Below are 55307 nucleotides of genomic sequence, written 5' to 3' on the forward strand. Positions count from 1 at the left end.
GCCTGCGGGTGAACCCGGCGTTTCTCACGGCGGTGAACCAACTCGGCGAGCTGGCCGACGTGCTCTACACCGACGGCGCTCTGGGCATGGGCTTTGAATTGTCTGGCAAGCCGGCGCGGGACGTGGTGCAAACCCGCTTCACACTCGACGGGCAAAGCCACCACTACTTCAACCAGCGCGAACGCTGGCAGCGCTTCACCTGGCCCGGCCACGGTGACCGGCCCGGCGTGCAACTGACCTGGACCGGGCTGCAAAGCGGCGAGCGGCTGTACGGCGACTACGCCGGCAACTGGGGGCTGATCCGCCTGCTGGAACAGGCCACCGCCACGCCGCTGGACCACGACCCCGGCCAGTACCGGCTGGTGATCCAGGCGCCAGACGGCGTAGCGCTGCGCTGGCACCTGCGCACGGAGTTGGGCGAGGGGCCGTTGGCGTTGCTCAAGCTGAGGAATTTTACGTTGCCGAAGCAGGTGTTGCTGGGCGGCGCCCAAGGCGGTGACGCATGAGCCTCGAACAACTGATCGAACAGTGCCTGGGCGGGGCCGCGCCGCTGGCCATGGCCGAGGCCGATGCCCAGCGCTGGGACGCCTGGTTGCAGCCGATTCACGCGGATAACCCGGCCGGCGAAGACCCTACCTACGACGATGACTTTCAAACCCTGCGCGAGGAGGTGAACAAACTCTCGGGTGCCGACACCGCGGCCATCGTGCGCAGCGCCGAGCAGTTGCTCACGCGCCGCTGCAAAGACCTGCGCGTGGCCACCTATTACCTGTGGGCGCGCCTGCAGCAGGTGGGTGAGGCTGGCCTGGCCGACGGCCTCGGCCTGCTCGCGGCGCTGTTGGCGCGCTACGGTGAGCAGGTGCTGCCGCTGCGCCCCAACAGCCGCCAGCAAGCGCTGCAATGGTTGGCCAGCGCCAAGGTGCTCGACGCCTTGGCGCGCTTCCCCGAGGTGGCCAAGCCGGAGGCCGCGCGCACGGTGGCGGCGCTGGCCTGGTTGGAGCAGGGCGTGGGCGCCTGGCCGGCCGAGCAGCGCCCGGCGTTGGGCGGGTTGTACAGCGCGTTGGGCCAGCGCCTGGCACACGCCGGTGGCGCCGACGCACTGGTGCCGCAAACCCAGGCCAGCCCCGCGCCGCGGGCCCAGGCCGAGGCGGCGATTGCCTCCGGGCGCGACCTGCTCGACGGCGGCCGGCGCCTGGCCGCCTACCTGTACGAGCAGCCCCACGGCTGGCTGGCGGCGCACCGGCTGATGAAAACCCTGCGCTGGGACACCCTCCAGCAACCGCCGCCGCAAGATGCCAACGGCCTGACCCGGCTAGCGCCGCCGCGCGGCGAACTGCGCGCGCAGTTGCAGCGGTTGCAGCGCCAGCGCCTCTGGGCCGAGCTGCTGGAGCAGGCCGACCGCGCCTTCGGCGAAGGCGTGAACCACTTCTGGCTCGACCTGCAGGCCTACCAACACCAGGCACTGGCGCAGTTGCCGGCGCCTCAGGCCAGTTGGGCGCCGCTGGTGCGCCACGACCTGGCGATGCTGCTCGAGCGCCTGCCGGGGCTGGAGGCGCTGTGCTGGAGCGACGGCACGCCGTTCGCCGACGACGCCACCCGCCAGTGGCTCAGCGAGCAGGTGCTGGCGCGCCCGGCGCCGCCCTTGCTCAACGCCAGCGCTGCCGCGGCGCCGGCGCAGTGGGAGCTGCTCGAACAGCAAGCGCTGGCCCAGGCCGACAGCGACGGCGCCGACGCCGCGCTGGCCTGGCTCGCCGAGCAGCCGGGCCTGCACAGCGGGCGCCAGCGCTGGTGGCTGCGGCTGTTGATGGCGCGGGTCGCCGAGCAGTGCGGGCGCGCCGAACTGGCGCTGCACCTGCTCGGTGAACTGGAAGCCAGCGCCCAGGCGTTGCAACTGGCGGCCTGGGAGCCGGAGCTCAGCTTCGAAGTGCACGCCCGGCTGCTCAAGCTGCTGCGCGCCAAGGCCCAGCGCAGCGATGCCGACAAACCCGCCCTGGCGCGGCGCATGGACACCCTGCTCGCGGCCCTGGTGGCCAGCGACCCGGTACGCGCCGCCGTGCTTTGCCCCTGACCCAAGGACCCATACACGATGGACCAAGACAACCCCACCCTGCGCTATTTCGACGCCGAGATGCGCTACCTGCGCGAGGCCGGCCAGGAGTTCGCCGAGGCGTTTCCGGACCGCGCGGCGCTGCTCAACCTGGATAAACCCGGTGCCCGCGACCCCTTCGTCGAGCGGCTGTTCGAGGGCTTTGCCTTCCTCATGGGGCGCCTGCGGGAAAAACTCGACGACGACCTGCCCGAGCTCACCGAGGGGCTGGTCAGCCTGCTCTGGCCGCATTACCTGCGGACCATTCCGTCGCTGGCGATCGTTGAGCTGGCGCCAGACCTCGCCACCCTGAAAAGCGACCACCCGTTGCCCCAGGGCGTGCTGGTGCAGTCGCAGCCGCTGGGCCCGCGGCACACCCGCTGCAGCTACACCACCACCGAGCCGCTGCGCCTGCGCCCGCTGGCGGTAGACGCCTTGAGCCTGGGCTTCGAAGCCGACGGCCGGGCCCGCCTGCAACTGCGCCTGGCCTGCGCCGAGGGCGCCGACTGGGCCGCGGTCGACCTGGCGCGGATCCCCCTGTATCTGAACGCCGACGCGCCGCTGGCCAGCGCCTTGCACCGGGCGCTGACGCTCAAGGCGGCGGCGCTCTATGTGCGCTTGCCGGGGCAAGAGCGCCAGGCCCTGGCCGGGCATTTCGCCGCCAAGGGCTTTGCCGAGCAAGACCGCCTCTGGCCCAAGGGCAGCAGCGCCTTCAGCGGCTACCAGTTGCTGCTGGAGTACTTTTGCTTTCGGGAAAAATTCATGTTCGTCACCCTGCACGGCCTGGAGCAGCTCCAGCTCCCGGCCGGCAGCCCATGGTTGCAGCTGGAGGTTGTGCTGGAAGACCCTTGGCCGGCGCAGTTCAGCCTCAAGGCCGAGCACCTGCGGCTGCATGCGGTGCCGGTGATCAACCTGTTCCCCCTCGAAGCCGACCCGATGTCGCTCGACCCGCTGCAAACCGAGTACCTGCTGCGGCCCAAGCGCCTGCAAGACGGCCACCTGGAGATCTACAGCGTCGATGAAGTGCTGCCCATCAGCAGCGCCGACGCGGGCGCCTATGTGCCGTTCACCAGCTTTCGCCATCAGGGTGGAATGCTCCGCGAGGGCGCCCCGGAGCGTTACTTTCACACCCGCGTGCGGCGTGGCCCGAACGGCCTGCACGACACCTGGTTGATCCTCGGCGGCGAGGCCTTCGAGCGCGAGCGCCTGGGCGCGCCGCAGCGGGTTTCGCTCAAGCTCACCGGCACCCATGGCCAGCTGCCGCGGCGGGCGCTGCGCAGCACCTTGCTCGACAGCGCCGCCACCGGCCTGGCCGGCCTCAAGGTGCGCAACCTGTGCGCGCCGACCTTGCCTTGCTACCCACCCAGCCAGGACCGCTTCCATTGGCGGGTGCTCAGCCACCTGGGGGCGAACTTCCTGCCGATGCTCGACAACCCCGACGTGCTGCGCGGCACCCTCGCGCTGTACGACTGGTCGGGCTGCGAACTCAACCGCCGGCGCCTGGCGGCGATCCTCGCGGTGCGCCACCAACTGCTGCAGCGCTACGAGCAAGGCCTGCTGCTGCGCGGCGTGGGCATCGAAGTGACGCTCGACGGCAACGGCTTCAGCGGCGAGGGCGACGTGTGCCTGTTCGGCGAAATGCTCCACCGCTTCTTCGCCCTCTATGCCGACATGAACCTGTTCACCGAACTCACGCTGCGCGTGCAACCAGAAGGGAAAACCCTGCGATGGACACAACATCACAGCCTGCACATCAACGGCTGAAGGCCAGTGGCTTGTTCGAGGCGCTGGCCGGGCGCGCCGCCGAGGCCAGCGTGTACCGCCTCTGCCAGTTGATCGAACAGGCCCTGCCTGGGCACCCGCCGCTGGGCAGCACCTGCAACCCCGGCGATGACCCGGTGCGTTTCCGGCCCGACCCGGGCATGGGCTTTCCGGCCGCGGAGCTGCGCGGGATCGAAGCCGCCGCGGGCGATGCGCCGGCCACCGTGCGCACCCGCCTGCTGGGGCTGTACGGGGTGGACTCACCACTGCCTGGCGCCTACCTCGATGACATCGCTCAGCGCCGCGAAGGCCACGAAGCGCTGGAGGCGTTTCTCGACATCTTCAACCACCGGCTGTTTACCCAGTTCTACCGGATCTGGCGCAAGTACTCCTACCCGGCCACGTTCGAGGCCGGCGGCACGGATGCCACCTCGCAATGCCTGCTGGGGTTGATCGGCCTGGGCATCCCCGGCAGCGCCGAGCACATCGCCACGCCGGTCTCGCGGTTTTTGGCGCTGCTCAGCGTGATGCGCCTGCCCACCCGCCAGGCCGAGGGCATCGCCGCGTTGGTGGCGCTGCTGGCGCCACGCAGCACGGTGCGGGTGCTGCCTTGCGCGCGGCGCAAGGTGCTGCTGGCGGCGCCAGCCGGGCTTGGCACCGGCCAGCCGATGGTGCTCGGCCAGGGCACGCCGCTGGGCCGCTTTGGCTATGACGGCAACAGCGAGGTGCACGTGCAATTGCGCACCGACGACTACGCCGAAGCCTGCCAGTGGCTGCCCGGCGGGCGCTTGCACCGTGACCTGCTGGCGCTGCTGCGGGTGTACCTGGGCTGGCGCTACAGCGCCCGCCTTGAACTGCGCCTGCCACGCGCCTGCCTGCCACCGCCGGTACTGGGCCAGCCCGGGCTGCGCCTGGGGCAAACCACGGTGCTCGGCATCCGCGGCGATGGCGCCTCGGCCGCCTGCCGCGGCAGCCACCTGCACCTTCACCTGGGCCGTTACGTGGCCCTGCCTGCTTACCCTGTTGAACGAGCCCATGAACATGTTGACTACCGTTGTTAAAACCACCCTGCTGCTCAGCCTGTGTGCCCTGCTGGCCGCCTGCGGCTGGGCCGAACGCCTGGGCAACGCCACCCGCAGCACCGCCCAGCAGGCCTTTTTCCGGCCGCTGACCACCCTGCACCTGGAGCTGAGCGCGCGCCCGGCGAGCAACACCGACGCCGCCCACATGGGCGCGCTGGCCACGCCAACCCTGGTGCGGGTGTACCAATTGGCCGACGCGCGGCGCTTCGAGCAGGCCAGCTATGAGCAGTTGCTCGACCACAGCGAGCCGGTGCTGGGCGCCGACCGCCTGGAGGAGCGGGCGCTGGTGGTCAAGCCCGGCGAGGGCCGCCAACTCGATGTGCCACTGGCCGAGCAGGCGCGTTTCATTGGCGTGGTGGCGTTGTTTCGCCAGGCCGAAGGGCCGCCGGCGCAGTGGCGCCTGCTGTTGCCCCGCGAGCAGTTGCAGCGGCAGCTGCCACGGCGCCTGGTGCTGAGCGACAACCACCTGGCCTTGCTGCCGCTGGAAGAGGGCTGAGGCATGGAGCGCAATCTCCCGTCGTTGTACGAAACCCTGCTGCTGAACTTCAGCGGCGGCCTCGGCCTGCACGCGGTGGCCGAGGTGGACCAGCCGTTGTTGTCGCTGCTCGACAACCTGCAGCGCATCCTCAACAGCCGCGCCGGTGCCCTGGCGCACCTGCCCGGTTACGGCCTGCCCGACCTTAGCCAATGGCTACAGGGCAGCGACCCGGCCGGCGCTGGCATCAGCGAGGCGATCCGCGCCACGCTGCTGGCCCATGAGCCGCGCCTGGCCGAGGTGCGGGTGTTGCCGCCGGTGCAGGTACTGCCCGGGCATTGGGGCTACACCTTGCACGTGCGCCTGGTCGACGGCCGCCGCGCGCGTTTTGCGACCACCTTCAACGCCGAGGGCCGGGTGCTGCTGCGCCACCTGCGGGCCCAGGGCCTGTTGGCCCAAGGCGGTGGCCAATGACCCGCGGCGCGTTGATCGGCGCCGCCCCCGACCGGCCCGGCGGGGACCCGCGGGCGCTGCCGGCGTTTGCCCAGTTGCGCCAGGAACTGGCCAAGCTCGACCACCCGGCGCGGCCCGACGTGGACTGGGCACGGGTGCAGCAGTGTTGCCTGGCGCTGTGGCGCGACAACGGCGCCGAACTGCACAGCGTGGCCGCCTGGGCGCTGGCCCAGGCCCACCGCGAAGGCGTGCCCGGCGCCGCCGCGGCGATGGCCTGGCTGGGGCCCTGGCTCGTCGACCAATGGGGCCGGCTGTGGCCGCCCGCCGACGGCGAGCGGCTGGCAATCCTCGAGGGCCTGTGCCGGCAACTGCTGCCTTGGCTGCGAGGCGCCAACGCCCGTGCTGCCGAGCTGCCCGCCCTGCATCGGCTGGCCGCCGAGCTGCGCCACCTCGAGCAGTGGCTGCACAGCCGGGCACAAGCGCAGTTGCCGGCGCTCGGCCAACTGCGCCAGGTGCTCGGCCAGCTCAGCGGCGCGCTGGAGCGCCAGCCGGCGGCCATGCCGGCACCCCTGTTGGAGCCCTGGCCGGCCGCCGCGCTGCCGCCCAGCCACAGGCCTGCGCCACTGGCGCTCTGGCTTGGCCCGCCGCCCCGGCGCCGCGCGCGCTGGCCCTGGTGGGCCGCCGCCGGCGTGCTGTGCCTGGCCGCCAGCGCCGCCCTCGGCTGGGCCTGGCTGCGCCCAGCCCCGCTACCCCCACCACCGGCCCCGCTGCAATTGCCCGCGCTGGCGCTGTTCAAGCCGGGCAGCGCCGAATTCAGCCATCAGGCCCCCGCGCAACTCATCGCCACCCTCGGCCAGATCAAAGCCCACCCCGGCTGGCAGGTGGTGCTCGAAGGCCACAGCGACGCCTCCGGCGACGCGCTGCAAAACCAGCAGCTGTCCCTGGCCCGCGCCCACGCCGTGCAGGCCTGGCTGCAACGCATGGGCCCACTGCCGGCGCAGTGCTTCAGCGCCAGTGGCGCCGGTGCCAGCCGGCCGCTGGCGGTGAACGACGCAGCCGCCGGCAGGGCGCTGAACCGGCGGGTAGAGGTGAGGTTGGTGGCGGTGGTGCCGCGCTGTGATGTGTTGAATGAACGGGAGGGGAATGGATGAACGGGTTGTTGTGGTTTGGGGTGTGTTTGTGCCAGGTCGCGTTTCAGAACTACGCGGTGTTCGCGCTGCTGTACTACCTGCTTCTTCGGGGTGATTTGGGCTGGCTGTATGTCGGAATGGCCTTGCCGCCTGGCATTGTCCTATTGGCGCTTCCTACCCTGCTACTTCGAGGGTTGATTCGCCAGGTGCGAAAAACCGTAGCCCCGGTGGCCGGTGTTGCTGCGCCCAGTGCTTTGCTCTGGTCGATCATTTTGTACGGTCTAACGACAGTGCTCGGGGTGTTGTTGGCCCCTGTATTGGAGATTTTCGATGTAGGGTTATGGTCTCTGCGCGGGCGTGTCTACGGGGTGTTGGCGCTGCTGTGTTTTCTAGCGATGTCCTTATTGCCTGTCTGGCTGTTCGTTATCCCCTTGAGGCGATACCGCAGGGCTCTTCAGTCAGCGCTGCGTTAAGGCAAGCGGCCCTTCGCCCGGCACAGCCGGCCTCCCACGGGTTCTGTTTTTACAGGTAAATCAACTGCTTACACAATTCTGGTGGGAGGCCGGCTGTGCCGGGCGATGGGCCCTCTGAGCCGCCTCACCGCCACGGCCGGGTCGCCTCTTCGAGCATTTCCCCGATCAACCCCGCGAAGCGTTGCCCGAGCACGCTTTGCGGGCGCTCGCTGGGCATCAGCAGGTAGGTGCTGAAGCGCACCTGCGGGGTGAACGGGCGGGTTTCGATGCCCATGTGGCGGTAGTCCTGGGCCACCAACGGGCTGACGATGCTCACCCCCAGGCCCAGCCCCACCAGCGAGCAGATGGTCGCGGCGTAGGGGGTTTCCAGGTTCATCCGGCGGTAGCCCTTGGTGTCGGGGAAGGCGCGGTCGACCCGGGTGCGTGAGCCGTCGGTGTGCAGCAACGAGATGAACTCTTCGCCCTTGAGGTCTTCCGGGCCGACCGTGGCCAGGGCCTGCAGGCGGTGGCCGCGGGGGAAGATGCACACCCCGGCCACGTCGCACAGCACCTGCGCGGTCACCCCCGGGGTTTCTTCGGCCACGTACGAGGCCAGCGCCAGGTCGCAGAACTGTGAGGCCGCCCAGCGCGCCACGGCGGGGGAGTCGTTGGTGTGGATCGAAATCGCCACCTCGGGGTTCTCCTGGCGAAAGCGTTGGATCACCCGCGGCAGCACCGTCAATGACAGCGACGGCACCGCGGCGATGCGCAGGCTGCCGGTACCGCCGCGGCGGATGTTGTAGGCGGCGTCTTCGATGCTGCGCAGGCCGATGAACGCCCGTTCTACGTCGGCGAACAGCGCCGCGCCTTCGTCGGTGGCCAGCAGCCGCGAGCCGGTGCGCTGGAACAGCTTGAAGCCGCTGGCCCGTTCCAGTTGGGCGATCAAGCGGCTGATGTTCGGTTGCGAGGTGTGCAGGGTTTCCGCCGCGGCGGTCATCGAACCGCTGAGCATCACCGCGCGAAAGGCTTCGATCTGTTTGAAGTTCATGGCGGCCCATATCAAAACGGTATGGGCGCTGACTGTAATGTGATTTGTTGGCATGAACCAGAGGCTTTATAACAGAACCACCGAAGGCACACAGATGCCGCCGCAGTACCTCCCTCTGTCTGCCCCACTGACGTTCGTTGCGCAGCCTCCTCCCGAGGCGCGCAGGTATTCAACCAGGAGGCACCATGTCGTTTTCGTTCAAGCCCCTCATCACCGCCCTCGGCCTGTTGGCCGCCGCCAGCCAGGCCCTGGCCGCCGAGTTGCCGGCGGTGCCGGCTGAAATCAAAGAGGCCGGGGTGATCCGCGCCGGTGTGCGTTGCGACCAACCGCCTTATGGCTTCCAGAACAACAACGGCGACTACGCCGGGGTTGAGGTCGACATGGCCAAGCAGGTGGCCGAATGGGCCCTGGGTTCGAAGGATAAAGTCACCTTCACCTGTGTGACCGCCGAGAACCGCGTGCCGCAGTTGATCGGGCACAAGGTCGATGTGCTGATCGCCACCCTCGGCGTGACCCCAGAGCGCCAGCGCGTGATCGACTTCACCACCCCGTACCGCTGGGGCGCCAGCGACGTGCTGGTGGCCAAGGGCAGCAGCATTCAGAAAATCGCCGACCTCAAGGGCAAAACCCTCGCCACCCTCAAGGGCTCGGTGCAGGCCAAGTGGTTCGAAGACCACATGCCCGAGGTGAACACCCTGCGCATGAACAGCGCCGCCGATGCCTTGCAAACCTTCCGCCAGGGCCGCGCCGACGCCTACACCCACGACGCCGCCACACTGGTGGTGGTGGCCGCCAACGACCCGAACGCGCGCCTGATCGGCGAGCCGTTCCAGATCTCCGACGCGGCCATCGGCGTGCGCAAGAACGAGGAGGCCTGGCGCGACTACCTGAGCGCGGCGATCGCCCGCATGCATGAGCAGAAGCTGTTCCGCGGCTGGGTGCAGGCCTACGTGCCGGAGAACATCCAGGCCTATTACCTGAGCGTGTTCGAGCAGGCCAAGCCCGCCGAAGCGTTGTAAGGCCAGCGCCATGGACTTCGACGTTCACTACCTGCTGGCCCAGTGGCCAGCGTTGCTGGCCGGCGTACTGATGACGCTGCGGGTGTCGCTGCTGGGGATCGCCTGCTCGGTGCTGATCGGCATCCTCGGCGGCGCCGCGCGGGTCGCCAAGGTGCCGCTGCTGGCCCAGGCCGTGGTGCTGTACGTGGAGCTGATCCGCAACACGCCGATCCTGGTGCAGTTGTTTTTCATCTTCTACGGCCTGCCGGCGGTGGGCCTGGAGCTGTCGTTGTTCTGGTCGGGGGTGCTGTGCCTGTCGTTGTGGGCCGGCGCCTACCAGGTGGAGAACGTGCGCGGCGGCCTGGCCACGGTGGAGCACGGCATGCGCGAGGCGGCCATGGCGCTGAGCCTGCGGCCGGCGCAGTACCTGTGCCTGGTGGCCTTGCCGATCGCGTTTCGCACCAGCTTGCCGGCGATGCTCAACACGGCCATTTCGCTGCTGAAGAACTCCTCGTACCTGCAGGCGATTGGCCTGGCCGAGCTGACCTTCGTCGCGGTCGACCGCATTGCCACGGATTTCCGCGCGATCGAGATGTTCAGCGCCATCTGCGTGCTGTACCTGGCGCTGGTGGCCGTGCTGGCCCTGGCCACCGGGCGCCTGGCCGCCCATTTGCAAAGGCCGTTCCGGCACTGAGGCCTGTATGCATTTCATGATCGAAAACTGGGGCTTCGTCGCCAAGGGCCTGTGGATGACCGTGCGCCTGGCGCTGGTGATCCTGCTGTTCACCACGCTGATCTCGGCGCTGGTGGGGGTGCTCGCCACGCTGCGGCACAAGGTGTTGCGGGCGCTGATCCACGGCTATGTGGAGTTGTTTCGCTCGATCCCGCTGATCGTCAACGTGTTTTTCATTTTTTTCGGCGCGCCGATGCTGGGGCTCGACCTCTCGCCGTTCGCCGCGGTGACCACCGGCCTGACCCTCTGGGGCAGCGCCAATGGCATCGAGATCGTTCGCGGCGGGCTCGAGTCCGTCGCCCGCCACCAGTGGAAGAGCGCCTGGGCGCTGGGGCTGCGGCCCTGGCAGATCTACCTCTACGTGATCGCCCCGCAGTCGATGCGGGCTATTTTGCCGGCCTTCACCGGGCTGCTGACCATGCTTGTGCAGGCCACCTCGCTGGGTGCGCTGGTGGGGGTAGGGGAGTTCCTCAAGGTGGGGCAGATCATCATCGAGCGTACCACCGTGATGACCGGCAGCAGCCCGGCGTTTTCGGTCTACGCCACGGTGCTGCTGGTGTACTTCGTGATGTGTTCGTCGCTGAGCTGGCTCAGCCGTTATCTGGAGCGCCGCCTGGGTCGTCCGGCGGTGCGTGCTAAAGGGGTTTGACCGTGCAACAGTCCAAAGTCAGTCGTCGCTTGAAAGAAACCACCGCCCCGGAGGTCAACGAGTACATCTACCGGCCGCGCCTGGAAGGCTTCGCCAGTGGGTTCGTGGCGTTGGGTAACGTCAACAAGGCGCACATCGTGATGCTCGCCGAGCAGGGCCTGATCGCCCAGGAACACGCCACCACCCTGGCCCGCGGTGTGCTGGCGATGGAAGCCGCCGGCGCCGGCCAGGTGCCGCTGGACCCTTCCCGCGAAGACGCCTACTTCAACTACGAGGCGCACCTGATCGAGCAGATTGGCGCCGACGTCGGCGGGCGCCTGCACACCGGGCGCAGCCGCAACGACATCCTCGCCACCCTCGACCGCCTGCGCTGCCGCGAGGTGCTGATGGACCTGCTCGACGCCCTCGGCGAAGTGCGCCAGGCCGCGCTGGCCAGCGCCGAGCGCTATGCCGGGGTGGTCATGCCCGGCTACACCCACCTGCAGCCGGCGCAGCCGATCACCTACGGTTACTACCTGGCGGCAGTTGAGCAGGCCCTGGCCCGCGACAGCCAGCGCCTCGAAGGCACGCTGCAGGCGATGAACCAGAGCCCGTTGGGCGCGGCCGCCTTCGCCGGCACCCCGTTCGCCATCGACCGCGCGCGCACCGCCGAGCTGCTGGGCTTCGACGGGGTGGTCGACAACGCCCTGGACGCCGTCGGCTCGCGGGATTTCATTCTGGAGAGCCTGTCACACCTGAGCCTGCTGGCGGTGTTCTGGAGCCGCGTGGCGCAGGATTACTTCGTCTGGAGCACGCACGAGTTCGGCCTGATCGACTTCCCCGACAGCATCGCCGCCACCTCGAGCATCATGCCGCAGAAGAAAAACCCCACCGTGCTGGAGTACCTCAAGGGCCGCAGCGGGCACATCCTCGGCCTGCTGGTGGCGGCCAGCACCACGGTCAAGGGCACCAACTTCTCGCACACCGGCGATGCCAACCGCGAAGGCACCCGCGGCTTCTGGGAGGCCGCCGAAGAAAGCCTGCGCTGCCTGAAGCTGTTCGAGCTGGTGCTGCGCAGCGCCACCCCTAATGAAGCGCCAGCGCTGCGCAAGGCCAGCGAAGATTTTTCCACCGCCACTGGCCTGGCCGACCTGATCGTGCGTGAGGCCGACCTGTCGTTCCGCGAGGCCCACCACGTGGTCGGTGGTGCCGTGCGCATGGCCATGGACGCCGGCCTGCCGGCCTACCGCATCGACAGCGCGATGGTCGATGCCTGCGCCCTGGAGCAGCTCGGCCACGCGCTGAACCTCGACGCGGAAAAAGTCCGCCTGTGCCTGGACCCTGCCGCGAACGTGCAGTCCCGCGCCTCCCAAGGCGGCCCGGCGCTGCCGACCTTGCTCGCCGCGCTGCAGGGCGCCGGCCAGCGCTTGCAGGCCCAGCAGCAAGCCAACCAGGCGCGCCGCGGGCAACTGGCCGCGGCCGAACAGCGCCTGCAGCAGGCCACCCAGGCGCAGGCCGGGCAATGAGCAGCATGCTCAGGGTGCGTGGGCTGCGCAAACACTTTGGCGCGGTGGAAGTGGTCAAGGGGGTCGACCTTGACGTCGCCGCCGGTGAGGTGGTGGTGATCATCGGCCCCAGCGGCTCGGGCAAGTCGACCTTCATCCGCTGCCTGAACAGCCTCGAAGAACCCAGCGCCGGCGAGGTGTTGATCGCCGGCGGCGGCAACGCCCAGGCCGGTGACCGCAAGGCGCTGGCGCGGCTGCGCGAAGAGGTGGGCATGGTGTTCCAGGACTACACGCTGTTCCCGCACATGAGCGTGCTCGCCAACATGATGCTGGCGCCGGTCAAGCTGGGCCGCATGGGCAAGCGCGAGGCCCGCGACACCGCCCTGGCGCTGCTGCAGCGGGTCGGCCTGGCGCACAAGGCCGAGGACTACCCGGCGCAGCTCTCCGGCGGCCAGCAGCAGCGGGTGGCGATCGTGCGCGCGCTGGCGATGAAGCCCAAGCTGCTGCTGTTCGACGAGCCCACCTCCGCGCTAGACCCGGAAACCGTCAACGAAGTGCTCAACGTGATGAAGGAACTGGCCGCCGAAGGCATGACCATGGTGGTGGTCACCCACGAGATGGGCTTTGCCCGCGAAGTGGCCGACCGGGTAGTGTTCTTCGACGCCGGGCGGATCGTTGAAAGCGGCCCGCCGGCGCAGCTGTTCGGCGCGCCCCGCGAGGCGCGCACCCAGCAGTTTCTTGGCAAGGTAATGGGTTAAGGGGCAAGCGGCAAGCGCTATGCCCGGCGTTGGCGTGGCAACAGCGCCGCGACCACGCCGAGCAGCGGCAGGTAGGCGATCGCCTGGTACACCGCGTCGATGCCAAAATGGTCGGCGAAGTAGCCCAGCAGCGCCGCGCCCAGGCCGCCCATGCCAAAGGCAAAGCCGAAGAACAACCCGGAGACCATGCCCACTTTGCCCGGGATCAGTTCCTGGGCATACACCAGGATCGCCGAGAACGCCGACGACAACACAAAGCCGATGATCACCGTGAGGGTGGTGGTCCAGAACAGGTCGGCATGCGGCAGCGCCAGCGCGAACGGCGCCACGCCGAGGATCGACGCCCAGATCACCGGCTTGCGGCCGATGCGGTCGCCGATCGGGCCGCCGAGCACGGTGCCCGCTGCCGAGGCGAAGAGGAAGATGAACAACTGCACCTGCGCCGCTTGCACGCTGAGGCCGAACTTGCCGATCAGGTAGAAGGTGAAGAAGCTGCTCAAGCCGGCGATGTAGAAGTACTTCGAGAAAATCAGCACCAGCAGTACCGCCACCGCGCCAAGGATCGCCCGTGGGCTATGGCTGGGCGCCGTGGCCGCCGCGTTGGCGCGGCGAACCCCGGCCCCTGGGTGGTTGGCGTACCAGTGGCTGACCCGCGCCAGCACTGCCATCGCCGCCAGCGCCGCCAACGCGAACCAGGCCACGCTGCCCTGGCCGTAGGGCACAATCACCACCGCCGCCACCAGCGGGCCGACCGCCGTGCCGAGGTTGCCACCCACCTGGAACAGCGACTGCGCCAAACCATGCTTGCCCCCCGAGGCCAGCCGGGCGATGCGCGACGATTCTGGGTGGAACACCGACGAGCCGAGGCCGATCAGCGCCGCCGCCAGCAGCACGGTGGCGAAGTTCGGCGCGAACGCCAGCACCAGCAGGCCGGCCATCGTCGAGGCCATGCCGAACGGCAGCGACCATGGCTTGGGCCGGCGGTCGGTGTACAGGCCAATCAGCGGCTGCAGCAGCGAGGCGGTGAGTTGGTACATCAGGGTGATCAGGCCGATCTGGATGAAGCTCAGGCTGAATTCGCCCTTGAGCACCGGGTAAATCGCCAGCAGGATCGACTGCATCATGTCGTTGACCAAGTGCGCCGAACTGATTGCGCCAAGGATGCCAAACGAGGTGGAAGCGGGGGCAGGGCGGGTGGCCAAGGCCGGGTTCAAGGTGGGCATGGGGTTTCTCATTCTGGTGGGTGCCGGCGTATGCTAGGGCCCTCGAAAACGCCTGTCTCACGCTGATCAGGCAGCAGCTATCGCAAAAAGGGCAAGATGGTCAAACCACTGGATGAGTTTTTACGCGCCATCGACCAAGGCGCCGGCGCGGTGCTCGCCAGCGCCACCGATTACCCGGTCAACTGGCAGATCCCGGCGCACCAGCATGAAAAACACCAGCTGATCTACGCCATCGACGGGGTGATGGTGGTGCGCTGCGACCACGGCCAATGGACCGTGCCGCCCAGCCGCGGCATCTGGATGCCCGGCGGCCACAGCCACGCCATCCGCTGCGTGGGCGCGGTGAAGATGCGCAGCCTGTTCGTGCGCGCCGGCGCCGCCCCGGCGCTGCCGGCCAGTACCCAGGTGGTGCGGGTGTCGGCGCTGCTCAGCGAGCTGATCAAAACCGCGGTGGCGATCGAACCCGGCTACAGCGAGGCCTCCCGCGAGGGCCGGGTGATGCGCCTGATCCTCGACGAACTGGCGTTGCTGCCAACCCTGCCGCTGCACTTGCCACAACCGGCCGAGCCGCGCCTGCGGCAGATCACCCAGGCGCTGCAACAAGACCCCGGCGCCGCCACCACCGCCGCGCAGTGGAGCGCGCGGCTGAACGTCGACGAAAAAACCCTGCAGCGGCTGTTCCGCCGCCACACCGGCATGACCTTCGGCCAATGGCGCCAGCAGGCGCGCCTGCTGCAGGCGCTGGAGCGCATCGCCCAGGGCGAGAAGATCATCGACGTGGCTGGCGGCCTGGGCTATGACAGCCCGAGCGCGTTCACCACGATGTTCAAGAAGCACTTCGGCACCACGCCAAGCCAGTTTTTTCGCTGAGGGCTAGGGATGCAAGCGCAGCCACTCATCCACCACCGCGCCCAGGTCAGCCGGCGCGCCGCTGCGCACCCAGGCCATGAACGGGCGATCGAAGCGGAACCGCTCGCCGCACTGCTCGCGCATGAAGCGGCGCACGTTCTGGGTGTTGCGGTAGCCGGTGTCGATCGGGGTGTGGCGGCTGAGAGGGGCGCTGTGCCAATCCAGGGGCATGGGGGCGTTCCTTGCTGATGAGGAGAGTGGGGGGCAGGCGCCAGGCTCAAGGGCCCTTCGCCCGGCACAGCCGGCCTCCCACCAGTTCTGTGGTGCCCCGTAAATCAAGTACTTACACAAATCTGGTGGGAGGCCGGCTGTGCCGGGCGAGGGGCCAGTCAAGCCATGCGCTCAGTAAAACCACACCAAAGCAATCAACGCCCCTAACTGTAATTTAGCGCGCAGACGGATAGTAGCGCTATACGCCCTGCAAACCTCACCCCGCCACCCCCGTACTGCCCCTCACCACCAGCCCGATCTCCAGGCAGGTGCGTGCCTGCGCCGGGCGGCCTTCGATCTGGGCGATGAGGGTGTCGGCGCTCTGGTGGCCGATCGCTTCGATCGGCACGCTGACGGTGGTCAGCGGCGGGTGGGCCACGGCAGAGAAGGCGATGTCGTCGAAGCCGGTGACCGACAGCCCTTCGGGCACCGCCACGCCCAGGCGGCGGGCTTCGTCACAGGCGCCGAGGCTGAGCAGATCGGTGGTGCCGATCAGCGCGCTGGGGCGGGGGTTGAGGGCCAGCGCGGCGTGCAGGCCGGCGCGGCCGCCCTCGAGGGTGAAGGGTTGTTCGATGATGTGGCTTTCCGGTAGCTCGAGCCCGGCCGCGGCCAGCGCCCGGCGGATGCCCTGGATGCGAAAGCGCGCGCGCTCGTTGTGCTCGCGCTGGCCGCACAGCACCGCCAGGTGGCGGTGGCCCAGTTGCAGCAGGTGGCGGGCGATCAGCTCGCCGCCTTGTTCGTTGCTGAAGCCTACGCAGTGATGATCGGCGCAGGCATCGACCGACCACATCAGCACGTACGGCCGTTGCGCCAGGCGCAGGGCCTCGAACACCGCCGGGTGGTGGTCGGTGCCGACTAGCAGCAGCCCTTCGACGCCGCGGTCGATGAAGTTGCGCACGCTGGCCAGTTCGCGTTCGCGGTCGTACTCGTGGGAGGCGATCAGCAGCTGGTAGTTGTGCTGGTTCAGGCGCTGCTGCAGGGCCTGGATGGAGTCGGCGTAGATGGGGTTGTTCAGCGTGGGGAAGATCGCCGCCACGCTGAAGGTGCGGCGCAGCGCCAGCGCGCGGGCGGCGCCGTCGCGCACGTAGCCCAGTGCCTGCACGGCGGCTTCGACCTTGGCCAGGGTAGTGGCCTTCACCTGCCCCGGCGCAGACAGCGCGCGCGAGGCGCTGCCCAGCGAAACCCCGGCCAGTTGGGCAACGTCACGCAGCTTGGGTTTTTCACTTCTCATCGCGGTTTCACAGGCAGTGGCTTGACAGGAGTGTACCACCGGGACTAAAAATGAACCGGTTCAAAAAAGAAATCTTGGTCAGAATAAATCCAAAAACGGCACCGGCAGCAACGACAGTCGCCCCTCACGAGGGTTTTTTTTGCGGCTGAATTTGAACCGGTTCAAGTTCGCTTCCCGCGACGCGCTACACCAGGAGATAACAACAATGAAGGCCCTTCCCTGGGCCAGGCTTGGCCTGGCTTCCCTGCTGCTCAGTAGCTCCCTGCATGCCTCGGCCGATGTGCGCATCGGCGCGCTGTACCCGTTCAGCGGCGGCCTCGCCCTGCTGGGTGACGAAAGCTTTCGCGGCGCCGAAATGGCCGTGGCCGAGCGCAACGCCGCCGGTGGCCTGAAAGGCGAGCCGATCACCTTGGTCAAGGCTGACGCGGTAGACGCCGGCCAGGCCGTGGGCGCCGCGCGCCAGCTCACCTCCGGGCAGAACGTCACGGCGGTGTTCGGCAGTTACTCCTCGGCGTTGTCGTTCGCCGCCACCCAGGTCACCGAGGTGGCCGCGGTGCCGTACTTCGAGCTGGGCGCGGTGAGCGACGACATCACCGACCGCGGCCTGCAATACGTGTTTCGCAGTAACCCCACGGCGAAGAACTTCGCCAAGGGCACCATCACCGCGATCACCGAAATCGTCGCGCCACGCCTGGGGGTAGACGCCAAAACCCTGAAGGTGGCGATCATCCACGAAGACGCCCTCTACGGCACCACGGTGGCCAAGTTCCAGAAGCAGTTCGCCGCCGAGCAGGGGCTGAACATCGTTGAAACCCTGCCGTACTCGGCCAAGGCCGTCGACCTGTCGTCGTTGATCCTGCGGCTCAAGGGCGCCCAGGCCGACGTGGTGCTGCAAACCTCCTATCAGAATGACACCGTGCTGTACTTCCGCCAGGCCCGCGAAGCCGGCTTCGCGCCCAAGGCGGTGATTGGCGCGGGTGGTGGCTACTCGATGCAAGACACCGCCAAGGCGGTGGGCGCGGCCAACATCGAAGGCGTGCTGGACGTGGACTTTCCGCAGTTTCAAACCAACGAGGCCGGCGCGCCGGGCATCGCCGCCTTCGCCGAGGCCTACCGCAAGCGCTACGGCACCGAGCCGCGTTCCGGGCACAGTTTGATCAACTACGTGGGCGCGAAGATCTTCCTCGATGCCATGCAGGGCGCCAAGTCGCTGCAGGCCGATGACATCCGCGCGGCGGTGGCCCAGGTCGACATCCCGGTGGGCCAGACCGCTGCCGGAATCGGCGCCAAGTTCGCCGACAACGGCCAGAACCAGCGCGCCGACACCACTGTGATGCAGTGGCAGGGCGGGGTGCTGAAAACCGTTTACCCGCAGACCGCGGCGGTGGCCCAGGCCCAACTCGCGCAACAACCCTGACCCTCCCGGGCGCGCCCGGGCCGGCCTTGCGCCGGCCCGTGGCGGCGCTCGCTCACCGATAAGGGGGCAACCATGGAGATTTTCCTGCAACTGCTGCTCAACGGCGTGCTGCTCGGCGGCACCCTGGCGATCATCAGTATTGGCCTGACGCTGATCTTCGGCATCGTGCGGGTGGTGAACTTCGCCCACGGCGAGTTCCTGATGATCGGCCTGTACGCGGTGTACCTGCTCAACCAGCACCTGGGCCTGCACCCTTACGCCGCCATCGTGCCGGTGGTGGTGGTGCTGTTCTGCCTGGGCGCGGCGATGCAGCGGTTCATCATCCAGCCGCTGCTGAGCGCCGAGGGGCACATCCAGATTTTCGCCACGGTGGGGGTGTCGATCGCCCTGATGAACGCCGCGCTGCTGTTGTTCGGCGCCGACGTGTACAGCGTCAGCAACCCCTCCGGGTTGGGTACCGGCACCGTCAGCCTGGGCTTTTTACGCGCCAGTAGCGGGCAGTTGCTGACCTTCGTGGTGGCGCTGGCGCTGGTTGGGGCGCTGCATTGGTTTTTGCACAGCACCTTCCTCGGCCGCGCGGTGCGCGCCACCGCCCAGCACCGCAACGCCGCGCAGTTGATGGGGGTGAACGTGAAGAACATCTACATCTTCGCCTTTGGCCTGGGGTGCGCCTGCCTGGGCCTGGCGGCTGGGATGATCGCCCCGCAATACCCGGTGTTCCCCACCGTGGGCACGTTCTTCGTGCTCACCGCCTTCGTCATCGTGGTGCTGGGTGGGCTGGGCAGCCTGGGCGGCGCGCTGCTCGGCTCGCTGCTGATCGGCGTCGTCGACAGCCTCGCCGGCTTCTACATCGCCCCCGACCTGAAGGAGGTCGTGTACTTCCTGATCTTCCTCGGCATCCTGATTTTTCGCCCCACCGGCCTGTTCGGTGCGGGGCGTGGGTCTGAATAAGGAGCTTGGCCATGAACCTGACCCACCCGCGTACCTACCTCGGCCTGCTGGCGCTGTCGATGCTGCTGGCCGTACCGTTGGCGATCGGTTCGCCGTTCGTTTTGCATATCTTCATCCTGGTGTGCAGCTATGCCGCGCTGGCCACGGCGTGGAACATCGTCGGCGGCTTCGCCGGGCAACTGTCGCTGGGCCACGCGGTGTTCTACGGCGTCGGCGCCTACGTGGCGACCTTGCTGGTGATGCATCTGCAGCTCAGCCCGTGGCTGGGGATGTTCGCCGGCGCGCTGCTCTCGACCCTGCTGGCGGTGGTGATCAGTTGGCCGTGTTTTCGCCTGCGCGGGCCGTTTTTTGCCCTGGCGACCATCGCCGTGCTGGAGGTGGTCCGCCTGTTGGCGATCAACCAGCAAGGCCTTACCGGTGGCGCCGCCGGCCTGGCGGTGCCGCTGAAGATGGGCGTTGAGTGGATGCTGTTCCGCCAGCGCTGGCCGTACCTGTTGATCGCCTTTGGCTTTTTGCTGGTCACCCTGTATGTGGCGCACCGGCTCAAGCATTCGCGCCTGGGTTATTACCTGATCGCCGTGCGCGAACGCGAAGACGCCGCCCAGGCGGTGGGCGTCAGCGCGGTGAAGGTCAAACTTGCCGCGGTGATGATCTCGGCGTTCCTCACCAGCCTGGTTGGCAGCTTCCATGCGATGTACCTGACCTTCATCGAGCCGGGGGCGATGTTCTCCCTTGAGCTGTCGATCCAGATCGCCATGTTCGCCCTGATCGGCGGGCTGGGCACGGTGTCGGGCCCGCTGATCGGCACGTTGCTGGTGCTGCCGCTAGCGGAACTGGCGCGCGGCTGGCTGGGCAACCTGGGCAGCGGCGTGCATGGGCTGGTGTACGGCGTGGTGCTGGTGGCGGTGGTGCTGACCATCCCGCAGGGTATCGTTGGGCGTTTTGGTGGGCGGCTGCTGGCCTGGGTCGACCGCCTGCCCGGTGGCAAGGCCGAGGCGCCACTGCCGGCGCCGCCCGCGCCCGCCACGGCGGCCATCGCGCGGCCTGGCGAGCCGATCCTGGTGGCCGAGCACCTGCACAAGTTTTTCGGTGGCCTGCACGCCACCAACGATGTGTCCTTGACCCTCAACGAAGGCGAGATCGTGGGCGTGATCGGCCCCAATGGCGCCGGCAAAACCACGGTGTTCAACCAGCTCTCGGGTTTTTTGCTGCCCAGCCAGGGCCAGGTGAAGGTGCGCAACGCCGCCGGCCAGTGGGTGACCCCCGGCAGCCCGGCGCAGTTCGCCGTGGCCGGGATTGGCCGGACCTTTCAGATCGTGCAGCCGTTCGCCGACCTCAGCGTGTGCGAGAACATCATGCTCGGCGCCTTCATGCACACCGGTGACCCGCGCCAGGCCCGGGCGATCGCCAGTGAAGTGGCGGCGATGACCGACCTCACCGCGCTGCTCGACAGCCGCGCGCGCAACCTCACCGTGGGCGGCATGAAGCGCCTGGAGATGGCCCGCGCCCTGGCCACCCGGCCGCGGGTGCTGCTGCTCGATGAGGTGATGGCCGGGCTCAACCCCACCGACGTGGCCAAGGCCATCGAGATCATCCGCCGGGTGCGCGATGCCGGGGTCAGCGTGCTGATGATCGAGCACATCATGCAGGCCACCATGAGTTTGTCTGATCGGATCGTGGTGATCAGTTCGGGCGCGCTGTTGATCGAGGGCGCGCCGCAAGACGTGGTCAGCAACCCGTTGGTGATCGAGGCCTACCTGGGCAAGGAGTACAGCCATGCTTAAGCTCGACAACGTACACGCCGGCTACGACCGCACCGAGGTGCTGCGTGGGGTGAGCATCGAGGTCAATGCCGGCGAGGTGGTAACCATCGTCGGCGCCAACGGCGCCGGCAAGACCACCACCCTGCGCAGCCTCTGCGGGTTGGTCAAGCCGACCCAGGGCAGCATCGAATTCGAAGGCCAGCGCCTCGACGGCCGGCGCCCCGACCAGGTGGTCGACGCGGGCATCACCCTGATCCCCGAAGGGCGGCAGTTGTTCCCGTTCATCAGCGTGCGCGACAACCTGCTGATGGGCGCCTACAAGCGCCGGGCCCGGGCCGGCCACCAGCAGCGCCTGGAGCAAGTGCTGGAGCTATTCCCCCGGGTACGCGAGCGCCTTGGGCAACTGGCCGGGTCGCTCTCCGGTGGCGAACAGCAGATGGTCGCCATCGCCCGCGGGCTGATGGCCGAGCCCAAGTTGCTGATGTTCGACGAGCCTTCGCTGGGGCTCTCGCCGCTGCTGGTTTCGCAGGTGTTCGGCATCATCGACAAGATCCTCGCGTTGGGCACCACGGTGCTGATCGTCGAGCAGAACATCGTCCACACCCTGCGCATCGCCCACCGCGGCTACGTGCTGGAGAACGGCGCGGTGGTGCTCAGCGGCAGCGGCCAGGAGCTGCTCGACAACCCCCATGTAAAACGCGCCTACCTGGGCCTTTGACTGAACAGGAGAGACACATGCCAGCCACTACCATGCGGCATATCGACCACGGCGCCGGCGGCACCGCCGAGTGCCTGCGCCTGGCCGAAGGCGCGCGGCCCACGCCGGGGCCGGGGGATGTACTGATTCGCGTGGCCTACGCCGGGGTCAACCGCCCCGACGTGCTGCAACGCTCCGGCAGCTACCCGCCACCCCCCGGCGCCTCGCCCTTGCTCGGGCTGGAGGTGGCCGGCGAGGTGGTCGCGCTGGGCGCCGGCGCCGGCCCTTGGCAGGTGGGCGACACGGTGTGCGCGCTGACCCCGGGCGGCGGCTATGCCGAGTACTGCGTGGCGCCGGCCGAGCACTGCTTGCCGGTGCCGCCCGGGTTGAGCCTGCTTGAGGCGGCGGCGCTGCCGGAAAACTACTTCACGGTGTGGACCAACCTGTTCGAGCGCGGCCACTTGCAGGCCGCTGAAACCCTGCTGGTGCATGGCGGCAGCAGCGGCATCGGCCTGACCGCCATCCAGTTGGCCCGGCATTTTGGCGCGCGGGTGCTGGCCACCGCTGGCTCCGCGGAAAAATGCCAGGCCTGCCTGGCCGCGGGCGCCGAGCGCGCGGTCAACTACCGCGAGCAAGACTTCACCGAGGCCGCCGCGCAGTTCAGCCAAGGGCAGGGGCTGAACATGATCCTCGACATGGTCGGCGGCGGGTACATCTCGCGCAACCTCGGCGCGTTGGCGCTGGAAGGGCGGCTGGTGCAAATCGCCTTTCTCGAGGGCAGCCGGCTGGAGCTCGATGCGCTGCCGATCATGCTCAAGCGCCTGACCTTTACCGGCTCGACCCTGCGCCCGCGCAGCCGCCAGGACAAAGCCAACATCGCCCGCGCCTTGCGTGAGCAGGTCTGGCCGCTGCTGGCCGCCGGGCAATGCCGGCCGGTGATCCACAGCACCTTCGCCCTGGCCGAGGTGGCCGCGGCCCACCGGCTGATGGAAAGCAGCCAGCACATCGGCAAAGTGATGCTGGAGGTGAACCCATGAGCCGCCACCAAGGCCGGGTGGTGCTGGTGTCGGGCGCCGGCAGTGGCATTGGCGCGGCGATCGCCCAACGCTATGCCGAGGAGGGCGCCGCGGTCGCGGTGCTCGACGCCGACCCCGCGCGCGCCGAACAGCAAGCCCTGCACCTGCAACAGCAAGGCCACCGCGCGGCCTGGTGGCAGGCTGACGTCGCCGACTACGGCCAGTGCGAGCGGGCCTGCGCGCGGCTGGCCGAAGCGCTGGGGCCGATTGATACGCTGATCAACAACGCCGGGGTATCGCCCAAGCACCAGGGGCGCGCGGCGCCGATCTGGGAGATGAGCGCCGAGGAGTGGAACCGGGTGGTGGGGATCAACCTGACCGGTGCCTTCAACCTGGCGCGGCTGCTCAGCCCGGGCATGGTCGAGCGGCGTTTTGGCCGCATCGTGAGCATGTCGTCGGTGGCTGGCAGTGCCTACCTGCCGCTGGTAGCCGTCCACTACAGCGCGACCAAGGCGGCGCTGATCGGCTTTACCCGGCACCTGGCCGGTGAGCTGGGGCCGTATGGGATCACCGTGAACGCCTTGGCCCCGGGGCGGATCGAAACGCCCTTGCTGCAAAGCGTGGCCGCCGAACTGAACCAGGCAATCGTCGAGCAAACCCCGCTGCGGCGTTTGGGCCAGCCGCGCGAGGTGGCCGATGCAGCGTGTTTTCTCACCAGCGCCGAGAGTGATTTCGTCACCGGCCAGGTGATCGACGTGGCCGGCGGCTGGTTGATGCGCTGAGCCCTTCCGGCCCGCAGCGGGCCGCCCACCGCGGGCCACCGGGCCCGCGCGAGCAGGCATGAACATGAGCATACCGACAGAGATTTCCGGCAACACCCGGCTGTACGCGATCATCGCCGACCCGATCCACCACGTGAAAACCCCCCAGGCCATCAACGCGCTGTTTCGCCGCCGGGGCCAAGACCGGGTGATGGTGCCGTTTCATGTACCCGCCGAGGCGTTGGCGGCCACCGTGCAGGGCTTGCGCGGGCTGGCCAACCTCGAAGGGTTTATCGTCACCGTGCCGCACAAAAGCGCGATGCTCGCCTTGTGTGATCGCGCCAGCGCCCATGCCCGGGCGATCGGCGCGGTCAATGCGGTGCGCCGTACCGCCGCCGGCGAGCTGGTCGGCGAGATGCTCGACGGCCTGGGCTTTGTTGCCGGGTTGCGCCAGGAGGGCATCGAGCCGGCGGGCATGAGCGTGTACCTGGCCGGTGCCGGCGGCGCCGCCAATGCCATTGCCTTCGCCCTGGCCGAGGCCGGCATCGCCCGCCTGACGGTCGCCAACCGTACCGCCGCCAAGGCCGAAGACCTCCTGCAACGGCTGCGCCAAGCGTACCCGGCGTTGCCGGTGGCGCGGGGCAGCGGTGACCCGAGCGGCCATGCCCTGGTGGTCAATGCCACCTCGCTGGGGCTGCGCGAGCACGACCCCTTGCCCTGTCACGCCGAGCGGCTGAGCCCCGAGCAAGTGGTGGCCGAGATCATCATGCAGCCGGTGCACACCCCGCTGTTGCAGGCCGCCGCGGCGCGTGGCTGCCGTATCCAGCCGGGCCTGCCGATGCTGCTGTGCCAGGTCGAGCTGATGGCCACGGCGATGGGCGCGCCCAGCGGGCAGGGCCGGGCATGAGCACGTACGACTACATCATCGTCGGCGGTGGCACCGCCGGTTGCATCCTTGCCAACCGCCTCAGCGCTTCGGGCCAGCACCAGGTGCTGGTGCTCGAGGCCGGCGGCGAGCCCAAGGGCTTCTGGCTGCCGATCCCAGCCGGGTTCAGCAAGCTGTTGGTCGACCGCCGCTTCAACTGGCGCTTCCAGACCGCGCCGGAGGCCAACACCGACCAGCGGGTGATCGCCGTGCCGCGCGGCAAGGGCCTGGGCGGCTCGACCTTGATCAACGGGATGATCTACGTGCGCGGCCAGCCAGGGGATTACGACGCCTGGGAGCAGGCCGGCGCCAAGGGCTGGAACTACCAGAACCTGGCCCCGTACTTTCGCCAGTTCGAGGCCTATGCCCAGGGCGGCCCCGAGCGGGGCCAGCACGGGCCGATGCAGGTGCACCAGGTGAGTGAGCGCTACCCGGTGGCCAGTGCCTTTCTGCAGGCCGCCGAGCAAGCCGGGCAGCCGCGCAACCACGACTACAACGGCCAGGCCCAGGAGGGTTTTGGCTACTACCAGGTGTTCCAGAAGGCCGGGCGGCGCTGGAGTGCCTACGACGGTTACCTCAAACCGGCCCGCCAGCGCGCCAACCTGGCGGTGATCACCGGCGCCCAGGTGCTGGCGCTGGAGCTGGCCGGTACGCGCTGCACTGGCCTGCGCTACCGCCAAGGCGGCCAGTTGCACAGCGCCACCGCCCGCCGTGAAGTGATCCTCTGCGCCGGCGCCATCCAAAGCCCGCAACTGCTCGAGCTGTCCGGCATCGGCCGCGCCGACGTGCTGCGGGCCGCCGGCATCGCGCAGCGGCACCGCCTCGACGGGGTCGGGGAAAACTACATCGACCACTTCGCCACGCGGATGAACTGGCGCCTGAACAACACCCTGACCCTCAACCAGATGGCCCGCGGCTGGCGCCTGGGCCTGGCGGTGGCCGAGTACTTCAGCCGGCGCACCGGCATCCTCACGCTGGGCACTGGGCTGGTGCATGGCTTCGTCAAGACCCAGCCGGCCATGGCCAGCCCAGACGTGCAGTATTTCTTCGTGCACGCCAGTTACGCCAACGCCGCCGAGCGCATCCTCGACCGCCACCCGGGCATGACCATTGGCGTAAGCCAGTTGCGGCCCACTTCCCGCGGCAGCATTCACATCCAGAGCGCCGACCCGGAGCAGATGCCGGCGATCAAGCCGAACTTTCTCGCCGACGAGCAAGACCGCCGCAGCCTGATCGGCGGCATGCGAATGGCCCGGGACATCGTGAACCAGCCCGCCCTGCGTGACTACCTCGAGGCCGAGACCAGCCCAGGCGCCGAAACCCTCAGCGATGAACAGTGGCTGGCCTACGCCCGCGCCAACGGCCAGACCATCTACCACCCGATCGGCACCTGCCGGATGGGCGAGGGGCCGCTGGCGGTGGTCGACGCCGAGTTGCGCGTGCACGGCCTGGCCGGCTTGCGGGTGGTCGATGCGTCGGTGATCCCGAGCATGGTCTCGGGGAACATCCAGGGCGCGGTGATGGCCGTGGCGGAGCGGGCGGCGGTGTTGATTCTGCAAGGGGTGGGGTAGGTTTTCCGGCCTATCGCCCGGCACAGCCGGCCTCCCACGGGTTCTGTGTTGCCATGTAAATCAAATACTCACACAAATCTGGTGGGAGGCCGTGGTCCGGCACTCCGGCGGTGCCGGGCGAGGGGCCAGTCAGGCCATGCGCGCCGCAAAATACTTTAAGAACATCCCATTAGAAGCAACATTGCAAATTCCTGGGAGGCCTGTCGGGCCCGGCCAAGGCCGGTAAAACCCACACTGGAACGAAGCTTGCACCACCTTCGGGTCTTGCTCTTTCAGGTAACACCTCCCATGCGCCACCTCGACACCGATGCCCTGGCCGCCTTTGTGGCGGTCATCGACCATGGCGGCTTTACCGCCGCCGGCCAACGGATCGGCAAAACCCAGGCGGCGGTGTCGCTGATGCTTGCCCGGCTCGAAGACCGCCTCGGCTGCAAGCTGGTGGAACGTTCGCGCCGGGGCGTGGCGTTGACCGAACAGGGTGAGCGGTTGATCGGCTACGCGCGGCGCATCCAGATGCTCGAAGACGAAGCGCTGATGGCCCTGCAATGCACCCCAGAGGCCACCCGCCTGCGCATCGGCATGCCCGATGACTACCTCGAATCGATCGGCTGCGAGTTGATGCAGGGCTTTGGCGCGCGCTACCCCCACGTGCAGTTGGAGGTGATCTGCGACTTCTCCACCCGCCTGGAGGCGATGCTCGGCGAAGGCAGTATCGACCTGGCGATCCTCACCCGCGCCAGCGACCGCGATAACGGCGAGTACCTGCGCAGCGAAGCACAACTTTGGTGCGCGGCCCCGGGCGCGGCGCCTGAGGCCGGTGCAGTGCTGCCGCTGTCGCTGTTCGCCGACACCTGCCGGGCGCGCCCGCGCATCCTTGAAGCGCTGGACCGCGCCGGCACGCCGTGGCGGGTGGTCAGCGCCTCGTCGCACTTGCCCGGCGTGTTGCACGCGGTGCGCACCGGCATGGCCATCAGCGCCTTGCCGGCCTCGGTGATCCCGGCTGGCTGGCGCATCCTTGGCAACGACCCACGCCTGCCGGCGCTGCCCGACCTCGACCTGGCGCTGGTGGTGCCGGCCGACGCCCGGCTGAACACCCGGCGCTTGGCGCAGTACATCCGCGAGCAGTTTCAGCAGGGCATGGCACGCTCGGCCTGAGCCGCGTCAGGCCAGGCTCAGCGCGGCGGCGCGGTAGCCCTCTACCAAGCGCTCCAGCTCGGCGGCGCCGTGGGCGAAGGTCAGGTAGGCGCGGCCAAAGGCGAACGGCATGCTCAGCACCTGTTGCCCGCGCAAGGCGGCGTGCAGGCGTTCGGTCCAGCCTTGGTCGGCACAGGCCGCCGCCTGCTGGTAGGTTTGCGGTACTACGCTGCCTTGCCAGAAGGTGAACACCGAGCCATAACCGCTGCTGCACACGCTCTGGCCGTGCTCAGCGAACGCTTGCGCGATGCGCGCGCGGGTAGCGTCGCCGGCGGCGAGCAGGGCGGGATAGTCCTGGTGGCGCAGTTGCTCGAGCGTGGCGATCACCGCGGCGCAGGCCGGCGGCGCGCCGTTGTAGGTGCCGGCGCGGTTGGCGCGGCCGTCGGTGAGCACCGCCATCACCTCGGGCTTGCCGACCACCGCGGCCACCGGCATGCCGCTGCCGATGGCCTTGCCGACGGTGGCGATGTCGGCGTCGGCGCCGAGCAGGTGGCCGCTCAAGCCGGCCTGCAGGCGAAAGCCCATCAGCACTTCGTCGAGGATCACCAGCGCGCCGTGGCGGTGGGCGACTTCGCACAGGTGCTTGAGGTAGCCCGGCGCCGGCGCCACGCAACCGGCGTTGGCCAGCACCGGCTCGACCACCACCGCGGCGAGCTCGGGGCAGTCCTGGAACAACCGCTCGGCGTCGTCGAAGTCGTTGTAGCGCAGCAGCCACATGCCGTTCTGCTGTGGCCGCGGGCCGGCCATGGCGGCCGCGGCGCTGCCGGCGTTACCAAAGGCCACGGCGTCGAACCAGCCGTCGTAACCGGCGGCGAACTTGGCCACCTGCTGGCGCCCGGTGGCGGCGCGCGCCACCCGGCAGGCCAGGTGCACCGCTTCGCTGCCGGTGTTGACGAACACCACCTGCGACAGCGGCCCGGTGAAGCTCGCCAGGCTCGCCGCGGCCTGTTCTTCCAGGCCGTGGGCAAAGCTCGGCATCAGGCCGTTGCTGGCCGCCCGGCAGATCGCGTCGACCACCGCCGGGTGGGCGTGGCCGAGCATGGTCGCGCCAAAGCCCATGGCGGTGTCGAGGTAGCGTTCGCCGTCGTTGCCCCACAGCCAGGGGCCGTGGGAACGCGCCACGCTGAAGGCCTGGCCGTTGATTTCAGGCAAAGCGCGGCCGGCGCTGGAAATTCCACCGATCAAATGTTTCATGTCAGTCTCGAACAGTCAGAAGAAGGTCAGTAGCCCATCACGCGGGGCAGCCAGCCGCTCAAGGCGGGGAAAGCGATCAACAGGGCGATGGCGCCGGCGGTGGCGATCCAGAACGGCACCAGGTGCTTGGACACCGAGCCGATGTCGACCCGGCCCACGTTGCACACCACGAAGATATTGGTGCCGATCGGTGGGGTGAACAGCCCCCAGCCCAGGGTCATGGTGAACAGCAAGCCAATCTGGTAGGGCTCGAAGCCCGCCGCCTTGGCCACCGGCACCAGGATCGGCGCGAGGATGATCATCGCCGGGCCGAGGTCGAGCCAGAAGCCCACCACCTTCAGCACCAGGATCACCAGCAGGATGGTAACGATCGGCCCGGTGTGCAGTTGGGTGATCCACGAGGCCACCGTGTGCGGCACCAGTTCGAAGGTGAGGATCCAGCCGAACGGCATGGCCACGGCCATGATGATCATCACCGAACCTGTGATGGTCACCGCCTCGACGATCGCCGGCAGCATGTCGGCCCAGCGCAGTTGGCGGTAGATGAGCGTGCCCACGGCCAGCGCGTACAGCACCGACAACGACGCCGCCTCGGTGGCGGTGGCCAGGCCGCTGACGATCGAGCCCAGCACCATCACCGGCATGATCAGCGCCGGCAACGCGCCGCGTACATCGCGCGCCAGGCCTGGCCAGTCCATGCGGCCTTCGGCCTTGGGGTAGCCGTTGCGCCGGCCGACGATATACGCGGTGAGCATGAACGCCGCCGCCAGCAGGATGCCCGGCAGCACGCCGGCCATGAACAGCCCGCCGATCGAGGTGTTGGTGAGCACGCCGTACATGATCAGGATCACGCTCGGCGGCACGATGATGCCCAGGGTGCCGGAGGCGGCGGTCACCGCCGCGGCGAAGGCACGCGGGTAGCCGCGTTCTTCCATCACCGGGATCATCACCTTGGCCACCGTGCCGGTGTCGGCGGTGGCCGAGCCGGTCAGGCCGCCGTAGACGAACGCCGTGGCGACGTTGACCAGGCCCAGGCCGCCCTGCACCCGGCCGAAGATATGCTCGGCCACGCGCATGATGCGGTGGGTCAGGCCGCCGCGGTTCATCAACTCACCGGCCAGCAGGAACAACGGGATCGCCGCCAGGGTGGAGGAATCCGCCCCGCGCAGGGTTTGCTGGGCCAGCCAGGCCCACGGCAGGTGCAGGTCGCCCAGCACCAGCGCGGCCACGGTGCCGCCGGCCATCGCCCAGACCACCGGCAGGCCGGCGATCAGCAACAGCACGAAGGCCAGGAACAGGATCGCGACGGTCATGCGCCACCCCCGATGCCGCGCAGGCGGCGGACCAGGCGCACGATGGCAATGATCGCCAGCATCGCCGCGGCGCTCACCAGCGCCAGCGTCGACAGCCCCGCCGGCCAGCGCAGCACGGGCGTCGGCAGCCAGGCCGAGCGGGCAAGGAAGGCACTGCCGCTGTACAGCAGCCAGCCTGCGATCACCAGCAGCCCGGCGCTGGCGAAGGCGTCCAGGGCCAACTGCAGCTTGGGCGGCAGCAACTGCACCACGCCCTGGAAGCGCACGTTCTCATGGCGCAGCTCGGCGATCACCGCACCAATGAAGGTCACCCAGATGAACGACAGGGTGGCGATTTCGAACGACCATTCAAAGCCGTGCAGGTTGAAGTAGCGCGAGAACACGCCGGCCAGGGTGGCCAGGAAGGTGATGCAGAACATCACCGCCCCCAGCCCGCCAAGCACGCGCTCGGCCAGCGAGCGCGGCGGCGCTTCGGGATGCAGGGTGATCGACATAATTACTGGCCTTGTGCGTCTTTGCGCAGCGTGGTGACGAAATCCGTGCCCCAGGCCTTGCCGAATTGCTCGTACACCGGGCCCACCTTGGCCTGGAACGCGCTGCTGTCGACCGGGTTGAAGGCCACGCCCTGGCCCTTCATCTTGGTCTCGATCTGGCTGTACACGCTGTCGAGCTGGGCGCGATACCAACTGGTGGTGTCGGCCGCGGCCTGGTCGAGCACCTTGCGCTCGGCTTCAGGCAGGGCGTCGTACTTGTCCTTGTTGATGAACCAGAAGTTCGCCGACCAGATGTAGTTGGCCATCGACACGTACTTGGCCACCTCGTACCACTTCTGGTCGTTGAAGTCGCGCAGCTCGGGCTCTACGCCATCGACCACGCCCGACTGCAGCGAGGTGTACACCTCACCGAAGGGGATCGACTGGCCCAGCGCGCCCAGTTGCTTGATGGTGGCGAGGATCACCGGGTTCGGCGGGGTGCGTACCTTCAGGCCGGCGAGGTCGGCCGGTTCCTTGATCGGGTGCTTGCTGTTGGCGAACTGGCGAAAGCCCGAGTCCAGCGCGCCGAGCATCTTGAAGCCGTGGGGCTCGCCCATGGCCAGCAGTTTTTGCCCGGCGGCGCTGTCGAGGTAAGCGTGCACGCTGGCGGCGTCTTTGAACAGGAACGGCAGCGACAGCGCGTTGAGCTTGGGTTCGATGCCGTCTACCGCGCCACCCAGGCCGATGTCGATGGCGCCGGCGCCGACCGAGTCGACGATCGGTGCTTCATCGCCCAGTTGGCCGTCGGGGTACACCTGCACGTGCAGCTCGCCGTGGGTTTGGGTTTCCACTTGCTCGGCGAAGCGGGTCATGGCCTGGTTGATCAGGCTGTCGCTGCTCGAGGCGTGGGCCAGGCGCAGGGTTTCGGCGGCCATTGCCTGGCTGGCGAGGCCGGCCAGGGCCAGGGCGGCAACGAGGCGGGAGAGGGTGGGGCGGTTTGGCATGGCGCGGCTCCAAGGCAATCAGGGTGTGCCCCGACTATCCCGGTCGCCGCGTAATAGCGTCAAGCCATCTCCGATCGGTGAGGATTAGGGTTTTTTATAGGGGTATACGGATATTTATCGCCACCGTTCGCCTACACCACTTTGCCTGCCGGCACCTGCCCGGCGAACACCGCGTCGAGGCTGGCGATGACCATCTGGCCCATGCGCGTACGGGTTTGCACGGTGGCGCTGGCGCGGTGCGGTTGCAGCACCACGGCCTCGTTCGCGAACAGCGCGGTGGGCACGTTGGGCTCGGCGGCGAACACGTCCAACCCGGCGCCGGCGATCGTGCCGGCGGCCAAGGCCTGCAGCAGGTCGGGTTCGTTGACCAGCTTGCCGCGGGCGATGTTGATCAGGTAGCCCTCGGGGCCCAAGGCCTTGAGCACCGCGGCATCGATGATGCCCTCGGCCTGGTCGGCGGCGGCGGCCACGATCAGCGCGTCGCTCCGCGCGGCCAGGGCCAGCAGGCTGGGCACGAATTCATAGGGCACATCGTTGATGGCACTCAGGTCGGTGTAGGCGATCGGGCAGCCAAACGCCGCGGCGCGTACGGCCACCGCGCGGCCGACCCGGCCCAGGCCGACGATGCCGATGCGCATCCCGGAGAACTGCCGGGCCAGGGGCAGCGGCGCCAGCGGCGTGGGGCTGCTGGCCCACTGGCCGGAGCGGACAAAACGGTCGCTGGTGGCGATGCCGCGGCAGGCACTGAGCAGCAGGCCGATGGCGAGGTCGGCCACGTCTTCGGTGAGCGCGCCGAGGGTGGCGCACACCTGGATGCCACGGTCGCGGGCATAGGCAAGGTCGACCGCGTCGGTGCCAACGCCATTGACGGTGATCAGCTCGAGGTTGGGCAACTGTTCCATCAGCTCGCGGCTGATGCCGGTGTGGCCGCCGGTGATCACCGCGCGAATACGCGCTGCGTGCTCGGCGAGAAAGGCCGGTTTGTCTTGCACCTCGAACCAGCGGTGCAGGTCGAAACGCTCGGCCAGGGCGTCGCGGATGCTGGGGATGAGGATGGCGGAAAGTTGCAGGACGGTGGGTTTCATTCGCTGCGGCACCTGGGTTATGGGAGGGCGAAGGGCCCTGAAGTCAGGCTCAACCACGGCCGACAAAGGGCATCTTGGTCGCCATCACGGTCATGTTCAGCACGTTCGCGCTCAGTGGCAGCTGGGCGATATAGCGCACCGCGTCGGCCACGTGCTGCACGTCGCACATCGGCTCCACCGCGGTTTCGCCGTTGGCCTGGCGCACGCCGCGGGTCATCCGTTCGGACAGCTCGGTGAGGGCGTTGCCGATGTCGATCTGGCTGCAGGCGATGTCGAACTCACGGCCGTCCAGCGCCAGGGTTTTGGTCAGCCCCAGCACCGCGTGCTTGCTCACCGTGTAGGGTGCGGTGAACGGCCGGGGCGTGTGCGCCGAGATCGACCCGTTGTTGACGATTCGCCCGCCTTGGGGTTGCTGGCGGCGCATCAGCCCGAAGGCACCGCGGGCGCAGAGGAAAACCCCGGTCACGTTGGTGTCGAGCACGTTGTGCCAGGCGGCCAGGTCGAGCTCATCGATCGGCACCGCCGGGGCATTCACGCCAGCGTTGTTGAAGAGAAAATCCAGCCGGCCGTAGGTGCGCTCGATGGTCGCGAACAGCGCCTCGACGCTGGCCGCGTCGCGTACGTCGGTGGGCACCGCCAAGGCTTGCTGGCCTTGGCCGAGGGCTTGGTCAACCAGGGCCTGCAGCGGCTCCGGGCGGCGCCCGGCGAGTACCACGGTGAAGCCGTCTTCGAGCAGCGCCAAGGCGACCGCGCGGCCAATGCCGCTGCCGGCGCCGGTGACCAGGGCGATGGGGGTAGGGGTGGTCATGGGTGTTCTCCTTGTACTGAATCAGAGGCGAGGGCCGACCTGTACCTGTAGTTGACCCACGCCGGTTACGCCAGCGCTGATCACATCGCCGGGCTGCAAGGCGGCGACCCCGGGCGGGGTGCCGGTCATGATCAGGTCGCCGGGTTGCAGTAGCAGGTAGCGTGAGAGCAGGGCGATGGCCTCGGCCACCGGGGTGATCATCTGCGCCAGGTCGCCGCGTTGGCGTGGCTCGCCGTTGACGTTCAGCCACACCTCACCGGCGCTGGGGTGGCCGCACTCGGCCACGGGCACCAGCGTGCCGATCGGCGCGGCGGCGTCGAAGGCCTTGGCCGCTTCCCACGATTGCCCCTCGGCCTTGGCCCGGGTTTGCAGGTCGCGGCGGGTCAGGTCGAGCCCGGCGGCGTAGCCCCACACGTGGCCCAGGGCCTGGGCCGGGTCGATGGCGAAGCCGCCTTCGGCGAGCGCCACCACCAACTCGATCTCATGGCAGAACTCCTCGGTGCCCGGCGGGAACGGTACCTGGCCGCTGGCCTCGACCACCGCGCTGGTGGGCTTCATGAAAAACAACGGCGGCGCGCTGTGGTCAGCGGCGCTGGCGGCGCCCCAGTGGTAGTTGCGGCCCAGGCAAAACACCCGGTTCACGGTAAAGCGCTCGGGGTGGCCGGCAATCGCCAGGGTGACCGGCGCGGCGGCGGGTGGGGTAGCGAGCATGGCTGTTGTTCCTGTTCTGGCTCGTGTGCTGACCATCCTAGGCCGTGGCGGGCCGAGGGTTTTGCAGTTTCCGGTGGTTGGCTTGGACGAAAGCAGGGATGTTTGCATCCCATAATATGGGATTGATAATTACATATTGAGATTTCGCTGACGGCGGGGGTATAGTCGTTTTATGCACCCACCCCCAAAAACAACACACAGGTGAAGTGATGCAGCCTCGTTTGATCGCCCTGGACTGGGGCACGTCTTCCTTGCGCGCCTATTGCCTGGGCGCTGGCGGCCAATTGCTGGCCCAGCGTGGCTCGGCCCACGGCATCATGCATTTGCCTGATGGCAATGACTTCGACAGCGCCTTCGAACAGGCCTGCGGCGACTGGCTCGCCGAGGGCGTGCCGGTGATCGCCTGTGGCATGGTCGGCAGCGCCCAGGGCTGGCGCGAGGCGCCCTACTGCCCGGCGCCGGCGCGGGTGGCGGACCTCGGCCAGCGCCTGCAAACCCTGCGCACCCGTGGCGGGCATACCCTGCACATCGTGCCGGGGGTGCTGCAGCAGGGCCTGCTGCCGAACGTGATGCGCGGTGAAGAAACCCAAGTTCTCGGCCTGCTGCAATCGCTGCCTGAGGCCGCCCGGCAAGCGCCGCTGCTGGTGGGCTTGCCCGGCAGCCACAGCAAGTGGGTGCGGGTGCGCGAGGGCTGCATCGAACACTTCGACACCTTCATGACCGGCGAGCTGTACGCGGTGGCCTGCGCCCACAGCATCCTGGGCCGCACCTTGCGCCAGGGCGAGCCGTTCCAGGCGCCGGCGTTCGAGCGCGGCTTGCACGTGGCGCTCAGCGACGCCGGTGAGCTGGGGCCGCTGTCGACTGCCTTCAGTGCCCGCGCGCTGGGCTTGACCGGCGTGCTCGATGGCGCGCAGCAGGCCGACTACCTCTCCGGGCTGTTCATCGGCCACGAGGTGCAAGCCCTGGCCCGCGCCCTCAAGCGCCAACAGCCGAGCCTGCCGGCGGCGTACCTGATCGGCAGCCAAACCCTTTGCCAGCGTTACGCCCATGCCCTCGAGCACGCCGGGTTCGGCCTCGCGGGCATTGCCGCCCAGGCCACCGAACACGGTTTGTGGGCAGTGGCCGAAGCCGCTGGGCTTATTCAACCTTGAACAGGAGCGTTGCCATGCTCGAACACGCCATGGCCAGCAATGGCCTGATCGCCATTCTCCGTGGGCTGGTGCCCGCCGAGGCGGTCGCGATCGGTGAGGTGCTGTACCAGGAAGGCTTTCGCCTGATCGAAGTGCCGCTCAACTCGCCCGAGCCTTACGCCAGCATCCGCCTGCTGCGCGACAGCCTGCCGGCCGACTGCGTGGTCGGCGCCGGCACGGTGATGAGCCCGGCCCAGGTCGAGCAGGTCAAGGCCGCCGGTGGCCAGTTAATCGTGATGCCGCACTGCGATGCGCGGGTGCTGGTGGCGGCCAAGGCCGCCGGGCTGTACCTGGCGCCGGGGGTGGCCACCCCCAGCGAGGCGTTCATGGCGCTGGAACACGGCGCCGACGTGCTCAAGCTGTTCCCCGCCGAAGCGCTGCCGCCGGCGGCGCTCAAGGCCTGGCTGGCGGTGCTGCCCAAGGGCACCGCGCTGGTGCCGGTGGGGGGCATCAACACCGATAACCTGCAGGCCTACGCCCAGGCCGGGGCCAAGGGCTTCGGGCTGGGGTCCGGGCTGTTCACCCCGGGGTTGGCGCCTGAAGAAGTCCGCCAGCGCGCCCGGCGTTATGTGGCGGCGTTCAGGGCCCTGCGCCCGGCCTAGCCGGCCCACGCGTGGTTACTCCCCCATCGAATCAACAAGAGAGACAACAACGATGAAGATCACCCAACTCACCACGTTCATCGTGCCGCCGCGCTGGTGCTTCCTGAAGATCGACACCGACGAAGGTGTGGTCGGCTGGGGCGAGCCGGTGGTCGAGGGCCGTGCCCACACCGTGGCGGCCGCGGTCGAAGAGCTTGCCGACTACCTGATCGGCAAGGACCCGCGCAACATCGAAGACATCTGGACGGTGCTCTACCGCGGCGGCTTTTACCGCGGTGGGGCGGTGCACATGAGCGCCCTGGCCGGCATCGACCAGGCGCTGTGGGACATCAAGGGCAAGGCCTTGGGCGTGGCGGTCAGCGACCTGCTCGGCGGCCAGGTGCGCGAGCGCATCCGCGTGTACAGCTGGATCGGCGGCGACCGCCCAGCCGACACGGCGCGCATGGCCCGAGAGGCGGTGGGCCGGGGCTTCACCGCGATCAAAATGAATGGCACCGAAGAGCTGCAGTTCGTCGACAGCTTCGACAAGGTCGACCTGTGCCTGCAGAACGTGGCTGCGGTGCGCGACGCGGTGGGCCCGAACGTCGGCATCGGCGTGGACTTCCACGGCCGTGTGCACAAGCCGATGGCCAAGGTGCTGATCAAAGAGCTGGCGCAGTACAACCTGATGTTCATCGAAGAACCCGTGCTCAGCGAAAACGCCGAAGCGCTCAAGGAGCTGGCGCCGCTGTCGAGCACGCCGATCGCCCTGGGCGAGCGGCTGTACTCGCGCTGGGACTTCAAGCGCATCCTCGCCGAGGGCTACGTGGACATCATCCAGCCCGACGCCTCGCATGCCGGCGGCATCACCGAAACCCGCAAGATCGCCGCCATGGCCGAAGCCTACGACGTGGCACTGGCGCTGCATTGCCCGCTGGGCCCGATCGCCCTGGCGGCCTGCCTGCAACTCGATGCCAACTGCTACAACGCGTTCATCCAGGAGCAAAGCCTGGGCATCCATTACAACGAGAGCAACGACCTGCTCGACTACATCGCCAACCCTGAGGTGTTCGCCTACAGCGACGGCTATGTGCAGATCCCTACCGGGCCGGGCCTGGGCATCGAGATCAACGAAGCCTACGTGCGCGAGCGCGCCCAGGTCGGCCACCGCTGGCGCAACCCGGTGTGGCGCCATGCCGATGGCAGCTTCGCCGAGTGGTAATGGGTTAAGCGGCAAGCGCTTGCTGATCGTTTGCGACCGGCCACCTGCCGCTTTCATCTGCCCCTGAGAGGTGCTCCCCGATGCGTTCTTCGTTTCTCTCCGAGGCCGCCGGTTCGGCGGCCGCGGCCCCCAGCCGCAAGCGGTTTTTCATCATGCTGCTGTTGTTCATCACCGTGGTGATCAACTACCTCGACCGCAGCAACCTGTCGATCGCCGCGCCGGCGCTGACCCACGAGCTGGGCATCGACCCGGTACATGCCGGGTTGATTTTCTCGGCCTTTGGCTGGACCTACGCGGCGATGCAGATCCCGGGCGGCTGGCTGGTCGACCGGGTGCCGCCGCGGCTGTTGTATGCCGGCGCGCTGGCGCTGTGGTCGCTGGCCACGGTGTTTCTCGGCATGGCCGGCAGCTTCGCCGCGTTGTTCGTGCTGCGCCTGGCGGTGGGTGCGCTGGAGGCGCCGGCCTACCCGATCAACAGCCGGGTGGTGACCACCTGGTTCCCCGAGCGCGAGCGCGCCTCGGCGATCGGCTTCTATACCAGCGGGCAGTTCGTTGGCCTGGCGTTTCTCACCCCGGTGCTGGCGTGGCTGCAGACCACCTTCGGTTGGCACATGGTCTTCGTCGTCACCGGGGTGCTCGGCATCGGCTGGGCGCTGGTGTGGTACGTGGTGTATCGCGAACCTCGGGACTTCAAAGGCGCCAACGCCGCCGAGTTGGCGTTGATCGAGCAGGGCGGCGGGCTGGTGGATATTTCCCGCGCCAAGGGCAAAACCCCGTTCCAGTGGCGCGACCTCGCCCTGGTGCTCAGCCAGCGCAAGCTGTGGGGCATCTACCTGGGGCAGTTCTGCCTGAACTCGACGCTGTGGTTCTTCCTCACCTGGTTCCCCACCTACCTGGTGAACTACCGCCACATGGACTTCATCAAGTCTGGCCTGCTCGCGTCGTTGCCGTTTCTGGCGGCGTTCGTCGGGGTGCTGTGCTCGGGGTTCTTCTCCGACTGGTTGATCCGCCGCGGCGCCAGCCTGGGCCTGGCGCGCAAGCTGCCGATCATTGCCGGGTTGTTGATTTCCACCAGCATCATCGGCGCCAATTACCTGGAGTCGACCCCGGCGGTGGTGGCGTGCCTAGCCCTGGCGTTCTTTGGCAACGGCCTGGCGTCGATCACCTGGTCGCTGGTTTCCACCCTGGCCCCGGCACGGCTGCTGGGGCTGACCGGCGGGATGTTCAATTTCATCGGTAACCTGTCGGCGATCGTCACGCCGGTGGTGATTGGCTTCCTGGCCACCGGCGACTCCTTCGCCTTGCCGATCACCTACGTGGCGGCCACCGCGTTGCTCGGGGCGCTGAGCTACATCGTGCTGGTGGGGAAGGTGGAGCGGATCGAGGTGTAGCGGCGAAGGGCCCTCACGCCAAGCGCGCCGCCACCAGCGCCGGCAACTCGCGCATATGGCTGAACACCGCCTCCACCCCCAGCGCCTCCAGGGTGGCCTGGTGCCCAGCAGGAATATGGCTGGCGCCGATAAAACCCAGCACGCGCATGCCGGCGGCGAGCGCGGCGGTGGCGCCGGTGGCGCTGTCTTCGACCACCAGGCAGCGGCCGGGGGCCACGCCATTGGCTTGGGCGGCGGCCAGGTACACGTCTGGCGCCGGCTTCGGCCGCGCCACCCGGTCGGCGCTGAAGATGCCCGCGTTGACCCGCTCGGCCAACTGGGTGCGGCCCAGGGCGAACTCGACTGCGTCATAGCGGCTGTTGCTGGCCACCGCCAGCGGCAGGGTGATCGCCAGCAGCGCGGCGCGCACGCCGTCGATGGGCTGCACCTCGCTGCGGATCAGCGCCTCGGTGTGGGCATGCAGGTTGGCGATAAAGCCCTCGGGCAGGGGCTTGCCGAAGTACTGCTGCACCCGCAGGAGGATGTCCCGGCTTTGCAGGCCGAAGGTGCCGGCGAGTACTTCATGCAGGCGCTCGGCCGGGTAATGTTCGGCGAGGGCGTGGTGCAGGTTGCGCTCGGCAACGATTTCGCTGTCGATCAGCACGCCGTCGCAGTCGCAGATAAGCAGTTCAGGGGTTGCCATCGTGGCTCTCGTCGCGGGTTGAAAAACGTTAGGATAACCCCTGTTCCGTATCGGTTCCCCGTTTCCCACAAGGTTTGCCGCCATGCCCGACGTTACCCCGCCCACCGCCGCCCCCAGTGGCACCCAAACGCTGCTGCGCGGGCTGGCGGTGATCCACGCCGTGGCGGCCGGCGCGCGCGACCTCAAGGCCATCGGCCAGCAGTTGGGCACCACCCGCAGCACCACCCACCGGCTGGCCAGCGCGCTGGTCGATGAGCGCTACCTGCGCCTGCTGCCGCAGGTGGGCTACGTGCTTGGCCCGCGGTTGATCGAACTGGGCTTCCAGGCCCGCGAGGAGGTGCCCCTGGTGGTGCTCGCCGAGCCCTGGCTGGCGCAGCTTTCGGCGCACACCGGCGACACCATCCACCTGGCGGTGCGCGATGGTGACGAGGTGCTGTACCTGCATAAAACCCCCGGCCGCCACGGCCCGGAAATGCGCTCGCGGGTGGGCCATCGCATGCCGCTGCTGCGCACCGGGATCGGCAAGGCGCTGCTGCTCGACGCCGGCCCGGCCGAATGGCAACGCTTGTTCGAGGCCTGCGCCGGGCTGCCCACCGCGCTGGCCGGGCACGCCGCGCCCAACTGGGACGCGTTCGAGCCACGCATGCGCGACTACGTGGCCGGGCAGTACGCGTTCGACCTCGAAGACAACGAGCCGTCGATCCGTTGCGTGGCCGCGCCGGTGCGCGACGCCAGCCGGCGTATCGTCGCGGCGATCAGCGTGGCCAGCACCGTGCCGTACATGCCGATGGAGAAAATGGCCGCGCTGCTGCCCCAGGTGCAGGCCGCGGCGCGGGCGATCAGCGCCGAATTGGGCGCCGCGGTTTGCTCAAACGGCGCGGCTGGGCCACAGTCTGAGTAGAACATTGTCACGAGGTCGCCCATGCCCCCACGCTGGCTGTGCTTTACGCTGTTCACCTGCCTGGCCGGCCTGGCCACCGCTGAAACCCCCTTGCGCATCGAGCGCCTGGCGCGCTGCGGCGATGTGCTCGACTTCGCCCACCCGCGCTATTGCGTGCGCGCCCACGGCCTGAGCACCGAGCCGGTGCAGGCGCGCCTGGCTGGCCAGGTGGTCAATGCCGAGCGCAGCGCCGACGGCCTGCGCCTCGAGCTGCAGCCGGGCAGCCAGCACAGCGGCCCCTTGCTGATCAGCCAGGGCAGCCGCCTGAGCAACCCGGTGTGGCTCAGCCTCAATAACAACCATGTGCTGGCCGCCGGCCCCGGTGAGTGGGTGCAGAACATGGACGGCCTGGACACCGCGGTCAATCTCGCCAGCCTGGTGCTCGACGCCCCCGAACCGGCGTTGCCGGTTGCCCAGGCGCTGGCGCACAAGTACGGCGCCACGGTGGTCGGCGCGATCCCGGCGCTGGGCACCTATCAACTGCGCCTGCCGGCCCGCGACCTCACCGAGCGTGACGCGCTGCTGCTGCGCCTGGGCAGCGAGGCGCAGGTCAATGCGGTGGTGGTCGATGAGCGCGGGCCGGCGGCCCCGGCCCCGGCATTGCCAGGCACCGCGGTGGGCGCGCCCAGCGTGGTGGCGCCGGCCAATGACGACTGGGCCGCCAACCGCTTCGCCGACGCAGTGAATTTCTACCACCGGCGCATCGCCGCGCGTGGCGCGCCGGTGGAAACCGTGCCGGTCAAGGTGGCGGTGATCGAGCGCGGGGTGGACTTCGACTCGCCCGACTTCGCCGAGTACCTGGGCGACTGCCAGTTGCCGCGCACCTGCGTATACGCCGCCGACGCCGAGCGCGCCGACAAGCATGGCTCGAGCGTGACCGGGGTGCTCGCCGCGCACTGGCAGAAGGGCGGCAACACCGGCCTGCTGCGCGGGCTCGACGGTGCCGGCAAAGGCTTTGAGGTGATCGTCGACCACGATGCCGCGGCCGGCCTGCTTGGGAGCATCGCCGCTTCGGTGAACGCCGCCGAAGACGGCGCGCGGGTGATCAACTGGAGCTGGGGCCTGCAACGGGTCGGCGCGGCGCCGGGGCCGGATACCCAGGTGTATTCGGGCCTGGCGATGCGCGGCTACGGCGCCTTGCTGGCGCGGTACTTCCAATGGCTGCAGCGCGAGCACCCGCAGGTGGTGGTGGTCAACGCCGCCGGCAGCGGCGCGGCGCAAAGCGCGGCGCGGTTACCCTCGGCGCTGCTCAGCGAGCAGTTGCTGGTGGTGGGCGCGCAGCCCCAGGGCGATGCCCCGGCGGCGCCGGGCAGCAACGGTTTGCGCGTAGACATCAGCGCCGCGGCCTGCACTCAGGGCCTGAGCAATGCCGCTGGCGAGCAGGGCACGGTGCACTGCGCCAGCGCCTATGCCGCGCCGATGGTCAGCGGGGTGCTGGCGGCGATGCTGGCGATCAACCCGGCGCTGACCCCGGCACAACTGCGCCTGCTGCTGCGGCGCAGCGCCCAGGCTTACGGCGACGCGGCAGACTTCGTGCCCGCCGATGCGCTGAGCTTGACCGCGCCGATTCTGCCGTCGGAGCGCAACTATGAGCTGAACCACCCGGATGTGGGCCGTTCGGCGCGGTTGGATTTGCAGAAGGCGTTGGATTTGGCGGTGCAGAGCCGGGACCGGCGTAGATAGGATTTCAGGACGCTTCGCCCGGCGGTGCCGGGCGAGGTGCCGTCAGCCTTTACATATTCGGGTAGTTAGGCCCACCCGAACCTTCGGGCGCCACCCAGGTGATGTTCTGGGCAGGGTCTTTGATGTCGCAGGTTTTGCAGTGCACGCAGTTTTGCGCGTTGATCTGAAAACGCTGCTGGCCATCGGCCTCGCTGACCACTTCGTACACCCCGGCCGGGCAGTAGCGCTGGGCCGGCTCGGCGTACAGCGGCAGGTTCTGGCCGATCGGGATGTTCGGGTCGGCAAGCTTCAGGTGGCAGGGCTGGTCTTCCTCATGGTTGGTGCTGGAGAGGAACACCGAGCTCAGCTTGTCGAAGCTCAACTTGCCGTCGGGCTTGGGGTAGTTGAGTTTTTTCGCGTCCTTGGCGGGTTTGAGGCAGGCGTAGTCCGGGGTGGTGTCGCGCAGGGTGATCGGCAGCTTGCCGCCGAACCAGTTCTGCTCGATGTAGTTGAACGCGCCGCCCAGCACCGCGCCGTACTTGTGCAGCGCCGCGCCGAAGTTGCGGCTCTGGAACAGCTCTTCGTACAACCAGCTTTGGCGGAACGCCTCGGGGTAAGCCTCGACCACGTCACCGCCCTCGGCGCCGGCCAGCAGCTTGGCGGCGATGGCTTCGGCGGCGAGCATGCCGGATTTCATCGCGGTGTGGCTGCCCTTGATCTTGGCGAAGTTCAGCGTGCCCAGGTCGCAGCCGATCAGCGCGCCGCCGGGGAACACCATCTTCGGCAGGGAATTCAGCCCGCCCTTGCAAATGGCCCGCGCGCCGTAGGCCACACGCTTGCCGCCTTCGAGGTACTGAGCCACCACCGGGTGGTGCTTGTAGCGTTGAAACTCGTCGAACGGCGACAGGTACGGGTTGCTATAGGACAAGTCGACGATCAGCCCGACCACCACCTGGTTGTTCTCCAGGTGGTAGAGGAACGAGCCGCCCATGTTGTCGTTGTCCAGCGGCCAGCCGGCGGTGTGCACCACCAGGCCGGGCTGGTGCTTGGCGGGGTCGATGTCCCAGATTTCCTTGATGCCGATGCCGTAGTGCTGGGCGTCGGCCTCGCTGTCGAGGGCGAAGCGCTTGATCAGCTGCTTGCCGATATGGCCACGGCAGCCTTCGGCGAACAGCGTGTACTTGCCGCGCAGTTCCATGCCCGGGGTGTACATGCCGTCCTTGGGCTGGCCTTCGCGGTTCACGCCCATGTCGCCGGTGAGGATGCCGCGCACCACGCCGGCTTCGTCGATCAGTGCTTCCTGGGCGGCGAAGCCGGGGTACACCTCGACGCCGAGGTTCTCGGCCTGCTGGGCCAGCCAGCGGCACAGGTTGCCCAGCGAGATGATGTAGTTGCCTTCGTTGTGCATGGTTTTCGGCACGAAGGCGCCGGGGACCTTGCTGGCGGTGGTTGCGCTTTTCAGGAAGTAGATGTCGTCGCGGCTCACCGGGGTGTTCAGCGGCGCGCCGAGGGCCTGCCAGTCGGGGAACAGCTCGTTGAGCGCGCGCGGCTCGAACACCGCCCCGGAGAGAATGTGGGCGCCGACTTCGGAGCCTTTTTCGACCACGCAAACGGTGATGTCCTGGCCCGCGTCAGCGGCCTGTTGCTTTAGGCGGCACGCGGCGGCCAGGCCTGCGGGGCCCGCTCCGACGATGACGACGTCGAATTCCATGTATTCGCGTTCCACAGGTTCTCTCCTAACACGAGGCTGTATTTTCTAATAAGTAGGGGCTTGGCCACCCCGGGGCGGTAGTGCGCGGCCAGGCGCGCTACACAGCGGCCCGTCACGCCGGGCATTGGCAGTATATCTACACCAGACTGCCGGTCCAAATCAAACGTTTGTTTGAAAGTTGCCAAGCCCAGTAAAATCGTGGGGTGCGGCGTTTGTGACCGGGTGGTTCCGCGCCTTGACCGGGTGGGGCGTTGCGGTCAAGATACGAGCGGTTCGCGCTTGGTCAGCCTTGGCAACGCGGGGTGTTTCCCCTGCTAAGGTTACCTTGCAAACCCTCGCGCCAAACAGCTCGCCAGTTTAACGGCGGGCCAGCGCGCGGGGCTGCGGGTTTTCGTCGCAGGCCGGGTAAACCCTCGGGCCGCGGCAACGTTCCAAGCTCAGGTGCCACCCGTTTTCCAGAGGTGCCGTGCCGTGAACGATCGCGGGGTTGCCCGCGACTTCTTTTCACCGGAGAACAACGAGGAATCCATGAAGGTTCTTGTAGCTGTCAAACGAGTGGTCGACTATAACGTCAAGGTTCGCGTCAAGGCGGACAACTCCGGCGTCGATCTTGCCAACGTCAAAATGGCAATGAACCCCTTCTGCGAAATCGCCGTGGAAGAGGCGGTCAAGCTGAAGGAAAAAGGCCTGGCCACCGAGGTGATCGCCGTCTCGGTCGGCCCCACCGCCGCCCAGGAACAACTGCGCACCGCGCTGGCGCTGGGCGCCGACCGCGCCGTGCTGGTTGCCACCGACGATGCCCTCAGCTCCCTGGCCATCGCCAAGGCGCTCAAGGCCGTGGTCGACAAAGAGCAGCCGCAACTGGTCATCCTCGGCAAGCAGGCCATCGACAGCGACAACAACCAGACCGGCCAGATGCTCGCTGCGCTCACCGGTTACGCCCAGGGCACCTTCGCCTCCAAGGTCGAAGTGGCCGGCGACAGCGTCAACGTCACCCGTGAAATCGACGGCGGCCTGCAAACCGTGGCGCTCAAGCTGCCGGCGATCGTCACCACCGACCTGCGCCTGAACGAGCCACGCTACGCCACCCTGCCGAACATCATGAAGGCCAAGAAAAAACCCCTCGAAACCGTCTCCCCGGCGGACCTGGGCGTTTCCACCGCCTCGACCAACAGCATCGTCAAGGTCGAAGCCCCGGCAGCCCGTAGCGCCGGTGTGAAAGTGGGCTCGGTCGCCGAGCTGGTCGAGAAACTGAAAAACGAGGCGAAGGTGATCTGATGGCTACCCTGGTAATCGCTGAACACGAAAACGGCGCCCTGGCTGCCGCCACCCTGAACACCGTCGCCGCTGCCCAGCAGATCGGCGCCGACGTACACGTACTGGTCGCCGGCCAAGGCGTCGATGCCGCCGCCGATGCCGCGGCCAAGGTCGCTGGCGTGGCCAAGGTGCTCAAGGCCGACAACGCCGCCTACGCCCACATGCTGGCCGAGAACATCGCCCCGCTGGTCGTGGAACTGGCCAAGGGTTACAGCCACGTGCTGGCCCCGGCCACCACCAACGGCAAGAACTACCTGCCGCGCGTGGCTGCCTTGCTCGACGTTGACCAGATCAGCGAGATCATCGCGGTCGAAGCGCCAGACACCTTCAAGCGCCCGATCTACGCCGGCAACGCCATCGCCACGGTCAAGTCCAGCGCGGCGATCAAGGTGATCAGCGTGCGCACCACCGGCTTCGATGCCGTCGCCGCCGAAGGTGGCTCGGCCGCCATCGAAGCGGTAGGCGCGGCCCATGACGCCGGCCTGTCGAGCTTCGTCGGTGAAGAACTGGCCAAGTCCGACCGCCCTGAGCTGACCGCGGCGAAGATCGTCGTGTCGGGTGGCCGTGGCATGCAGAACGGCGACAACTTCAAGCACCTGTATGCCTTGGCCGACAAGCTCGGCGCTGCGGTCGGCGCCTCGCGCGCGGCGGTAGACGCCGGCTTTGTGCCGAACGACATGCAGGTTGGCCAAACCGGCAAGATCGTCGCCCCGCAGCTGTACATCGCGGTGGGTATTTCCGGGGCGATCCAGCACCTGGCCGGTATGAAGGATTCCAAGGTGATCGTGGCGATCAACAAGGACGAAGAAGCGCCGATCTTCCAGGTGGCCGATTACGGCTTGGTGGCAGACCTCTTCGAGGCTGTGCCGGAGCTTGAAAAGCTGGTGTGACGCATCGCTTCTGGCATCAGGAGAACCCGGGCATGGCCCGGGTTCTTCGTTTTGACTGACAAGGAATGCAACACATGGCAACACAAACCTTGCGCAGCAGCGCTTGCCTGTTGCTGCTGGGCCTGCTCGCCAGCCACGGCGCGGCGGCCGCCGGCAAGTGCCAGCGGCTGGTCGCCACCGGCAGCCCAGATGCGCCGCCGTTCCTCTGGCGCGACCCACAAGATCCCCAGCGCCTGATCGGCGCCAGCGCCGACGTGCTGCAGCAGTTGGCTGCCGAGCTGGAACTGAAGGTCGACGTGCTCTACGGCGGCCGCCGCGCCCAGGCCCAGGCCCAGGTGCGCAGCGGCCGCATGGACCTGCTCGCCGACCAGCCGTTGCTCGACGCCGACCTCGACACCCTGGACTACATCTACCCACCGCTGGCGCAGAACGACTACCTGGTGTGGCGCCGCCAGGGCGCCGGCCCGGCCTATGCCACCCCGGCCGAGCTGCACGGCGCGCGTGGCGCGGTGTCGGCCAAAGCGCGGCTGACGCCGACCTTCAGCGCCTTTGCCGCCGACAACCTCAACCTCGAACGCCCCGACAACCTCACCCGCACCTTCCAGCGCCTGGTGCTGGGGCAGGTGGACTACATCATCGCCCCGCGCTATGCCGGGCAGGCGATGGCCCGGGCGCTAGGCGTGGCCAATGACGTGCAAATGGGCGAGCTGCCCCTTGATCGCCCCGGCCTGCACCTGGCGCTGGGGCATGATTCGGCCTGCAACGACGCCTGGCTGCGCGGACAACTGGCAAAAAAAATGACAGAATTGGCAGCCTCCGGGCGGATGCAAGGCATCCTGCAACGCAACATGGAACGCTGGCAGGCTGAGCAGGCCTCACCGGCCAGCCCCGCAAAACCTCAGGACACCCCGTGATCGCACGTATTTCCCTCGCCGCCGCGCTGCTCGCCGCCGCTGGCTGCAGCAATGCCCCGGCCCCCACCGAACAACTGCGCGTGACCGACCAGGCCATCGCCCAGGCCCAGGCGGTCACCGGCGAGCAAGCCGCCCCGGCGCTGGCGCAGGCCCGGGAAAAAGCCGCGCAGGCCCGTGCCGAGCAGGCCAGTGGCGACAACAAGGCCGCGCGCCTGGCCGCCGAGCAGGCCGAGCTGGATGCCCGCGTGGCCGAAGCCCAGGCCTTGGCCAACAAGAGCGATGCCCAGGTGCGGCAATTGCAAACCCGTATCACGGCGCTGCGCAAGCAGTTGGAGGCCGCGCAATGAGCCGTTACCCAGGGTTGCTGCTGCCGTTGCTGCTGCTCGCCGGTTGCGCCGCCCAGCCGGGCGCTGGCGACCTGCTGCCCGCGGCCCGCGAGCAAGTGCAAGCGCTCAACCACGATGCCGCCGCGCTGCGCCTGGCGCCGATGGACGTAAACCGCGCCAGCGAGTCCCTTACCCGCGCCGAGCGCCTGGGCGATTACTGGGGCAGCGGCGCCGATGTGCAGCATTACGCCTACCTCAGCCTGCGCTACGCCGACATCGCCCGTGCCCATGCGCGGGTAGAGGCGAACCAGGAGGCCGTGGCCAAGCTCGACCTCGAGCGCCAACGCCTGCAGTTGTCGCTGCGTGAATCGCGGCTGGCCAGTGTGCAGCGCCAGGGCAAATGGCTGGAGGCGCAGTTGCTGGCCTTGACCACCAGCGACGCCGACCGCGGCCTGGTGCTCACCCTGGGGGATGGCCTGTTCGACACCGGCGAGGCCGACCTGCAACCGGCGGCCAACCGTACCCTGCTCAAGCTGGTGCAGTACCTGCAGGTCAACCCCAAGCGGGTGGTGCGCATCGAAGGCTACACCGACAACACCGGCAGCGCCGCCGACAACCTCGCGCTGTCGCGCCAGCGCGCCCAGGCCGTGGCCGATGTGCTGGCCGACCTGGGCATCGAGCCGGCGCGCTTGCAGGTGGAGGGCTACGGCGATCAATATCCACTGGAAGCCAACGCCAGCGAGCAGGGCAGGGCGCTCAACCGCCGCGTCGAGGTGGTGATTTCCGACCGCAACGGTGTGCTCGGCGCGGGGCGCTCGGGCTGAAGCGGGTTGTTTTCGGGTAATTGAAGGTGCCGCCAGGCGGCGGTACCGCGGAACACGGAGCGCAGTGCACCTGCCATGACCAACCTGTTGCTGTACCAGCGTATCGCCCAGCAACTGGCCGATGACATCCGCCGGGGCGTGTACCGCCCGGGTGAAAAAGTGCCCTCGGTGCGCAAGCTTAGCGCGCAGCTCAATGTCAGCCATGCCACGGTGCTGCAGGCCTACGCCAGCCTCGAAGACCAGGGGCTGATCCGCGCCCGCCCGCAGTCGGGCTACTACGTGCACCAAACCCCGGCCTTGACCGCGCCCACGCCCGACATCGCCCGGGTCGAGCGCCCGGGGCTGGTCACCCGCAGCAGCATCATCGAGCAGGTGCTCGACGAGTCGCGCAAGGAAGGGGTGTTCCCGCTGGGCTCGGCGGTTCCGCACCCGTCGTACCTGCCGGTGCGGGCGCTGCATCAGCAACTGGCGCGGGTCACCCGCTTCCAGAGCCAGCGTGCCTTCAGCTACATGTTCAGCCCCGGTTACGAGCCGCTGCGCCGGCAGATCGCCATTCGCATGCGCGATGCCGGGGTGGTGGTCGACCCCAGCGAGGTGGTGATCACCCATGGCGCGGTCGATGCGCTGCAAATGGCCCTGCGCGTGCTCACCCGCCCAGGCGACCTGATCGCCGCTGAATCGCCTACCTATTACGGGCTGCTGCAGTTGGCCGACCTGCTCGGCCTGAAGGTCATCGAAATCCCCAGCGACCCGGCCCTGGGCATCAGCGTCGAAGCCCTGCAACTGGCCGCCAACCAGTGGTCGATCAAGGCCCTGGTGCTGGCCGCGCGGTTGAGCAACCCGCTGGGCAGCACCATGCCCGAAGAGCGCCAGAAGCACCTGTTACGCCTGGTGGGCGACTTCAACATCCAGGTGATCGAAGACGACGTGTCGGGCGAGCTGGTGTTCGATCCGGGCCGCTACAAGGCGCTCAAGGCCTATGACAAAGCCGGCCAGGTGGTGTATTGCTCGAGCTTCAGCAAAACCCTGTCGCCGGGTGTGCGCATCGGCTGGATGCTCGCCGGGCGGCACCAGGCCGAGGTGCAGCGGCTGCAAACCTTCAGCACCCACTCTGCCTGCAGCGTGACCCAAATGGCCGTGGCGGGCTACCTTGAGCACGGTGGCTACGACCGCCAACTGCGCTACGTGCGCCAGGAGTTTCGCAAGAACCTCAGTGTGTACCAGTTGGCGGTGCAGCAGCACTTTCCCGCCGGCACCCAGATGACCCGCCCGGTCGGTGGTTTTGTGCTGTGGGTCAGCCTGCCGGGGCGGGTCGACACCCAAGAGCTGCACGTGCGCGCGCTCGAGCATGGCCTGTCGATCGCGCCGGGGCTGATCTTCAGCAACACCGAGCAGTTCAACCATTGCATCCGCCTGAACTGCGGCATCCCCTGGAACCAGGAAACCGAACAGGCGCTGATGACCCTCGGCTGGCTCGCCAGCCAGTTGTGCCAGGAAAGCGGGAACGGCTTGCTGTAGCGTTTGGTCAAGATGTTCACGTGGCCACACTTGCCAGCCGCACCCGCAAGGGCGAGCATAGGGGCCTGTACACCGTTGTGTTTTTTGGCTGCCTTGCCCATGAAACGAATCGCCCTGATTGGCCTGCTTTGCCTGCCGCTGTGCACACTGGCCCACGCCACCGCCGCCTTGCCGGCCGCGGTGGCGATTGCGCCGGTACCGCTGTTGCTGGCTGAAGCGGGTACCGGCCAGGTGCCGCCCAAGGCGCAGCCAATCAAAAAAACCGCGCCGGCCAAAAAGGCCGTGGCCACGAAAAAAACCAGCAGCAAGCCCGCGGCAAAAAAAACCGCCAGCAAAAGCAGCGCGCGCAAGCAGGCCGATACGGTGGCCAATACCTTGCCCGCGCCAAAGCTTGACCTGTCTTTGCCCAAAAACATGGTCGACAAACTAGAGCCAGAGGCCAAGCTGCAGGCTGGCGCGGCGCCCAAGCCCGTGCTACCCAAGTTGTTCGAGCAGAAGCAGGGCAGGGAACCTTTCGAGCTCAACGGCCGGCTGCTCAGCAACGAGATGGACTTGAACCTGCGCAACGATGCGCGCAAGGACGTCGACGGCGCCGCGCTGGATTTCAAATTTTCGCAATGAATTTCATTCACGCTGTGATTTGAAACGCTCGTTTGAGCCGTTACTATCAGGGCGTTCGTATTCGAGCTTCCGAGGCCTGACCTTCATGCAATGCCGTTCCGGCTGTGGCGCCTGCTGTATCGCGCCATCCATCACCTCCGCCATCCCGGGCATGCCCGAGGGCAAGCCGGCGGGGGTGCGCTGTGTGCAACTGCTGGCCGATGCGCGTTGCGCCATCTTCGGCCAGCGCGAGCGCCCAGCGGTGTGCGCGGGGTTCAAGCCGGAGCCGGGTGTGTGCGGCGAAGACCGCGAGGCGGCCATCCGCCTCATCGGTTGGCTCGAAGCGGCGACGGCGGCCTAGGCCGCCGCCCCCTGATCTTCAAAACAAGGAAAACACATGAGATCACTCCCCCGGCTTGCAATGTTGTTCACCCTGGCCAGCCTGCCGCTGGCCAGTGCATGGGCCGAAGACTGGAAGGTCGCCAAGCAGGAAGATGGCATCACCGTGTCGCTGGCCGATGTGCCTGGCTCCAGCTACAAGGCCTACCGCGGCAGCGCGGTGATCAACGCCAGCGTCGAGAAGATCCGCCTGCTGCAAGAAGACCTCACCAACGCCTGCCATACCTGGATGAACGAGTGCAAAGACGCCCGCGTGCTCAAGGTCGAGGGCAACCAGGCCTGGACCTACACCCAGTTCAACACGCCGTGGCCGGTGACCCCGCGTGATTCGGTGGTGCGGGTCACCACCGAAACCCAGCCAGACGGCGGCCTGACCCGCAGCATCGAGGGCCTGCCCACCTACATGCCCGAGCAAAAGGGCTTTGTGCGGGTGACCCAGGTGCAGGGCTTCTGGAAGCTGGTGCCAAAAGGGCCGAACGTGACCGAGGTGACCTACCAGGTGCACACCGAGCCGGGTGGCAGCGTGCCGTCGTGGGTGGCCAACAAGTTCGTGGTCGATGCGCCGTTCACCACGATGAAGGGCTTGCGGGCGGCGGCGGAGAAATAATACCGGCCATTGGGCAATAAAAAAGGCCACCCCGAGGGGTGGCCTTTTCAATCCCGGCAAACGCGGGCGCGTGGCTTAGCCGCGGTCTTCGAGCTTGACCATGTCGCGTTTGGGCGAACCGGTGTACAGCTGGCGCGGGCGGCCGATCTTGTACGGGCCGGAGAGCATTTCTTTCCAGTGCGAAATCCAGCCGACGGTGCGTGCCAGGGCGAAGATCACCGTGAACATGCTGGTCGGAATACCAATCGCCTTGAGAATAATGCCGGAGTAGAAGTCGACGTTCGGGTACAGGTTGCGCTCCTTGAAGTAAGGATCGTTGCGCGCGATTTCGTCGAGTTTCATCGCCAGTTGCAACTGCGGGTCGTTTTTCACCCCCAGTTCGGCCAGTACTTCGTCGCAGGTCTGTTTCATGACCTTGGCGCGCGGGTCGAAGTTCTTGTACACGCGGTGGCCGAAGCCCATCAACTTGAACGGGTCGTTCTTGTCCTTGGCCTTGGCCAGGTACTTGTCGATGTTCGACACGTCGCCGATTTCATCGAGCATGGCCAGTACCGCTTCGTTCGCGCCACCGTGGGCCGGGCCCCAGAGCGCGGCGATGCCGGCGGCGATGCAGGCGAACGGGTTGGCGCCCGAGGAGCCGGCCAGGCGCACGGTCGAGGTGGAGGCGTTTTGCTCGTGGTCGGCGTGCAGGATGAAAATGCGGTCCATGGCGCGCGCCAGCACCGGGCTGATCGGTTTGATCTCGCACGGCGTGTTGAACATCATGTGCAGGAAGTTCTCGGCGTACGACAGGTCGTTGCGCGGGTACATCATCGGTTGGCCGATGGAGTACTTGTAGACCATCGCCGCCAGGGTTGGCATTTTCGCGACCAGGCGGATCGCCGAGATTTCGCGGTGCTGCGGGTTCTGGATGTCGAGCGAGTCGTGGTAGAACGCCGACAGCGCGCCGACCACGCCGCACATCACCGCCATCGGGTGAGCGTCGCGGCGGAAGCCGTTAAAGAAGGTCTTGAGCTGCTCGTGGACCATGGTGTGGTTTTTCACGGTGCCGACGAACTTGGCCTTCTGCTCGGCGTTGGGCAGTTCGCCATTGAGCAGCAGGTAGCAGGTTTCGAGGTAGTCCGATTGCTCGGCCAGCTGTTCGATCGGGTAGCCGCGGTGCAGCAGCACGCCTTGCTCGCCGTCGATGTAGGTAATGCTGGATTCGCACGAGGCGGTGGACATGAAGCCCGGGTCAAAGGTGAACACGCCCGAGGCGGTCAGTTTGCGGACGTCGATGACATCAGGCCCAACGGTGCCGTTTAAAATGGGCAGCTCGACGGGGGCGGCGCCCTCGATGATCAACTGCGCTTTTTTGTCAGCCATGTGGCCTCCTAATTATGCTTCAAATCATCTGACAGACCCCCCACGCAGGGCCCGCATCACTATAGAGGGATAAACGGCAAAGTCAATTTGCCAAGTGTTAGCCTTTAGCCGCACGCCAGAGGGCTTTTTGTCCCCTTTTCAATGCCATTTACGCCTTTTGACCGGTGATTGCAATGCGCCGTTCGGGGCGGTGCTTTGCGTTGTCATGAGCAGCCTAACTGTCTATACTCGGCGTCCGACCGCCAAGGGCTTTCAAAAGCTCATTCAAGTGGTGTCGTCACTCCCTGGGTGGTGGGTACCTGACCAGTACACTTCCCAACAACTTGCCCTGCTTGCAAGGGGCTCTTCAGTGTGAAAAAAGCCGTGAATAGCCAACGACCTGTAAACCTAGACCTAAGGACCATCAAACTCCCTGTCACAGCTTATACGTCCATCCTCCACCGTGTTTCCGGTGTCATCCTCTTCGTCGGCATTGCCATTGCGCTGTGGGCGCTGGGCAAGTCGCTCGGTTCCGAGGAAGGCTATGGTGATGTGAAGGCGTTCCTGGCCAACCCCCTGGCCAAGCTCGTGATCTGGGGCCTGCTCTCTGCCCTGCTGTACCACCTGGTTGCCGGCGTGCGCCATCTGGTGATGGATACGGGGATCGGCGAAACGCTCGAGGGCGGCAAGCTGGGCTCGAAAATCGTCATCGTCGTCTCGGTGGTGCTCATCGTTCTGGCAGGAGTCTGGGTATGGTAACCAACGTCACAAACCTGTCCCGTTCGGGCCTCTATGATTGGATGGCACAACGGGTCTCTGCGGTCGTTCTCGCGGCTTATTTCCTCTTCCTGATCGGTTACCTCGTGGTACACCCAGGCCTGGAATACGCCCAGTGGCACGCTCTGTTCTCCAATAATCTGATGCGCATCTTCAGCCTTCTGGCCCTGGTCGCCCTGAGCGCCCACGCCTGGGTTGGCATGTGGACCATCTCCACCGACTACCTCACGCCGATGGCGCTGGGCAAGTCGGCGACGGTGGTGCGTTTCCTGTTCCAGGCGGTGTGTGGCGTCGTGATGTTCGCCTACTTCGTCTGGGGTGTGCAGATTCTCTGGGGTATTTGAGTCATGTCTAGCATTCGTACACTGAACTACGACGCCATCATCATCGGTGGCGGCGGCGCCGGCATGCGTGCCGCGCTGCAACTGGCCCAGGGCGGCCACAAAACCGCCGTGGTCACCAAGGTGTTCCCCACCCGTTCGCACACCGTGTCCGCCCAGGGTGGCATCACCTGCGCGATCGCCTCGGCAGACCCGAACGACGATTGGCGCTGGCACATGTACGACACCGTCAAGGGGTCGGACTACATCGGTGACCAGGACGCGATCGAATACATGTGCCAGGTTGGCCCGCAAGCGGTCTTCGAACTGGACCACATGGGCCTGCCGTTCTCGCGCACCGAAACCGGCCGCATCTACCAGCGCCCGTTCGGTGGCCAGTCGAAAGACTTCGGTAAAGGTGGCCAGGCCGCCCGTACCTGCGCCGCCGCCGACCGTACCGGCCACGCGCTGCTGCACACCCTGTATCAGGCCAACCTGAAGAACGGCACCACCTTCCTCAACGAGTGGTACGCGGTCGACCTGGTCAAGAACCAGGATGGCGCCTTCGTCGGCGTGATCGCGATCTGCATCGAAACCGGTGAAACCGTCTACATCCGCTCGAAGGCCACGGTGCTCGCCACCGGCGGCGCGGGCCGCATCTACGCCTCCACCACCAACGCCCTGATCAACACCGGCGACGGTATCGGCATGGCGCTGCGCGCGGGCGTACCGGTGCAAGACATCGAAATGTGGCAGTTCCACCCCACCGGCATCGCCGGCGCCGGTGTACTGGTCACCGAAGGTTGCCGCGGTGAAGGTGGCTACCTGATCAACGCCCACGGCGAGCGTTTCATGGAGCGCTACGCGCCCAACGCCAAGGACCTCGCCGGCCGCGACGTGGTCGCCCGTTCGATGGTCAAGGAAGTGCTGGCCGGCAACGGCGTGGGCCCGAACAAGGACCACGTGCTGCTCAAGCTCGACCACCTCGGCGAAGAAGTGCTGCACAGCCGCCTGCCAGGCATCTGCGAACTGTCGAAGACCTTCGCTCACGTCGACCCGGTCACCGCGCCGATTCCGGTTATCCCGACTTGTCATTACATGATGGGCGGTGTGGCCACCAACATCCATGGCCAGGCCATCACCATGGACAAGGAAGGCGTCGATCACGTGATCCCAGGGCTGTTCGCCGTGGGTGAAGTGGCTTGCGTATCGGTTCACGGCGCCAACCGCCTGGGCGGCAACTCGCTGCTCGACCTGGTGGTATTCGGCCGCGCCGCCGGCCTGCACCTGGAAAAGGCGCTGTCCGAAGGCATCGAATACCGCGACGCCAGCGACACCGACATCGACGTCGCCCTGTCGCGCCTGGCCAGCCTCAACGAGCGCACCACCGGCGAAGACGTCGCCACCCTGCGCCGCGAGCTGCAAAGCTGCATGCAGAACTACTTCGGTGTGTTCCGTACCGGCGAATACATGGAGAAGGGCATCGCCCAATTGGCGAACCTGCGTGAACGTATCGCCAACGTGAAGATCAACGACAAGAGCCAGGGCTTCAACACCGCCCGGATCGAAGCGCTTGAACTGCAAAACCTGCTGGAAGTCGCAGAAGCGACGGCGATCGCCGCCAACACCCGCGAAGAATCCCGCGGCGCTCACGCCCGTGAAGACTTCGAAGACCGTGACGACGAGAACTGGCTGTGCCACACCCTGTACTACCCGGGTGAGAAAACCGTGGCCAAGCGTGGCGTCAACTTCGCGCCGAAGACCGTACCGGCCTTCGAACCTAAAGTCCGGACTTACTAAGGGGTGATCACCATGTTGAATGTCAGCGTCTATCGTTACAACCCCGACCAGGACACCGCGCCGGCGATGGTCGACTTCCAGATCGACACCGGCGGCAAGGACCTGATGGTGCTTGACGTGCTGGCCCTGATCAAGGAGCAGGACGAAGGCTTCTCCTATCGTCGCTCCTGCCGTGAAGGCGTGTGCGGTTCCGACGGCATGAACATCAACGGCAAGAACGGCCTGGCGTGCATCACGCCGCTGTCCGCCGTGGTCAAGGGTAACAAGCTGGTGCTGCGCCCGCTGCCAGGTTTGCCGGTCATACGTGACCTGGTGGTCGATATGAGCATCTTCTACAAGCAGTACGAGAAGGTGAAGCCATTCCTGCAGAACGACGAACCGGCCCCGGCCATCGAACGCCTGCAGACCCCGGAAGACCGCGAGAAGCTCGACGGCCTGTACGAGTGCATTCTGTGCGCGTGCTGCTCGACCAGCTGCCCGAGCTTCTGGTGGAACCCAGACAAGTTCCTGGGCCCGGCGGCGCTGCTGCAAGCCTATCGTTTCCTGGCTGACAGCCGCGACACCCGCACCAACGAGCGCCTGGCGTCGCTGGACGACCCGTTCTCGGTGTTCCGTTGCCGCGGGATCATGAACTGCGTGAACGTCTGCCCGAAGGGTCTGAACCCAACCAAGGCGATCGGCCACGTACGTAACATGCTGCTGTCCAGCGGTACCTGATTCAAAAAGC

56 protein-coding genes are annotated in these 55307 nt (G+C 67.4%); 42 read left to right on the forward strand and 14 right to left on the reverse strand.

Annotation, left to right across the window (positions count from 1 at the left end):
* From ACFZCE_RS22470 to ACFZCE_RS22505, 8 genes are all read left to right on the forward strand, one after another.
* The coding region (locus ACFZCE_RS22470) for a type VI secretion IcmF C-terminal domain-containing protein (RefSeq protein ID WP_390942735.1) at positions 1-506 on the forward strand (506 nt) is incomplete at its 5' end.
* Positions 503-2068 (forward strand): type VI secretion system protein TssA, encoded by a 1566-nt coding sequence (tssA, locus tag ACFZCE_RS22475; RefSeq protein ID WP_390942736.1) that lies wholly within the window; start codon positions 503-505, stop codon positions 2066-2068. The genes ACFZCE_RS22470 and tssA, both read left to right, overlap by 4 nt.
* A gap of 18 nt (positions 2069-2086) precedes the next feature.
* The gene (tssF, locus tag ACFZCE_RS22480; RefSeq protein WP_390942737.1) at positions 2087-3850 is read left to right on the forward strand and encodes a type VI secretion system baseplate subunit TssF; all 1764 of its coding nucleotides are present in this window, start codon (positions 2087-2089) and stop codon (positions 3848-3850) included.
* A complete protein-coding gene (gene tssG / locus ACFZCE_RS22485; RefSeq protein WP_390942738.1) occupies positions 3814-4908 on the forward strand; it encodes a type VI secretion system baseplate subunit TssG in 1095 nt (364 codons plus the stop codon). Before tssF ends, tssG begins: the two co-directional genes overlap by 37 nt.
* Entirely contained in the window at positions 4889-5425 is a 537-nt protein-coding gene (gene tssJ / locus ACFZCE_RS22490; RefSeq protein ID WP_390942739.1) for a type VI secretion system lipoprotein TssJ, read from the forward strand. Before tssG ends, tssJ begins: the two co-directional genes overlap by 20 nt.
* Before the next feature lie 3 nt (positions 5426-5428).
* Positions 5429-5878: a type VI secretion system baseplate subunit TssE gene (gene tssE / locus ACFZCE_RS22495; protein ID WP_390942740.1), complete on the forward strand. Its 450-nt coding sequence runs from the start codon at positions 5429-5431 to the stop codon at positions 5876-5878.
* Positions 5875-7008 (forward strand): OmpA family protein, encoded by a 1134-nt coding sequence (locus tag ACFZCE_RS22500; protein WP_390942741.1) that lies wholly within the window; start codon positions 5875-5877, stop codon positions 7006-7008. Before tssE ends, ACFZCE_RS22500 begins: the two co-directional genes overlap by 4 nt.
* Positions 7005-7460, forward strand: coding sequence for a hypothetical protein (locus ACFZCE_RS22505; protein ID WP_390942742.1), 456 nt, complete (start codon positions 7005-7007; stop codon positions 7458-7460). The genes ACFZCE_RS22500 and ACFZCE_RS22505 overlap by 4 nt, the downstream gene beginning before the upstream one ends.
* 124 nt (positions 7461-7584) lie before the next feature.
* Here the strand turns inward: ACFZCE_RS22505 and ACFZCE_RS22510 are convergent, their stop codons facing one another.
* A complete protein-coding gene (locus ACFZCE_RS22510; RefSeq protein WP_390942743.1) occupies positions 7585-8487 on the reverse strand; it encodes a LysR substrate-binding domain-containing protein in 903 nt (300 codons plus the stop codon).
* A gap of 185 nt (positions 8488-8672) precedes the next feature.
* Between ACFZCE_RS22510 and ACFZCE_RS22515 the strand changes: the two genes are divergently transcribed.
* Genes ACFZCE_RS22515 through ACFZCE_RS22535 form a run of 5 tightly spaced genes read left to right on the forward strand, consistent with a single transcriptional unit; the run spans position 8673 to position 13109 of the window.
* Positions 8673-9506, forward strand: coding sequence for a transporter substrate-binding domain-containing protein (locus ACFZCE_RS22515; protein WP_390942744.1), 834 nt, complete (start codon positions 8673-8675; stop codon positions 9504-9506).
* A 10-nt stretch (positions 9507-9516) separates the two neighbouring features.
* Positions 9517-10179, forward strand: coding sequence for an ABC transporter permease subunit (locus ACFZCE_RS22520; RefSeq protein ID WP_390942745.1), 663 nt, complete (start codon positions 9517-9519; stop codon positions 10177-10179).
* Between the two features lie 7 nt (positions 10180-10186).
* Positions 10187-10867, forward strand: a complete 681-nt coding sequence (locus ACFZCE_RS22525) for an ABC transporter permease subunit (protein ID WP_390942746.1) — start codon at positions 10187-10189, stop codon at positions 10865-10867.
* Between the two features lie 2 nt (positions 10868-10869).
* A complete protein-coding gene (gene argH / locus ACFZCE_RS22530) occupies positions 10870-12372 on the forward strand; it encodes an argininosuccinate lyase (protein ID WP_390942747.1) in 1503 nt (500 codons plus the stop codon).
* Positions 12369-13109 carry an ATP-binding cassette domain-containing protein gene (locus tag ACFZCE_RS22535; RefSeq protein WP_390942748.1) on the forward strand — a complete coding sequence of 247 codons (741 nt, stop codon included), beginning with the start codon at positions 12369-12371 and terminating at the stop codon, positions 13107-13109. Before argH ends, ACFZCE_RS22535 begins: the two co-directional genes overlap by 4 nt.
* A 17-nt stretch (positions 13110-13126) precedes the next feature.
* Here the strand turns inward: ACFZCE_RS22535 and ACFZCE_RS22540 are convergent, their stop codons facing one another.
* Positions 13127-14332, reverse strand: coding sequence for an MFS transporter (locus ACFZCE_RS22540; protein ID WP_390942749.1), 1206 nt, complete (start codon positions 14330-14332; stop codon positions 13127-13129).
* Positions 14333-14428: 96 nt separating this feature from the next.
* Between ACFZCE_RS22540 and ACFZCE_RS22545 the strand changes: the two genes are divergently transcribed.
* A complete protein-coding gene (locus ACFZCE_RS22545; RefSeq protein ID WP_390942750.1) occupies positions 14429-15202 on the forward strand; it encodes a helix-turn-helix domain-containing protein in 774 nt (257 codons plus the stop codon).
* 3 nt (positions 15203-15205) lie between these two features.
* Here the strand turns inward: ACFZCE_RS22545 and ACFZCE_RS22550 are convergent, their stop codons facing one another.
* Positions 15206-15412 (reverse strand): DUF6434 domain-containing protein, encoded by a 207-nt coding sequence (locus ACFZCE_RS22550; protein ID WP_390942751.1) that lies wholly within the window; start codon positions 15410-15412, stop codon positions 15206-15208.
* 256 nt (positions 15413-15668) lie between these two features.
* Positions 15669-16682, reverse strand: coding sequence for a substrate-binding domain-containing protein (locus ACFZCE_RS22555; RefSeq protein ID WP_390942752.1), 1014 nt, complete (start codon positions 16680-16682; stop codon positions 15669-15671).
* A 205-nt stretch (positions 16683-16887) separates the two neighbouring features.
* Between ACFZCE_RS22555 and ACFZCE_RS22560 the strand changes: the two genes are divergently transcribed.
* The 9 genes from ACFZCE_RS22560 (at position 16888) to ACFZCE_RS22600 (ending at position 26938) form a co-directional block, all read left to right on the forward strand.
* Positions 16888-18099: an ABC transporter substrate-binding protein gene (locus tag ACFZCE_RS22560; protein ID WP_390942753.1), complete on the forward strand. Its 1212-nt coding sequence runs from the start codon at positions 16888-16890 to the stop codon at positions 18097-18099.
* A gap of 72 nt (positions 18100-18171) precedes the next feature.
* Positions 18172-19050, forward strand: coding sequence for a branched-chain amino acid ABC transporter permease (locus ACFZCE_RS22565; RefSeq protein ID WP_390942754.1), 879 nt, complete (start codon positions 18172-18174; stop codon positions 19048-19050).
* An 11-nt stretch (positions 19051-19061) separates the two neighbouring features.
* Complete coding sequence (locus tag ACFZCE_RS22570) at positions 19062-20834, forward strand: ATP-binding cassette domain-containing protein (protein WP_390942755.1); 1773 nt, start codon at positions 19062-19064, stop codon at positions 20832-20834.
* On the forward strand, positions 20827-21531 hold the full coding sequence (locus ACFZCE_RS22575; RefSeq protein ID WP_390942756.1) for an ATP-binding cassette domain-containing protein: 705 nt from the start codon (positions 20827-20829) through the stop codon (positions 21529-21531). The genes ACFZCE_RS22570 and ACFZCE_RS22575 overlap by 8 nt, the downstream gene beginning before the upstream one ends.
* 17 nt (positions 21532-21548) lie before the next feature.
* Positions 21549-22547 (forward strand): zinc-binding dehydrogenase, encoded by a 999-nt coding sequence (locus ACFZCE_RS22580; RefSeq protein ID WP_390942757.1) that lies wholly within the window; start codon positions 21549-21551, stop codon positions 22545-22547.
* Complete coding sequence (locus ACFZCE_RS22585) at positions 22544-23308, forward strand: 3-oxoacyl-ACP reductase FabG (protein WP_390942758.1); 765 nt, start codon at positions 22544-22546, stop codon at positions 23306-23308. Before ACFZCE_RS22580 ends, ACFZCE_RS22585 begins: the two co-directional genes overlap by 4 nt.
* Positions 23309-23372: 64 nt before the next feature.
* A complete protein-coding gene (locus tag ACFZCE_RS22590; RefSeq protein WP_390942759.1) occupies positions 23373-24194 on the forward strand; it encodes a shikimate dehydrogenase family protein in 822 nt (273 codons plus the stop codon).
* Positions 24191-25783, forward strand: coding sequence for a GMC family oxidoreductase N-terminal domain-containing protein (locus ACFZCE_RS22595; protein WP_390942760.1), 1593 nt, complete (start codon positions 24191-24193; stop codon positions 25781-25783). The genes ACFZCE_RS22590 and ACFZCE_RS22595 overlap by 4 nt, the downstream gene beginning before the upstream one ends.
* 288 nt (positions 25784-26071) lie before the next feature.
* Positions 26072-26938 (forward strand): LysR substrate-binding domain-containing protein, encoded by an 867-nt coding sequence (locus ACFZCE_RS22600; protein WP_390942761.1) that lies wholly within the window; start codon positions 26072-26074, stop codon positions 26936-26938.
* A gap of 6 nt (positions 26939-26944) precedes the next feature.
* Here ACFZCE_RS22600 and ACFZCE_RS22605 read toward each other — a convergent pair whose 3' ends face one another.
* The 7 genes from ACFZCE_RS22605 to ACFZCE_RS22635 form a co-directional block, all read right to left on the reverse strand.
* Positions 26945-28171, reverse strand: a complete 1227-nt coding sequence (locus ACFZCE_RS22605) for an aminotransferase class III-fold pyridoxal phosphate-dependent enzyme (RefSeq protein ID WP_390942762.1) — start codon at positions 28169-28171, stop codon at positions 26945-26947.
* Positions 28172-28197: 26 nt separating this feature from the next.
* Positions 28198-29484 (reverse strand): TRAP transporter large permease subunit, encoded by a 1287-nt coding sequence (locus ACFZCE_RS22610; protein WP_390942763.1) that lies wholly within the window; start codon positions 29482-29484, stop codon positions 28198-28200.
* Positions 29481-29978 carry a TRAP transporter small permease subunit gene (locus ACFZCE_RS22615; protein WP_390942764.1) on the reverse strand — a complete coding sequence of 166 codons (498 nt, stop codon included), beginning with the start codon at positions 29976-29978 and terminating at the stop codon, positions 29481-29483. The genes ACFZCE_RS22610 and ACFZCE_RS22615 overlap by 4 nt, the downstream gene beginning before the upstream one ends.
* Positions 29979-29980: 2 nt before the next feature.
* Entirely contained in the window at positions 29981-30961 is a 981-nt protein-coding gene (locus ACFZCE_RS22620) for a DctP family TRAP transporter solute-binding subunit (protein ID WP_390942765.1), read from the reverse strand.
* A gap of 131 nt (positions 30962-31092) precedes the next feature.
* Positions 31093-32046: an NAD(P)-dependent oxidoreductase gene (locus ACFZCE_RS22625; RefSeq protein WP_390942766.1), complete on the reverse strand. Its 954-nt coding sequence runs from the start codon at positions 32044-32046 to the stop codon at positions 31093-31095.
* A 49-nt stretch (positions 32047-32095) separates the two neighbouring features.
* On the reverse strand, positions 32096-32854 hold the full coding sequence (locus ACFZCE_RS22630; RefSeq protein ID WP_390942767.1) for an SDR family NAD(P)-dependent oxidoreductase: 759 nt from the start codon (positions 32852-32854) through the stop codon (positions 32096-32098).
* Positions 32855-32875: 21 nt separating this feature from the next.
* Entirely contained in the window at positions 32876-33565 is a 690-nt protein-coding gene (locus tag ACFZCE_RS22635) for a fumarylacetoacetate hydrolase family protein (protein WP_390942768.1), read from the reverse strand.
* A 209-nt stretch (positions 33566-33774) separates the two neighbouring features.
* Here ACFZCE_RS22635 and ACFZCE_RS22640 point away from each other — a divergent pair, with 209 nt between their 5' ends.
* From ACFZCE_RS22640 to ACFZCE_RS22655, 4 genes are all read left to right on the forward strand, one after another.
* Positions 33775-34716: a 2-dehydro-3-deoxygalactonokinase gene (locus ACFZCE_RS22640; protein WP_390942769.1), complete on the forward strand. Its 942-nt coding sequence runs from the start codon at positions 33775-33777 to the stop codon at positions 34714-34716.
* A 14-nt stretch (positions 34717-34730) separates the two neighbouring features.
* The gene (locus tag ACFZCE_RS22645) at positions 34731-35357 is read left to right on the forward strand and encodes a 2-dehydro-3-deoxy-6-phosphogalactonate aldolase (RefSeq protein ID WP_390942770.1); all 627 of its coding nucleotides are present in this window, start codon (positions 34731-34733) and stop codon (positions 35355-35357) included.
* A 52-nt stretch (positions 35358-35409) separates the two neighbouring features.
* Positions 35410-36558: a galactonate dehydratase gene (gene dgoD, locus ACFZCE_RS22650; protein ID WP_390942771.1), complete on the forward strand. Its 1149-nt coding sequence runs from the start codon at positions 35410-35412 to the stop codon at positions 36556-36558.
* Positions 36559-36638: 80 nt separating this feature from the next.
* Positions 36639-37949: a D-galactonate transporter gene (locus ACFZCE_RS22655; protein WP_390942772.1), complete on the forward strand. Its 1311-nt coding sequence runs from the start codon at positions 36639-36641 to the stop codon at positions 37947-37949.
* Positions 37950-37962: 13 nt separating this feature from the next.
* On the opposite strand, the gene ACFZCE_RS22660 is transcribed toward ACFZCE_RS22655, so the two are convergent.
* Positions 37963-38631, reverse strand: coding sequence for an HAD-IA family hydrolase (locus tag ACFZCE_RS22660; RefSeq protein ID WP_390942773.1), 669 nt, complete (start codon positions 38629-38631; stop codon positions 37963-37965).
* An 82-nt stretch (positions 38632-38713) separates the two neighbouring features.
* Here ACFZCE_RS22660 and ACFZCE_RS22665 point away from each other — a divergent pair, with 82 nt between their 5' ends.
* Both ACFZCE_RS22665 and ACFZCE_RS22670 read left to right on the forward strand, forming a co-directional pair.
* On the forward strand, positions 38714-39532 hold the full coding sequence (locus tag ACFZCE_RS22665) for an IclR family transcriptional regulator C-terminal domain-containing protein (protein ID WP_390942774.1): 819 nt from the start codon (positions 38714-38716) through the stop codon (positions 39530-39532).
* A gap of 21 nt (positions 39533-39553) precedes the next feature.
* Positions 39554-41254 (forward strand): S8 family serine peptidase, encoded by a 1701-nt coding sequence (locus ACFZCE_RS22670; protein ID WP_390942775.1) that lies wholly within the window; start codon positions 39554-39556, stop codon positions 41252-41254.
* A gap of 49 nt (positions 41255-41303) precedes the next feature.
* Here the strand turns inward: ACFZCE_RS22670 and ACFZCE_RS22675 are convergent, their stop codons facing one another.
* On the reverse strand, positions 41304-42959 hold the full coding sequence (locus ACFZCE_RS22675; protein ID WP_390942776.1) for a 4Fe-4S dicluster domain-containing protein: 1656 nt from the start codon (positions 42957-42959) through the stop codon (positions 41304-41306).
* A 513-nt stretch (positions 42960-43472) separates the two neighbouring features.
* Here ACFZCE_RS22675 and ACFZCE_RS22680 point away from each other — a divergent pair.
* The 9 genes from ACFZCE_RS22680 to ACFZCE_RS22720 all read left to right on the forward strand — a co-directional run bounded on the left by ACFZCE_RS22680 (position 43473) and on the right by ACFZCE_RS22720 (position 50339).
* The gene (locus tag ACFZCE_RS22680; protein ID WP_390942777.1) at positions 43473-44222 is read left to right on the forward strand and encodes an electron transfer flavoprotein subunit beta/FixA family protein; all 750 of its coding nucleotides are present in this window, start codon (positions 43473-43475) and stop codon (positions 44220-44222) included.
* Positions 44222-45151: an FAD-binding protein gene (locus ACFZCE_RS22685; protein WP_390942778.1), complete on the forward strand. Its 930-nt coding sequence runs from the start codon at positions 44222-44224 to the stop codon at positions 45149-45151. Before ACFZCE_RS22680 ends, ACFZCE_RS22685 begins: the two co-directional genes overlap by 1 nt.
* A 74-nt stretch (positions 45152-45225) precedes the next feature.
* Positions 45226-46065, forward strand: a complete 840-nt coding sequence (locus ACFZCE_RS22690) for a substrate-binding periplasmic protein (RefSeq protein WP_390942779.1) — start codon at positions 45226-45228, stop codon at positions 46063-46065.
* Positions 46062-46412: a DUF4398 domain-containing protein gene (locus ACFZCE_RS22695; RefSeq protein WP_390942780.1), complete on the forward strand. Its 351-nt coding sequence runs from the start codon at positions 46062-46064 to the stop codon at positions 46410-46412. Before ACFZCE_RS22690 ends, ACFZCE_RS22695 begins: the two co-directional genes overlap by 4 nt.
* Complete coding sequence (locus ACFZCE_RS22700) at positions 46409-47215, forward strand: OmpA family protein (RefSeq protein ID WP_390942781.1); 807 nt, start codon at positions 46409-46411, stop codon at positions 47213-47215. The genes ACFZCE_RS22695 and ACFZCE_RS22700 overlap by 4 nt, the downstream gene beginning before the upstream one ends.
* 75 nt (positions 47216-47290) lie before the next feature.
* The gene (locus tag ACFZCE_RS22705; RefSeq protein ID WP_390942782.1) at positions 47291-48733 is read left to right on the forward strand and encodes an aminotransferase class I/II-fold pyridoxal phosphate-dependent enzyme; all 1443 of its coding nucleotides are present in this window, start codon (positions 47291-47293) and stop codon (positions 48731-48733) included.
* A 99-nt stretch (positions 48734-48832) separates the two neighbouring features.
* Positions 48833-49354: a hypothetical protein gene (locus tag ACFZCE_RS22710; RefSeq protein ID WP_390942783.1), complete on the forward strand. Its 522-nt coding sequence runs from the start codon at positions 48833-48835 to the stop codon at positions 49352-49354.
* Positions 49355-49439: 85 nt separating this feature from the next.
* On the forward strand, positions 49440-49694 hold the full coding sequence (locus ACFZCE_RS22715; RefSeq protein ID WP_390942784.1) for a YkgJ family cysteine cluster protein: 255 nt from the start codon (positions 49440-49442) through the stop codon (positions 49692-49694).
* A 36-nt stretch (positions 49695-49730) separates the two neighbouring features.
* A complete protein-coding gene (locus ACFZCE_RS22720; protein WP_390942785.1) occupies positions 49731-50339 on the forward strand; it encodes an START domain-containing protein in 609 nt (202 codons plus the stop codon).
* Between the two features lie 75 nt (positions 50340-50414).
* On the opposite strand, the gene gltA is transcribed toward ACFZCE_RS22720, so the two are convergent.
* Positions 50415-51704, reverse strand: coding sequence for a citrate synthase (gltA, locus tag ACFZCE_RS22725; RefSeq protein ID WP_390942786.1), 1290 nt, complete (start codon positions 51702-51704; stop codon positions 50415-50417).
* Positions 51705-52055: 351 nt separating this feature from the next.
* Between gltA and sdhC the strand changes: the two genes are divergently transcribed.
* Genes sdhC through ACFZCE_RS22745 form a run of 4 tightly spaced genes read left to right on the forward strand, consistent with a single transcriptional unit; the run spans position 52056 to position 55297 of the window.
* The gene (sdhC, locus tag ACFZCE_RS22730) at positions 52056-52442 is read left to right on the forward strand and encodes a succinate dehydrogenase, cytochrome b556 subunit (RefSeq protein WP_390942787.1); all 387 of its coding nucleotides are present in this window, start codon (positions 52056-52058) and stop codon (positions 52440-52442) included.
* The gene (sdhD, locus tag ACFZCE_RS22735) at positions 52436-52804 is read left to right on the forward strand and encodes a succinate dehydrogenase, hydrophobic membrane anchor protein (RefSeq protein ID WP_390942788.1); all 369 of its coding nucleotides are present in this window, start codon (positions 52436-52438) and stop codon (positions 52802-52804) included. The genes sdhC and sdhD overlap by 7 nt, the downstream gene beginning before the upstream one ends.
* Positions 52805-52807: 3 nt before the next feature.
* Positions 52808-54580, forward strand: coding sequence for a succinate dehydrogenase flavoprotein subunit (gene sdhA / locus ACFZCE_RS22740; protein ID WP_390942789.1), 1773 nt, complete (start codon positions 52808-52810; stop codon positions 54578-54580).
* A gap of 12 nt (positions 54581-54592) precedes the next feature.
* Positions 54593-55297, forward strand: a complete 705-nt coding sequence (locus ACFZCE_RS22745; protein ID WP_390942790.1) for a succinate dehydrogenase iron-sulfur subunit — start codon at positions 54593-54595, stop codon at positions 55295-55297.
* Positions 55298-55307: the final 10 nt, after the last annotated feature.

Origin of the sequence: Pseudomonas sp. NPDC007930, assembly GCF_042958985.1 — a bacterium.
In the GTDB taxonomy this organism is placed as follows: Bacteria; Pseudomonadota; Gammaproteobacteria; order Pseudomonadales; family Pseudomonadaceae; genus Aquipseudomonas.

Bases quoted from the DNA above. Each gene is read 5' to 3' on its own strand.
- tssA (WP_390942736.1), top strand. From the start codon at position 503: ATGAGCCTCGAACAACTGATCGAACAGTGCCTGGGCGGGGCCGCGCCG.
- tssF (WP_390942737.1), top strand. From the start codon at position 2,087: ATGGACCAAGACAACCCCACCCTGCGCTATTTCGACGCCGAGATGCGC.
- tssG (WP_390942738.1), top strand. From the start codon at position 3,814: ATGGACACAACATCACAGCCTGCACATCAACGGCTGAAGGCCAGTGGC.
- tssJ (WP_390942739.1), top strand. From the start codon at position 4,889: ATGTTGACTACCGTTGTTAAAACCACCCTGCTGCTCAGCCTGTGTGCC.
- tssE (WP_390942740.1), top strand. From the start codon at position 5,429: ATGGAGCGCAATCTCCCGTCGTTGTACGAAACCCTGCTGCTGAACTTC.
- ACFZCE_RS22500 (WP_390942741.1), top strand. From the start codon at position 5,875: ATGACCCGCGGCGCGTTGATCGGCGCCGCCCCCGACCGGCCCGGCGGG.
- ACFZCE_RS22505 (WP_390942742.1), top strand. From the start codon at position 7,005: ATGAACGGGTTGTTGTGGTTTGGGGTGTGTTTGTGCCAGGTCGCGTTT.
- ACFZCE_RS22510 (WP_390942743.1), bottom strand. From the start codon at position 8,487: ATGAACTTCAAACAGATCGAAGCCTTTCGCGCGGTGATGCTCAGCGGT.
- ACFZCE_RS22515 (WP_390942744.1), top strand. From the start codon at position 8,673: ATGTCGTTTTCGTTCAAGCCCCTCATCACCGCCCTCGGCCTGTTGGCC.
- ACFZCE_RS22520 (WP_390942745.1), top strand. From the start codon at position 9,517: ATGGACTTCGACGTTCACTACCTGCTGGCCCAGTGGCCAGCGTTGCTG.
- ACFZCE_RS22525 (WP_390942746.1), top strand. From the start codon at position 10,187: ATGCATTTCATGATCGAAAACTGGGGCTTCGTCGCCAAGGGCCTGTGG.
- ACFZCE_RS22535 (WP_390942748.1), top strand. From the start codon at position 12,369: ATGAGCAGCATGCTCAGGGTGCGTGGGCTGCGCAAACACTTTGGCGCG.
- ACFZCE_RS22540 (WP_390942749.1), bottom strand. From the start codon at position 14,332: ATGCCCACCTTGAACCCGGCCTTGGCCACCCGCCCTGCCCCCGCTTCC.
- ACFZCE_RS22545 (WP_390942750.1), top strand. From the start codon at position 14,429: ATGGTCAAACCACTGGATGAGTTTTTACGCGCCATCGACCAAGGCGCC.
- ACFZCE_RS22550 (WP_390942751.1), bottom strand. From the start codon at position 15,412: ATGCCCCTGGATTGGCACAGCGCCCCTCTCAGCCGCCACACCCCGATC.
- ACFZCE_RS22555 (WP_390942752.1), bottom strand. From the start codon at position 16,682: ATGAGAAGTGAAAAACCCAAGCTGCGTGACGTTGCCCAACTGGCCGGG.
- ACFZCE_RS22560 (WP_390942753.1), top strand. From the start codon at position 16,888: ATGAAGGCCCTTCCCTGGGCCAGGCTTGGCCTGGCTTCCCTGCTGCTC.
- ACFZCE_RS22565 (WP_390942754.1), top strand. From the start codon at position 18,172: ATGGAGATTTTCCTGCAACTGCTGCTCAACGGCGTGCTGCTCGGCGGC.
- ACFZCE_RS22570 (WP_390942755.1), top strand. From the start codon at position 19,062: ATGAACCTGACCCACCCGCGTACCTACCTCGGCCTGCTGGCGCTGTCG.
- ACFZCE_RS22575 (WP_390942756.1), top strand. From the start codon at position 20,827: ATGCTTAAGCTCGACAACGTACACGCCGGCTACGACCGCACCGAGGTG.
- ACFZCE_RS22580 (WP_390942757.1), top strand. From the start codon at position 21,549: ATGCCAGCCACTACCATGCGGCATATCGACCACGGCGCCGGCGGCACC.
- ACFZCE_RS22585 (WP_390942758.1), top strand. From the start codon at position 22,544: ATGAGCCGCCACCAAGGCCGGGTGGTGCTGGTGTCGGGCGCCGGCAGT.
- ACFZCE_RS22590 (WP_390942759.1), top strand. From the start codon at position 23,373: ATGAGCATACCGACAGAGATTTCCGGCAACACCCGGCTGTACGCGATC.
- ACFZCE_RS22595 (WP_390942760.1), top strand. From the start codon at position 24,191: ATGAGCACGTACGACTACATCATCGTCGGCGGTGGCACCGCCGGTTGC.
- ACFZCE_RS22600 (WP_390942761.1), top strand. From the start codon at position 26,072: ATGCGCCACCTCGACACCGATGCCCTGGCCGCCTTTGTGGCGGTCATC.
- ACFZCE_RS22605 (WP_390942762.1), bottom strand. From the start codon at position 28,171: ATGAAACATTTGATCGGTGGAATTTCCAGCGCCGGCCGCGCTTTGCCT.
- ACFZCE_RS22610 (WP_390942763.1), bottom strand. From the start codon at position 29,484: ATGACCGTCGCGATCCTGTTCCTGGCCTTCGTGCTGTTGCTGATCGCC.
- ACFZCE_RS22615 (WP_390942764.1), bottom strand. From the start codon at position 29,978: ATGTCGATCACCCTGCATCCCGAAGCGCCGCCGCGCTCGCTGGCCGAG.
- ACFZCE_RS22620 (WP_390942765.1), bottom strand. From the start codon at position 30,961: ATGCCAAACCGCCCCACCCTCTCCCGCCTCGTTGCCGCCCTGGCCCTG.
- ACFZCE_RS22625 (WP_390942766.1), bottom strand. From the start codon at position 32,046: ATGAAACCCACCGTCCTGCAACTTTCCGCCATCCTCATCCCCAGCATC.
- ACFZCE_RS22630 (WP_390942767.1), bottom strand. From the start codon at position 32,854: ATGACCACCCCTACCCCCATCGCCCTGGTCACCGGCGCCGGCAGCGGC.
- ACFZCE_RS22635 (WP_390942768.1), bottom strand. From the start codon at position 33,565: ATGCTCGCTACCCCACCCGCCGCCGCGCCGGTCACCCTGGCGATTGCC.
- ACFZCE_RS22640 (WP_390942769.1), top strand. From the start codon at position 33,775: ATGCAGCCTCGTTTGATCGCCCTGGACTGGGGCACGTCTTCCTTGCGC.
- ACFZCE_RS22645 (WP_390942770.1), top strand. From the start codon at position 34,731: ATGCTCGAACACGCCATGGCCAGCAATGGCCTGATCGCCATTCTCCGT.
- dgoD (WP_390942771.1), top strand. From the start codon at position 35,410: ATGAAGATCACCCAACTCACCACGTTCATCGTGCCGCCGCGCTGGTGC.
- ACFZCE_RS22655 (WP_390942772.1), top strand. From the start codon at position 36,639: ATGCGTTCTTCGTTTCTCTCCGAGGCCGCCGGTTCGGCGGCCGCGGCC.
- ACFZCE_RS22660 (WP_390942773.1), bottom strand. From the start codon at position 38,631: ATGGCAACCCCTGAACTGCTTATCTGCGACTGCGACGGCGTGCTGATC.
- ACFZCE_RS22665 (WP_390942774.1), top strand. From the start codon at position 38,714: ATGCCCGACGTTACCCCGCCCACCGCCGCCCCCAGTGGCACCCAAACG.
- ACFZCE_RS22670 (WP_390942775.1), top strand. From the start codon at position 39,554: ATGCCCCCACGCTGGCTGTGCTTTACGCTGTTCACCTGCCTGGCCGGC.
- ACFZCE_RS22680 (WP_390942777.1), top strand. From the start codon at position 43,473: ATGAAGGTTCTTGTAGCTGTCAAACGAGTGGTCGACTATAACGTCAAG.
- ACFZCE_RS22685 (WP_390942778.1), top strand. From the start codon at position 44,222: ATGGCTACCCTGGTAATCGCTGAACACGAAAACGGCGCCCTGGCTGCC.
- ACFZCE_RS22690 (WP_390942779.1), top strand. From the start codon at position 45,226: ATGGCAACACAAACCTTGCGCAGCAGCGCTTGCCTGTTGCTGCTGGGC.
- ACFZCE_RS22700 (WP_390942781.1), top strand. From the start codon at position 46,409: ATGAGCCGTTACCCAGGGTTGCTGCTGCCGTTGCTGCTGCTCGCCGGT.
- ACFZCE_RS22705 (WP_390942782.1), top strand. From the start codon at position 47,291: ATGACCAACCTGTTGCTGTACCAGCGTATCGCCCAGCAACTGGCCGAT.
- ACFZCE_RS22710 (WP_390942783.1), top strand. From the start codon at position 48,833: ATGAAACGAATCGCCCTGATTGGCCTGCTTTGCCTGCCGCTGTGCACA.
- ACFZCE_RS22715 (WP_390942784.1), top strand. From the start codon at position 49,440: ATGCAATGCCGTTCCGGCTGTGGCGCCTGCTGTATCGCGCCATCCATC.
- ACFZCE_RS22720 (WP_390942785.1), top strand. From the start codon at position 49,731: ATGAGATCACTCCCCCGGCTTGCAATGTTGTTCACCCTGGCCAGCCTG.
- gltA (WP_390942786.1), bottom strand. From the start codon at position 51,704: ATGGCTGACAAAAAAGCGCAGTTGATCATCGAGGGCGCCGCCCCCGTC.
- sdhD (WP_390942788.1), top strand. From the start codon at position 52,436: ATGGTAACCAACGTCACAAACCTGTCCCGTTCGGGCCTCTATGATTGG.
- sdhA (WP_390942789.1), top strand. From the start codon at position 52,808: ATGTCTAGCATTCGTACACTGAACTACGACGCCATCATCATCGGTGGC.
- ACFZCE_RS22745 (WP_390942790.1), top strand. From the start codon at position 54,593: ATGTTGAATGTCAGCGTCTATCGTTACAACCCCGACCAGGACACCGCG.